Origin of the sequence: Pantoea sp. AS-PWVM4 (genome assembly GCF_000468095.1) — a bacterium.
GTDB classification, from domain to species: Bacteria; Pseudomonadota; Gammaproteobacteria; order Enterobacterales; family Enterobacteriaceae; genus Pantoea; species Pantoea phytobeneficialis.
Genome location: NZ_ASZC01000024.1, coordinates 1 through 56,396 on the forward strand (window position 1 = coordinate 1; position 56,396 = coordinate 56,396).

Below are 56,396 nucleotides of genomic sequence, written 5' to 3' on the forward strand. Positions count from 1 at the left end.
CCAGAGGCTAATCGCGAAGGGCAAAGCCAGCAAGGCTGCGCTTGGAGCGGTGATGCGCAAGCTGGTTCATCAGTGCTTCGGGGTGCTGAAAACGCGGATGAAGTGGGATGAAAATTACGCAGCTACCGCTTGACGTTCAAGACGGTAGCTACTGGCAAAAAAAATCCCACGGCCTGTGAAGGCAGTGGGAAAAAGCAAGCGCACCCGGTTTAAGTACGCTCAAATCTTCAGGTCAGTTACGAATTCAATTGGAACAGTGACATCTTCGACATCTGGGTAAAGACCGTGTAGGAGGCTTGCAACGCCGTCTGCTGCATGGTGTAGCTGGAGATAGCCGAGGTGTAATCCACATCCACCAGGTCACTCATTTGTGACGCCATAATGGTATCGCGGTCATCACCCTGCGCATCCAGCGTGTCCAGCTCAGACATTTTTGAGCCCACCGCAGAACGCACGCTCAGCACGTTGTTCAGTGAGTTGCTCAAACCACGGTTGGTCTTATCCATCGCATCCTGGAACGTTTGTTTTGTGGCATCGTCAGCGTTGTCCTGTGGCACTTTCAACGCGGCAATCGCACTGTCGAGCATATTGAACAGGTTAGTTTCACTGGCGCTACCGTCCGGTTCTGCTTTGGCGTTGCTGGTAATCGACATAAACACCGAAGTACCGGTATCGCCAACCGACATGGTGCGGCTGTCATCCACTTTTTGCGTAATCGGATCGCTGCCGCCGACATAGGTCACGCCAGTGCCATCATCAGTGAATGGCTCGGTATCGGTTTGATAACCGGCGAAAATATAGTTACCGTTACCGTCTTTACTGTTAGCCAGACCCAGCAATTGCGAGCGGATACCTTCCAGTGACGTGGCGATCGAAGCACGGTCATCATCACTCAACGTACCGGTTGAACCCTGAACAATCAGGGTCTGCGCATCCTGAATGCTGCTGGTGACGCTGGAAAGCGTATTTTCTTCCATTGACAGACTCTGGTTGGCAAAGCTACGCGCGGTGGCGTACTGAGCGCTTTTGGCCTGAGTCTGCGACAACACCACAGCGCGCGAAGCCGCAATCGGGTCATCAGAGGGGTTAGTCACGCGGCGACCGCTGGAGAGCTGTTCACCGACTTTGAGCCAGGAAGCTTGCGAATCCGTGATACCGCGCACCTGCTGGTTAAAAATCATATTGGTACTAAGACGCATGGTTTTTTATCCTCTCTGCTTAGCCGAGGCTATCGATCAACGCGTTGAAAATGGTGCTGGCGGTTTGCAGCACCTGCGCGTTAGCCGTGTAATATTGCTGATATTTAGTCAGGTTGGCGTACTCTTCATCGAGGTTGACGCCCGAAATTGACTGCTGACGGTCACTTAACTGACTCACCACACTTTCCTGAGTGGTACTGGTGGTTTCCAGCGTGCTGGTTTTGTTACCCACCGTACTGACGATGCTGGCATACGCCTCGGCCAGGGTGGCGTTACCGTTCACCAGTTTGCTGTCCTGCAAATCCAGCAGTTTTTGCGCATTGGTATTATCGCTGGCACCATCCACCGCACCTGCCGCCGCAATCTGCGACTCATCGGTGATCGCCACTGACATATCACCAATCACGTTCTGCACCGGTTTTACCAGGAAGCTGTCTTTCGCCGCCGGCGTACCACTTACGGTTAACTGAAGACCATCAAAGCTCAGCGTGGTGTTACCATCGGCATCGGTTCCCTGCGTCGCCGTCACGCTAACGTTGTCCGACTGACGAGTCACCGACCAGTTGGTGCCGTCGTAGCTGACGGTGTAGTTTGAGGCTTTCAGCGCGCTGGTGTCGGTCCATTCCGCTGTCAGTGAGGCACTGGAGGTATTCTTGGTATTACTCAGGACTTCCGGGCTGCCGATGTTAAAGAAATCAGTACCCTGATCACCGTTGCTGTCATATCCTTCTTTATGGATGGTATTGAAGCTGGTGGCAAAGGCTGCGGCAAGCTGGCCGAGCTGGTTCTGAGCGGTATCCAGATCCTGGGTACGGAACGCCAGCAGACCACCCAACGAACCGGTTGTCAGGGTTTTCTCAGCAATTTCTACGTTACCCGCCTGCTTATCAACATAACCGACGGTGATACGTGAAGGGTCGCTGCTGGAAGGCATCGCCACCAGCGAAGTGGTTTTGCTGCCATTGACCAGCGTGGTGCTGCCCATTGAAACGATATAGCTGCCATCCTGCTGCGACACCGTGACACCGACGATATCATTCAGGCTGCTCACCAGTTGGTCGCGCTGATCCAGCAGGTCATTCGGCGCAGTGCCATCACCGGTAGTCAGTTTGGCAATCTGGGTGTTGAGGTTGGCAATCTGGCTGGTGTAGGTATTGATCTGGTCAACGCTGGAGGTGATATCGGTGTTGACGCTGGTCTGCATATTGGTCAGATATTGTGCTGTCGTCTGGAACTGGTTGACCAATCCCTGAGCATTACTCAGCATTGACTGACGCGCTGACGGATCGTCGGCGTTACTGACCACGTTTTGTACGTTAGTGAAGAAGTCCTGAATCGACGTTGACAGGCTGGTAGTCGAGGTCGATAACAGATCGTCAATATTTGAGATCTGAGAATATTGGGTATTTTGCGCATTATAGGTCGCACTGGCACTGCGTAACTGCGCAGTGATGAATTCATCATATTCACGCTGCACAGTCGTCACATTCACACCGTTACCGTAATAGCTGCCGCCAGACAGGGTGCTGTTCGCCTGCCCCAGGATCGTCGTCTGGCGTGTATAACCCGCCACGGTATAGTTACTGATGTTGTTACTGGTGGTACTTAATGCGGCCTGTGCGGCGCTCAGCCCGCTCATCGCTGAGTTGATTATACTGGACATCTCGGTTCCTTAATTTCCCGTTCACCGGGCTGGCTGTCATCAGTGCGGTTACCGGGGCGATGAAACGCCCGGGTTGTATGAAGGTTATCGGCGTGCTTAAGTGAAACTTGAGGCAAAAAATCAGAACAAATCGGTCAAATCGTGGCTGTACGCTTTCACAACTTTTTCGCCCATGTTTTTGAATTGTTGGATCATTCCCACCAATTTCTGAGCATATCTCGGGTCAGTCGCATAACCGGCAGCCTGCAACGCTTGTGCCCCCTGCTCCGCCGTCTGCGCGTTGGCGACCGCGGCATAACGTGGGTTGTTTGACAGCAGTTTGACGTAGTCCGTCAGCGCCTCCAGATAGGAGCCGTAAACACGGAAGGTGGCGCGTACTTTTTTCGCTTCGCCGTGTTCATATTCGGTGGTCATGATATCGGTGGTTTCACCTTTCCAGTCACCGCTGGCCTTGATACCGAACACGTTGTAGCTCGGTTTACCGTCACGCGTCAGAATCTGACGCTGCCCCCAGCCGGACTCCAGCGCCGCCTGCGCCAGAATCAGATGGTGTGGAATACCGCTCTCGTCACTCGCCACTTTGGCAGGCTGCGCCAGTTGAGCAATAAAGTCGCTGCTGTCGCCGGATAAACTGCCGGGTGATACCGGCAGTCGCGGCATCGCTTTACGTACCATTTGTTCCAGCTGCATCGGCGCCATGCTGCTGTAAATGAAGCTGTTATCCAGCTTCATCGGTACGGTACCCGCACGCTCATCCGGTTCCTGTGCGGGTTGCATCTGTTTGACGATGGTTTCCGCCAGGCCAAGTCCGCGTTTGCCCATCTCCTGCGCAATCTGCTGGTCGTACATTGAGGTAAAAAGCCGCGTCTGGTCGTTGCTCAACAGGCCATCTTTTGGCAACGCCTCACGCATACTTTTCAGCATCATCTGCACGAACATGCCTTCAACCTGCTTCGCCACCTGTAAGGCTTTACCTTTCGGGTCCTGACTGGCTTCGCGTTTCAGGTCATTGAGCGAGCGGCTGTCATAAGCCGCATTCATCAGCGATTGCGTATCACTCATCAGATAATTTCCAGTTTGGCGCGCAGACAGCCCGCACTCTGCATTGATTGCAGAATTGACATCAGGTCAATCGGTGTTGCACCCAGCGCATTCAGCGCGCGCACCACATTATTGAGGTTAGCGCTGGCGTTGACGTGTTGCAGCGCACCACCACTCTGGCGCATATCGATCTGCGTCTGATTGGTCGTCACGGTTTGACCACCCGCGAACGGCGTATTCGGCTGATTGACGTTCTGCTGCTGATTGACGGTGACCGACAGGTTGCCCTGCGCGACCGCACAGGTACTCAGCGTCACTTCGCGGTTCATTACCACCGAACCGGTACGTGAGTTGATGATCACTTTGGCGTCTTCCAGCGGTACGGAAACATCCAGATTCTGGATATCCGACAGCAGGCGCACCTGCGAACTGTTATTCGGCGACACACGAATTTGCACGGTACGCGCATCCAGCGGCTGGGCATAACCATAGCCACCGCGATTGATGGCATCCGCAATACGCTGCGCCATAGTGAAATCTTCGTTGTTCAGTTGCAGGTTGATGGTGCTCTGGCTACCAAAGTTGCTTTGCAGCTCACGTTCCACCGTGGCCCCACCGGTAATGCGACCACCGTTCAACTGGTTTACCTGGACGCTGCTGCCACCCGCAGCGGCTCCGGCACCACCGACCAGGATGTTACCCTGCGCCAGCGCATAGACCTGGTTATCCACGCCTTTCATCGGCGTCATCAGCAGCGTACCGCCACGCAGGCTTTTGGCGTTACCCAGTGACGACACCACCACATCAATGGTTTGTCCCTGACGCGCAAAAGCCGGCAGTGAGGCGGTGACCATCACCGCCGCCACGTTTTTCAGCTGCATGTTGGTGCCGGTAGGTACGGTGATCCCCAGCTGCGACAGCATGTTGCTGACGGTTTGTGTGGTAAACGGCGTTTGCGTGGTCTGGTCACCGGTGCCGTCCAGCCCCACCACCAGGCCATAACCGATCAACTGGTTGTCGCGCACGCCCTGTACCGTGGTCAGATCGCGGATGCGGTCAGCATGAGCGATAAGGCTGAATCCGAGCAGGAAGCTCAGGCTCAAACGCAGCAGAGTGTTCATTTTCATCGTAACCTCTTACATCGGCGAAACGTTCAGGAAGAAACGCTGGAACCAACCCATCGTCTGCGCCTCATTGATATAACCATTGCCGACATACTCAATACGTGCGTCGGCCACTGCGGTTGACAGCACCGCGTTACTGGCGCTGATGGTGCGGGGGTTAACCACACCGGAGAAACGAATAAATTCGGTTCCTTGATTAATCTCGATCTGTTTTTCACCCACTACGCGCAGGTTGCCGTTGGACAGCACCTGATTCACGGTGACGGTGATAGTGCCGGTAAAGGTATTATTTGCCGTCGCACCGCCTTTGCCGGTGAAGTCGTTTTTGCCTTCGCCATCAAGACCGACCTTCTCCCCACTCGCGCCGACCAGACCATTCAACGCGGTAGGTACGGTAGTCAGCCCAAAACTTCCACTGCCATCACGACTGGCATTGGCAGACGAACTTTTGCTGGCGCTGACGTTTTCCTGCAAGGTAATGGTCAGGGTGTCGCCGATATTGCGTGGTCGACGATCCTCAAACAGCGGCTGATAGCCGTAGTTCAGCGGCGCAACGCCCTGAAAAATGGAACCATTCACCACCGGTGGCGCAGAAGGCGTTGGCTCAGCCGTTGTCGAGCCTTGTACCAGTGGCGTGCGTGGAACCAGCGCACAACCGTTTAATGTCAGTAGTGATAACGCTACTAACCAATGACCAGGCTTGAGAATCACTTGCTTCGCCACGGAGTTCTGACCTTTTTCATGTTCTTAATCAGGCCAGCCAGGCTGGCCCAACGACACCAGATTTATAACTGGGTTAACTTCGCTAACATCTGATCGGACGTGCTGACCGCTTTACTGTTGATCTCATAAGCGCGCTGCGTCTGGATCATGGAAACGAGTTCTTCCGCCACGTTGACGTTCGAGGTTTCCACATAACCCTGATACAACAAACCGGCACCGTTCTGGCCAGGCGTGCTCTGGGTCGCCGCACCCGATGCCTGGGTTTCCTGATAGAGGTTTTCACCCAGGCTATCGAGACCGGCGTCGTTCATAAAAGTACTGAGGGTTAACTGGCCCACCTGGGTCGGGTTGGTCTGGCCCTGCTGCGTCACACTCACGATGCCATCACGCGAAACGGTGATGCTGGTGGCGTTGGCAGGAATGGTGATACCTGGCTGCACGGTATAACCTGAGTTGGTCACCAGCTGACCATTCTGATCCACCTGGAATGAACCATCGCGGGTATAGGCGGACGTGCCATCCGGCATCTGCACTTCAAAGTAACCCTGACCGTTAATCGCCAGGTCTTTTGAGTTACTGGTTTGCGACAGGTTGCCCTGAGTATGCAGACGTTCAGTGGTCACCGGACGCACACCGGTACCAATCTGCATACCAGACGGTAACGTGGTTTGCTCGGATGACTGCGTGCCCGGCTGGCGCACGGTCTGGTACATCAGGTCTTCAAAAACCGCACGCGAACGCTTAAAACCGTTGGTGCTGACGTTCGCCAGGTTGTTGGCGATGACGTCCATATTGGTTTGTTGGGCATCAAGGCCGGTTTTCGCAATCCATAAGGAACGAATCATTGTTTTGTCCTCAGCCTTAGCTGCTCATGTTGAGCAACTGATTGGCTTTTTGTTCGTTTTCATCGACGTTCGAGATCACTTTCATCTGCATCTCAAAACGTCGGGCGTTGGCGATCATATCGACCATGGTTTCTACGGGCTTAACGTTACTGCCCTCCAGCACCCCCGGCGACACCTGCACGTTGGCGTCCTGCGCCAGCGTCGCACCGCGTGTAGCCTGGGTTTGTGCGGTAGGACGGAACATCCCGTCGTCACTGCGTTGCAGTTCCTGGCCGGTCGCCGTGACCAGCTTCAGACGACCAATCTGCACCGTGGCATTGGGCGCATCACCCGGGTTACGAGAGGTGATGGAGCCATCCGTTGCAATAGTCAGTTCAGCGCCTTGCGGCACGGCAATCGGCCCGCCATCGCCCATCACGGGATTGCCCTGGATTGTCAGGATGCCGGTGGAGCTGATTTGAATGTTACCGTTGCGGGTGTAAGCCTCGCTGCCGTCGGCGGTACGCACCGCCAGCCAGCCGTCCTGCCCCACCGCCACGTCGAGTGCGCGGCCAGTGTTGTCCATCGCCCCTGCACTCATATCGGCACCCGGCGTAGAGGCCGTCACCAGGGTACGCGTCGGCAGCGACCAGCCATTGACCGGCACCGCGCGGTACGCTTCCAGCTGAGCACGGAAACCCGGCGTGGAGGCGTTGGCGAGGTTGCTGGCCGTGACGGACTGCTGCTCCAGCGTCTGGCTGGCGGCTCCCATCGCGGTATATATCGCGTGATCCATAATGCAATCCCGTTAGTGAATTAGCGTAAGTTGACCAGGGTGTTGAGGATCTGGTCCTGGGTTTTGATAGTCTGCGCGTTCGCCTGATAGTTGCGCTGCGCGACGATCATGTTGACCAGTTCCTGACTCAAATCCACGTTGGAGGCTTCCAGCGCGCCTGCGGTCAGTGAACCGAAGGTGCCGGTGCCTGCGGTACCGATCGCCGCCTGACCAGAAGAACTGGTGGCGCTCCACACGTTGTCACCTTCAGACTGCAACCCTTCCGGGTTAGAGAAGCTCGCCAGCACGATCTGACCCAACAGCTGCGTTTGCTGGTTGGAGTAGGTACCGGTGATGGTGCCGTCATCGTTGATGGTGTAGGTGGTCAGATCGCCCGGTGCATAGCCATCCTGAGTCGGGTTACCGAAGGTGGTGGTGCCGGTGTTCTGTTGCAGACTGCCCTGCATGCTCAGGGTAATGGACTGACCTGCGGCTGCACCGTTGGTCCCGTCAATACTCAGGGCTACGGTGGTGGCACCGGTCACGCCGCCCACACTGGTCAGGTTACCGCTGCTGTCAAACGTCAGGTCGAAATCACCCGCAGAAGTCCCGGTGGTGGAGTCGATAGCATGGACGGTCCAGGCGTTATCACCGGTTTTGACGTAGTACATGTCGAGGGTGTGATCGTTACCCTGAGAGTCGTACACCGTCATGGTGCTTTTGGCGTTGTAGCTGTCAACGTCCGATGCATCAAAGGTGGTGACCGTCGGGATATCACTGGTGGAGTTAAGGTTCGCCACCTGCGTTGCCGTGGAGGTCGCTTTTGCTGACATCTGGGTGGTCGGAATGCTCAGCGCCACCGGGTTAGCACCGGTCTGAATGGTCGCCGGGGAGCCGCTGGCCGGATAGCCGGTTACGTACAGGCCCTGCGTGTTGACCAGGTTACGGTTTTCGTCCAGCGTGAACTGACCGTTACGCGAGTAGTACACCGCGCCGCTGCTGTCAGTCATACGGAAGAAACCGTTGCCGCTCAGCGCCACGTCCAGACCACGGCTGGTGGTGGTGGTGGTGCCATCGTTAAAGTTCTGGATCACCGCTGCAACTTTAGTCCCCAGACCAACGTCTGAACCGGCGAACAGGTCAGCGAAGGCGATGGTGCTGGATTTAAAACCCGCTGTCGCGGAGTTGGCGATGTTGTTACCAATGACGTCGAGGTTGCTTGAAGCAGCGCCCAGGCCGCTCACCGCTTGGGAAAAAGACATGTTAATTTCTCCGGGTTACAGGTTAATTAGAGAATCTGACGTACTTCATCAAGGGTCGCGGTGCCCATGGTGCCGAGGTCCAGTGTCGAGGTGTCATCCGTTGTACTGACGCCACTGACGTAGGCGTAATTCAACGGCTGAGCCACCAGTTGGGTGCTGCCATTGCTGGCGGCAATCGAAACGGTATATTTGCCATCCGGGGCAGTTGAGCCGTCGGTCAGGGTGCCATCCCACGAGAAGGTATGAACGCCTGACGACAATGCGCCGAGATCAATGGTGCGCACGGTTGCACCGGTTGAATCTTTGATGGTGGCGGTGGTGGCGGTTGACGCGGTGGTCAGCTCCACACCAAATGGCGTGGTGGTGCCACTGCCTACCAGAATCTGGCTGCCATCCACCATCACGCCATGACCAATCAGCGTGGTACTTTGCAGATTCTGGCTGGTGCTGATCTGCCCGGAGATCGAACCCAGCGTGGTATTGAGTTTTTCAATGCCGCTCAGGGTGTTGATCTGTGCCAACTGCGTGGTGAGCTGGCTGTTATCCATCGGGTTAGTCGGATCCTGGTTCTGCAACTGCGTCACCAGCATGGTCAGAAACTGGTTTTGTAAGTCTTCTGCGCTGTTACCGGTGCTGCTACTGCTGGAGGAGCTGAGGACCGTGGGGTCCAGGTTTTCGTTAACGCCTACCGCGATACCCATTGTGTTTCTCCGTTACTGACCCATGGTCAGCGTTTTCATCATCATTGATTTCACGGTGTTCAGGACCTCAACGTTGGCCTGGTAACTGCGTGAGGCCGACATGGTGTTCACCGTCTCTGCCACCACATCCACATTGGGCATCTTGACGTAACCTTTCTGGTCAGCCATCGGATTGCCCGGGTCATACACCAGTTTCGCCGGGGAAGGATCGTCCACCACCCCCGCTACCTTGACGCCACCGGTCGCCATACCCGGCGCGGCATCGGTCTGAAACACGACTTGCTTCGCCACGTAGGGCTGACCATCCGGCCCGGTGACGCTGTCGGCGTTAGCCAGGTTACTGGCGCTGACGTTGAGGCGCTGCGACTGCGCCGTCATAGCCGACCCGGCGATATCAAAGATATTTAGCAATGCCATTGTTATTGCCCCTGCAGAACGCTCATCATGCCTTTGATTTGGCTACTGATAAGGGTGAGATCGGTTTGATATTTCAGGCTGTTGTCGGCGAACTGCGTACGTTCCCGGTCCATATCCACGGTGTTGCCATCCGCGGCAGGCTGATCGGGAATGCGGTACAGCAGATCCATCGACGGCTGAGCGTCGCTCTGCGCTTCAATGTGGCGGGCAGACGTCACTTTGAGCGCCAGACTGCTGCCCTCCGAGCGACCGTTTTCCATCACCTTGCTGAGCTGGCTGGCAAAGTCGATATCCCGAGCCTGGTAACCCGGGGTATCGGCGTTGGCAATGTTGGATGCCAGGATCTCCTGACGCTCCGCTCGCAAGTTAAGGGCTTCTGTACCAAATCGCAGCGCGGCATCGAGTTTGTCGAGCATGCTTCCTCCGCGAATGAGAATTTCGAGCTGACAGCTTAATTGGGGAAAAGCAAGGGCTATCGTCTGAATAGCGCCAAAAACATTGGCTATTTTTGACATTGATTTTTTTGCGCGAGGAGTAGACTCAGTGCCATCTTCAGTCAGGAGGCGTGTTATGCGCAGATTTACAACCTTACTGGCCCCAATTTTGCTGGCCCTGGCGCTGCCCGGTCAGGCGGCCGATCTCCAGGCCCAGCTGACGCAGTACTTTAAAGCGCGCGATCCGCAACACGCGGCAGGGATGAATGTGGTGATTCGTACGCCACAAGCGCAGTGGCCAGACTGCGCTGCGCCACAAATTGTGTTGCCCGGCAACAGTCGCCAGTGGGGCAACATGAGCATCGCCACCAATTGCGGGCAGAATCGCCGTTATTTACAGGTTCAGGTGCAGGTCACCGGTGTTTATCTGGTGGCAAATCATCAGTTAATGCGTGGCAGCAACGTCACGGCCAGCGATTTTCGTTTACAATCCGGGCGGCTGGATACGCTGCCCGCGCGAACCCTGTTCTCCACCGATAACGTGGCCGATGCCATCGCCATGCGCGATATCACCCCCGGGCAGCCGGTAACCGCCACTATGGTGCGTCTGCCCTGGCGGGTAAAAGCAGGACAAAATGTGATTGTGGTGGCCAGCGGTAACGGGTTTGATGCCAGTAGCGAAGGCAAGGCATTAAATAATGCGACCACCGCGCAGATGGTCAGAGTACGGATGGGTAATGGTCAGGTCGTCAGCGGCCGGGTCGGCGAGGATGGGAATATTCTTATATCGCTATAAAGCGCTAAAGAACCCTGTTTTTCTGCCGATAGTGAAAGCAACAAAGAAATTACCCTATGCTGACTCAGTTGGCTTATCCCCAACTGACCTTACAGGAGCAAGACCATGAGCATCGACAGAACCCAGCCTATTCAGCCGCCGAGCACTGTTCAGACCCGTGAAAATACGGACAACGGCAGCAAAGTGCGCCAGAGCAGCACCGCAGCCACGACCAGCACCAGCGAAAGTGGTGCGCAGGTGAAACTGAGCGCTGCCCAGGCGCAGCTGACACAACCCGGCAGCAGCGACATCAATACTGCGCGCGTTGAGCAACTGAAAACCGCCATTCGCAATGGCGAACTGAAAATGGATACCGGCAAGATCGCCGACGCGTTGATTGCTGATACTAAGGCGTATTTAGAGGGTAATTAATCCCGATGAACAATCTGTTGACCACATTAGATAAGATGCAGGAAGTGCTCTCTTCACTCCGCGAAGTGATGAATGAAGAACAGCAGCAACTTGCTTCCGGCCTGATTAACGGCAACCTGTTGCAGCGCATCACCGAAGATAAAAGCGCGCTGCTCTCGACGCTGAATTATCTTGACGAGATGCGCCGGACTACCGAGCAAAGCACCGGTACGCAGGCGCCTTATCGTGGCAACAGCGATATGTCACGCCGCTGGACGTCTATCCAGAAACATACGCGTCAACTGCGTGACGCCAATACGCATAATGGTTTGCTGCTACAGCAGCAGATCCGTTTTACCGATGATGCGTTAGCGGTGTTGAAGCCCCATCAAACGCAGGCATTTTATGGTCCGGACGGATTAGGTAAAGGTCAGTCAACACTGAGCCGCAAAGGGTAACCGTCCGCGTTCCAGATGTAAAAAAACCGCCATCGCTGATAACGAGGCGGTTTTTTTGTGCGTTAAATCGCGCCCGGATTTTTGTAGCGGCGCGATTTATCACGCAAGGTCAAAGCGCTTTTATGCCTGCGTACGGCGGGCAAAATCGCGCGGGCGGAATCCCATCAGACCGAGCACCACAAAATACGCCCCGCCACCGACAGCACACACCGCCGCCAGTCGCAGTAAACGCCACCACATATGTCCCACTTCCCATGACGGCATGACATACAACAGGCCCAGCAGCGCCGCCGCCATCGCCACCACGGCGATCAACAAACGGATCAAAAAGCTAAACCAGCCCGGTTGTGGCTGAAAAATCTGTTGTTTTCGCAGCTGCCAGTAAAGCAGTGCCGCATTGAGGCAGGCCGCCAGACCGATGGACAGCGACAACCCGGCATGCTTCAGTGGCCCGATAAACGCCAGGTTCATCAGCTGCGTCATGATCAGGGTGATAATGGCAATTTTCACCGGCGTTTTGATGTCCTGACGAGAATAGAAACCCGGAGCCAACACTTTCACCACAATTAACCCCATCAGCCCGACCGAGTAGGCAATCAAGGCACGTTGCGTCATCGCCGCATCGAAGGCGGTAAATTTCCCGTACTGGAACAGGGCTACAGTCAGCGGACCGGAAAGAATGCCCAGCGCCACCGCACTCGGCAGTGCCAGCAGGAAACACAGGCGTAACCCCCAGTCCATCAACCGTGAATACTCATCATGGTTATTGCTGGCAAAACTTTTCGCCAGCGAAGGCAGCAGGATAGTCCCCAGCGCCACGCCCAACACGCCAGAAGGAAACTCCATCAGGCGGTCGGCATAGTACATCCATGAGACGGAACCCGAGACGAGGAACGATGCAAAGATGGTGTTGATAATAAGAGAAATCTGGCTGACGGAGACGCCAAGAATCGCCGGCCCCATCTGACGCATCACGCGCCAGACACCCGCATCACGCAGGTTGACACGCGGCAGTACCAGCATGCCAATTTTCTTCAGATGCGGCAGTTGATAGAACAACTGCAACACGCCCCCCACCACCACGGCCCAGGCCAGCGCCATCACTGGCGGATGGAAATGCGGTGCGGCAAACAGCGCAAAACCAATCATGCTGATATTCAACAACGTCGGGGCAAAGGCAGGAACCGAAAATCGATTCCAGGTATTCAGAATGGCCCCAGCCAGCGACGCCATTGAAATCAAAAAGATATACGGAAAAGTCACCCGCAGCAGCGAACTGGTGAGCGCAAACTTATCGGCGGTATCCGCAAAGCCCGGCGCAGTCACCACAATCACCCAGGGCGCGGCAATCATGCCCAACACCGTCACCAGCGCCAGCACCAGAGTTAATAACCCGGAAACATAGGCCACAAATACCCGTGTCGCTTCTTCGCCCTGCTTGCTTTTGTATTCGGCAAGAATCGGCACAAATGCCTGAGAGAAGGCCCCTTCAGCGAAAATGCGTCGCAGCAGGTTAGGCAGTTTAAAGGCGACAAAGAAGGCGTCGGTGGCCATTCCGGCACCAAACACTCGCGCCACGATGGCATCGCGGGCAAAGCCCAGCACGCGGGAAAACAGGGTCATCGAACTGACCGCTGCCAGCGATTTCAACAAATTCATAATTAGCGGCGCATCCTGAAAAGAGTCGGATAAATGAGCAACTTAGCGCGGGCATTCGAAAATGCCCGGCGATAGTCTACTGCCACGGCGGGAAATGACCAGCATTGAGTGTTACAAGGGATTATTCCTGTTCGGCATCACGCCACAGCTTTTCCACCAGACGCTGCGCCGCCAGCGCTTGTTCGCCACTGGTTACAGGCATCGTCTGATTTTGTACGCACTGAATAAAATGGTGAGCGGCCCCGGTAAAACCACGCTGTGTCAGATGACTCTGCCATGCGGGTGGTGCGTCAAGGCGTAACCCTGTCAGGTTTTCCTGTTGCCAGTCACGCATCTCTGCCACCTGAATGTAATCACCCTCGCAAATGGCACTCACCACTTCACGTTGCGTTCCGGCACGACGGTGCATGCTGGTGGTGATTTGCAGCGCACCGGCGGAAAAATGGTGTTCCGCATACAGCATCGCTCCCTGCTCGTTGGTTTCAATATGACCGTGGAGGTGCGAGAGTTTACCACCGGCCAGCCATAACGCGGTGTCAACCACATGCAGATAGTCGTCTAACAACGTAAAACGCAAATCTTGCGGCCCGACACTGTCGGCACGGTGCTTTTCGATACGTAGCGATGCGGCACGCGCCATTTCAGCCTGTAATTGTTGATAACGCGGCGCAAAACGACGGTTGAATGCCACCATCAGTTTGCGTTTGCGTTTCTCCGCCAGCGCCACCAGCGCTTCAGCCTGCTGTAGCGTTTCCGCCAGGGGTTTATCGACGCAGACATCTTTATCTGCCAGCAGCAACGCTTTGACCACCTCGTAATGTGAAGCGGTGCTGCTATGCACAAACACCGCGTCGCTGGCGGCCGCCAGCGCATCGAGCTGACCAAAGCAGGGAATGCGGTAGCTATCGCAAATCGGCTGCGCTTTGGCCTGATTGGGCGAGAACGCACCGGCCAGTTGCCAGCCTTGCGCTTGCGACAACACCGGCAGCCAGGCTTTCTGTGCAATGCCACCTAATCCGACCATCCCAATACGCAATGTCATTTTAATGTTCCTGTTGCAGCAACTGTTCCAGTTGCGCCTGCAACCGGGCTACCGTTTCTTCCAGTTGGGCGACCCGCTCCTCCAGATCTGCATTATCTTCAGCGGTGGTTGTGGCCGGAACATCTACCACCTCACCGCCGAAAAGATGCATATAACGACTTTCACGCTTACCCGGTTCTCGCGCCAGACGCACCACCATAGGGCCATCATCACGGGAAATTAAGCCGTTCAGCGTCTGCTCAACCTCGTTCATATCGCTGAATTCATGCAGGCGACCACTGCGGGTACGCAGCTCGCCGGGTGTCTGCGCACCACGTAAAAACAGCAACGTCAACACCGCCACTTCCGCACTACTCAGTTGCAGATTACCAAACGCGGAGTTGCAAAAACGTTGTTCATATTTACTGACGCGCTGACCAAAGCCGCTGTTAGACGTGACCAGGTGCTTTTTGACCAGTTCATCCAACTGGGATTGCACCTCGCTCTCGCTCAGGTTCATCACCGGTTCACGGTTAGATTTTTGATTGCAGGCGGTGACCACCCCATTGAGCGACAGCGGATATTGATCGGGTGTGGTGACCTGTTTTTCCAGCAGACAACCAATCACACGCAATGCCTGCGCTGATAATGCCATTTTCATCGAATTGTTCCCTTTTCTTATCCGCGGCGGTCCGGGGTCCACTCGCGCCAGGTTAAGGCTGTCAGAACATGATCCTGCCAGCGGCCATCAATTAACAGGTAATCTTTGGCATAACCCTCTTTTTCAAAGCCCAGACGTGCCAGCAGATCGCCGCTGCGCTGATTATGCGGCATGTAGTTCGCCATAATACGGTGCATGTGCTGCTGCCGCTGCATATATCGAATGGCGCTTTGCAGGGCTTCAAACATCAGTCCCTGCCCCTGCCATTTCTCTCCTAATGAATAGCCAAGGTAGCAAGCGTGAAAGGAGCCTCGTAGCACGTTGCTGAAGTTGGCAACGCCGCGCACTTCACGCTCTTCCTGATCCATTAAGACAAAATAAAATGCCGAGCCTTGTTTGTGCATGTCGGCAATCAATCCCAAACGCGCCTGCCAGCCAGACGGATAGCAATGACTTTCATCACGTACCGGTTCCCAGGGCTTGAGAAAAACACGGTTATCCGCGTAGTAATCTGCCAACCGCCAGGCATCACGCTCATGAACTAAACGGACCACCAAACGATCGGTAGTGAGGCGCACGCGCGGCCCAGCAGAACGATAGCCAAACATCTTGACTCCTGAAATCCAAGACTTAAGAAGGAAGTACGCCTTCGGCGTTATATCTCACTATAACCGTCACCCTGCTTGCGGTAAAACCCCGTTTCCCGCCCTTCGCTATTCATCCCAATTCAGGATTAATTTCTTTACCGGCTCGATGAAAAAATATCATCCTGATAATCCTGTTTTTCCTGCCTGCACAGGCGGAAAATAGACCAACTGGTCTCTTTTCTCCTCTCTTCCTTGCTCAGGATTTAGCATGTCTCGGGTTGCGCGGGCACGACGCCTTGGTAAAACATTTTTATTAGTAGATAACATGCTGGTGGTGTTGGGTTTTTTTGTGGTATTTCCTCTCATCTCCATTCACTTTGTCGAACAACTCGGCTGGGCCGCGCTGATGGTCGGGATTGCGCTGGGTCTGCGTCAGTTTGTGCAGCAGGGTTTCGGTATTTTTGGCGGTGCGATTGCTGACCGCTTCGGCGCTCGTCCCCTTATCGTTTCGGGGATGCTGATGCGCGCTGCGGGCTTTGCCTGTATGGCGCTGGCGCACGAACCCTGGGTGCTGTGGCTGGCCTGCCTGTTATCGGGCCTTGGCGGCACGCTGTTCGATCCTCCCCGCAGCGCGATGGTGGTGAAGCTGGTACGCGCCCGCGAACGTGGTCGCTTCTTCTCCCTGTTGATGATGCAGGACAGCGCGGGCGCGGTACTGGGTGCGCTGATCGGCAGTTGGTTACTGGCCTGGGACTTCCGTCTGGTTTGTTGGGTAGGTGCGGCGGTTTTTGTCAGCGCGGCATTATTTAACGCTATTTGGTTGCCCGCCTGGCGTATCTCCACCGAACGTATCGCGATGCGTGAAGGTATGCACCGCGTCTGGCAGGACAAACGTTTTCGCCTGTATGTACTGACGCTGACCGGTTACTACATTCTTGCCGTGCAGGTGATGCTTATGCTACCGGTGATGGTTAACCAGGTTGCGGGGGCACCCGCGGCGGTGAAATGGATGTACGCCATTGAAGCGCTACTTTCGCTGAGCCTGCTCTATCCGTTGGCACGCTGGAGTGAAAAACGCTTCCGGCTGGAGACGCGGCTGATGGCCGGATTATTCCTGATGACCATCAGCCTGTTGCCGGTGGGTCTGACCACGACGCTGCCGTCGCTGTTTTTCCTGATCGCCGTGTTTTATCTCGGCTCGATCATTGCTGAACCGGCGCGAGAGACCCTCAGCGCCTCGCTTGCCAGCCCACGCGCGCGTGGTAGCTATATGGGGTTCAGCCGTCTTGGCCTGGCGATTGGTGGTCTGATTGGTTATTCCGGCGGTGGCTGGATGTTTGATGTCGGGCAGCAACTCTCGCTGCCGGAATTGCCGTGGATGCTGCTCAGCGCGGTGGGCAGCATGACGCTGTTGGCGCTGTGGTGGCAGTTTCAACCGCGCTCGGTGGCCCCGGCGTTGTACAGCAGCTGATTTGCCCGCGCCCATAATCTCTCCCATACTTCCCGCACGTCTGTAAAAAGGGTGACGCCAGTCACCCCCGGGAACCGAGGAGAAACAGGATGAAACTCTACATCTACGATCACTGCCCTTTTTGCGTCAAAGCGCGCATGATTTTTGGCCTGAAAAATCTGCCCATTGAACTGGTCGTGATGCTCAATGACGACGAAAACACCCCCAAAAAGCTCATTGGTCAAAAGATGGCACCCATTCTGCAAAAAGCCGATGGCAGCGCGATGCCGGAGAGTATGGATATTGTCCGTCTGGTGGATAAGCAGGATGGCGAAACCTTGTTAAATGGCAAAATCAATCCCGCCATCACCGACTGGTTGCGCCATGTGAATGGTTACGTGAATAAACTTCTGCTGCCGCGTATTGCTGACGCTGCTTTTGCTGAGTTCGCGACCCCTGAAGCCCGTCATTATTTCCGGGAGAAAAAGCAGGCCAGCATCGGCGATTTTGGCGAGCTGCGCAAACATTCACCCGGATTAATCAAAAACATCAACGATGATTTGCGTCAGCTGGATAAATTGATCGTCAAACCCAATGCGGTAAACGGTGAGCTATCAATAGATGATATCAATTTGTTTCCGTTGTTACGTTCACTGACCCTGGTTGCCGGTATCGAATGGCCAAGCCGGGTAGCGGCTTATCGCGACAATATGGCGAAACAAACCCAGGTGAATTTGCTGTCATCTATTGCTGCCTGACCGTTTTGATGAGGAGCGCCCGCGCGTTTCTCATCGCTCTCCTGGTGACACCCGCCCCTGATTCAGGCAGGCTATGGCACGTTTGCCGTATTGTTCAGGATGAGGAAAGTATGAAGAAGGCATTTCCCGGGCTGATGGCCCTGCTTTTTGCCGTGCTGCTGGCCGGCTGTAACCAATTAACCCAATACACAATCAGCGAGCAGGAAGTTAATCAGGCACTGCAAAAACACAACAACTTCGAGAAGGATGTGGGTGTTTCCGGACTGGTGAATGCGCATATTGTGTTGACTGATTTGAGCAGCCAGATTGGCCGTGAAGAACCCGGTAAGATCACCTTATCCGGTAAAGCTAACATTAATGTCAGCTCCCTGTTTGGCCCACAGCAAGCTGAAATGCAGCTAAAAATGAAAGCACAGCCGGTCTTCAATGCGCAACAGGGGGCAATCTACCTGAAGGATCTGGAGATCGTTGATGCCCAGGTGCAACCGGAAAAAATGGCGTCGATCATGAAAACGCTGACGCCTTATCTCAATGAATCGCTGAAACGTTACTTCGATGAAAAACCCGCGTATGTGTTGAGCGAAGATCGTAGCAAAGGCGAAGCGCTGGCGAAGAAATTCGCCAAAGGCCTGGAAGTGAAACCCGGTCAGTTGGTGATCCCGTTCACTGACTAATTCCCTTGCAATGATACGTAGCGGCGCGATTCTTCGCACTGTACGGGGTAAAACCCGCGCGATAAATCGCGCCGCTACGCAACATGAATAAAATCCCGTGCAAACGGTTGCCCACATCCTTATGATTACTCCCCGGCCTAAACGTGCCTTTCGTTTTCTACCTAGCCGGAGCCTTTTGAATGACAGCCCAACCCCAGCAAATCACGATTCGCCGCCCTGACGACTGGCATATCCATCTGCGCGATGGCGCAATGCTTCAGGCAGTTTTGCCTTACACCAGTGCGGTGAATGGTCGTGCGATTGTCATGCCAAACCTGGTTCCACCGGTCACCAGCGTTGCTGCTGCCATCGCGTATCGCGATCGCATTCTCGCTGCACTGCCAGCAGAGCATAACTTTACGCCGCTGATGACCTGCTACCTCACCGATTCTCTGGATCCCGATGAGATTGAACAAGGCTTTCGTGCCGGGGTGTTTACGGCCGCAAAACTCTATCCGGCCCATGCCACCACTAACTCCAGCCACGGCGTGACCAATATCGCGTCTATCGCTCGCGTGCTGGAACGGATGCAGCAAATCGGCATGCCGATGCTGGTGCACGGTGAAGTAACCGATTCGCACATCGATATTTTTGACCGCGAAGCCCGTTTTATCGAAACCGTGCTGGAGCCGCTGCGTCAGCAATTCCCTGGCCTGAAAGTCGTGATGGAACACATCACTACCAAAGAAGCGGCTGAATATCTTGCTGCCGGTAATGAACTACTGGGCGCGACTATCACTCCCCAGCATCTGATGTTTAACCGTAACCATATGCTGGTTGGCGGTGTGCGTCCCCACCTGTATTGCCTGCCGATCCTGAAGCGTAATATTCATCAGGAGGCACTGCGCAAACTGGTCGCCAGCGGAAACCGTCGTGTGTTCCTCGGCACCGATACTGCGCCGCATTTGCGTCATCTGAAAGAAGCCAGTTGCGGGTGTGCCGGGGTCTTCAACGCGCCGACATCTTTACCGGCCTACGCTACCGTATTTGAAGAACTGGGTGCGTTGCAGCACTTTGAAGCCTTCTGTTCCGAAAACGGGCCAAACTTCTACGGCTTGCCATTGAATGAAGGGACACTGACGCTGGTGCGGGAGCCGTGGACGGTTGAGCAGAGCGTGGCGGTCGCTGACGATACTCTGGTGCCCTTCCTCGCCGGTGAGACACTTAACTGGCGTGTGACTGACTGATATTTTTCGTGCTTGCCTTCGGGATAATTATACTGTACAAATAAACAGTATATTATTTCGGAGGCGTTTATGCGTGTTGAAATTACCGTAGCAAAAACTCAGCCCCTTCCTGCGGGCGCACTGGATGCGTTAAGCGCAGAGCTTACCCGCCGCATCTCCCGTGATTTCCCAGACGATGAACATCATGTCAAAGTTCGCTATGCCAGCGGCAATCAACTGAGCGTTTTTGGTGGTTGCAAAGAAAATCGCGAACGTATCAGCGATATTTTACAGGAAACCTGGGAAAGCGCTGACGACTGGTTTATTACCGATTAACCGCCACTGCGCAGTTTTTGCCGGGTTTCGCCACCCGGCTTTTTTGTTTTATTTCCGCCTCGCCAGACAAAGTCTCTGCATCTAAAATCATCATTACTCCCCACCCATTCTTGCGCACGTCATGCTGACAGGAGACGTTTTACATGACTCACGATAAACCGGAAGAGGCAATGACGTTTGGCGAGCTGCTGGCATTAATCAGCGAACAGCAACGCCGCTTGACCGTGCTGGAAAGTGCCTTCGCCAATCTGACCTTCTGTCTGGACGATCGCGCCAGCCAGTTGCTGGTCCATAATCTGACGCTCGAAGCGCAAAATCAGAACCACGACGAGCAGTTACAGCACCAATTTGCTCGTCTGGCTGAAGAGATTCAAAAATGCGCGGGAACCGTTCAGGGCCAGGAAAAGGGCTAACTTCACAGTTTTCATCGGCTCAAGAGTTTTCCTAAAGCCAGGCGACTTTGCTGCCGATAATCTCTTTAGCGTCGGTAATTTGTTGCGCGGAAAAATACCCACACCGGTAGGTGTATTATTATTTTTAAAAAGACGCATCTCAAAAGCATTTATTTTGTGTTTTTTTTCACCACCACATTTTTTAACTATTGTACCGTTCGTTTCATGTTATAATTATCTCGCTTGTGCAAGAACAGCCGCATTGAACCTCAAGAAGCACTTCGTTTAACGAGTAAAAAGGAGGTTATAATGGACAGAAATAAAGACGTCATCCAGACTCATCCATTAGTGGGATGGGACATTAGCACCGTTGACAGCTATGACGCCATGATGATTCGCCTGCACTCGCTATCATCGCAGGATCAGAAAGAAGAAGAAGCTGATGTTGGCCCTACCTACTGGCTGACCACCGACGTGGCCCGACAGTTTATCTCGATACTTGAAGCTGGCATTGCGAAAATTGAGTCTACCGAGCAATACCTACGCGATAATCAAAAGCATTAATTTCTCCCATCGCGTGTAAGGGGCACCCTCAAGGGTGCCTTTTTCATGTGCGCGCTCTTTTGATATGCTGCTGAAAAAGTTCGCCGTTTTTCAGGAGTAATGTCACATGGTTTATGATCTGATTGTGGTTGGCAGTGGATCAGTAGGTGCAGCCGCCGGGTACTATGCCACTCAGGCGGGTCTCTCGGTATTGATGATTGATAGTGCCCACCCGCCCCATACTCAGGGTACCCATCACGGTGAAACCCGCTTAATCCGCCACGCCTACGGTGAGGGCGAACGCTATGTTCCGTTGGTGTTGCGTGCGCAAACCTTGTGGGATGAACTGGAACAACGCGGTGGTGAACGCATTATGCACCGTAGTGGCATCCTCAACCTCGCCCCTGTCACTTCCACCTTTATTCAAAACGTCATCGACAGCGCGCGCGTCTGGCAACTTGACGTACAGATTTTGCAGGCAGATGAAGTCCGCAAACGCTGGCCACAATTTTCCGTACCCGATGGTTACATTGGGGTGTTCGAACCCAATTCCGGTTTTCTCAAGTGCGAAGAGGCGGTGCGCAGTTGGGTAAAACTGGCGGAACAGGCGGGCTGCGCGCAGCTATTTAACTGCCCGGTGACAGAAATTGGTCGGGATGGTGATCTGCAACAGGTCACCACCAGTGAAGGCATGTTTCGCGCCCGTAAACTGCTGGTCAGTGCCGGAACCTGGGTGAGCCACTTGGTGAACAATTTGCCGGTCGCCCCGGTGCGAAAAGTGTTTGCCTGGCATCAGGCGGATGGGCGCTACAGTGAAAACAACCAATTCCCTGGTTTTACCGTGGAGATGAGCGACGGCAGTCACTTCTATGGCTTCCCGGCAGACAATAATGCGCTCAAAGTAGGCCGACATGATGGTGGTCAGGTTATGCAGACACCTGCGGATCGCAAGCCGTTCGGCAGTGTCGCCGCCGATGGTAGCGAAGCCTTCAGCTTTTTACGCCAGTTTCTGCCTGGCGTGGGGGTTTGTTTACATGGTGAAGCCTGTAGCTATGACAACACGCCTGACGAGGATTTTATCATTGATACGTTACCGGGCGAGCCAAACCGCTTAATTATCACCGGGCTAAGCGGCCATGGCTTTAAATTCGCCAGCGTACTGGGTGAATTGGCCAGTGAGTTTGCTCAGGACAAGCCTTTTTCGTTCGATATTACCCCCTTCTCACTGACGCGTTTTGCCTGACATCTCATGGCCGCTGCACTACGCCAGCGGCCTGCCTGACACTTCCTGACATAAACCCACAAATATTTAATTACTGGATTAAATGACAGCGCAAAAGGTGTAGTAATTAATTTCAACGCTTTATTCCACCGACTTTCCCGCGTAGTTATTCAATATTTCTGAGCGCTTCGGGCAAATATCACCATAAATACCGAAAGGTTATTTCATAGTTTATAGAAAAGTAAGGGTGATTGATTTTGTATTTCAATATATGGATTCTAATTACCAGTTATTTCCGTACGGGATTTACCGATGATGTGGCGCAATTCCCCACAGCAATTTGGTTTGATATCTATCTTATTACACTGGCTAATGGCGCTCGCCATTTATGGCATGTTTGCGCTCGGATTGTGGATGGTCGGGCTGGGTTACTACGACAGCTGGTATCACAGCGCACCAGAAATTCACAAAAGTATTGGCATCCTGTTATTGATGGCCCTGTTGCTACGTCTGCTGTGGCGTTTCCTGTCCCCTCCTCCGGCACCACTGCACAGCTACTCCCCTGTGGTCCGGTTTGCGGCGATTGCCGCTCACTGGCTGCTGTACAGCCTGCTGCTGGCCATTCTGGTCAGTGGCTATTTGATCTCCACCGCTGACGGTAAACCTGTTTCGTTGTTTGGCTGGTTCGATATCCCCGCGTTGGTTGCCGGGGCAGCAGAACAAGCCGATGTGGCTGGCGATATTCATCTCTGGCTCGCCTGGACGGTGGTGGTGCTTTCGGTACTACACGGGCTTGCCGCGCTGAAACACCACTTTATTGACCGTGATATCACGCTGCAAAGGATGCTGGGTTGCCGCATCCCGTTAACCTCTGAAAAGGAAAAGTGACATGCTTAAAAAGACCCTGCTGATGCTTTCAGGTGCTGGTTTACTGGCCGCCAGTCTGACGGCCAATGCCGCAGATTACAAATTTGATAAACAGGGACAACACGCCTTTGTCCAGTTCCGTATTCAGCATCTCGGCTACAGCTGGCTCTACGGTAGTTTTAAGGATTTCGATGGCGGTTTTACCTTTGATGAAGCGAACCCAGGTGCCGACAAAGTCAATGTCACCATCAATACCGGTAGTCTCGATACCAACCATGCCGAACGTGATAAACACCTGCGCAGTGCTGATTTCCTGAATACGGACAAATTCCCGCAGGCGACCTTTGTCTCCACTGCCGTTAAGAAAGAGGGCAAGGAGTATAAAATCACCGGCAATTTGACCCTCAACGGCGTAACCAAACCGATTACGCTGAATGCGCATTTGATTGGCGAAGGTAAAGATCCCTGGGGAGGCTATCGTGCAGGCTTTGAGGCCAGTGGCGATGTGGTGTTGAAAGAGTTCAACATCAACAAAGATCTGGGACCAGCATCGCAAAAAGCGGAATTGATTATTTCAGTCGAAGGGGTTCGACAGTAAAAAAATGAGGCAGCCTGCATCGTGGCAGGCTGCTGGTTACTTACTTCTTCTCTGGCAACGGAATTGCCATCGTCATGTTGAGCAAACCACGCGATTTATTGAAGACTTTGTTGCCATTTTCACGACCAGCGCGACGTGTGCGCTGCTCTTCCGGCGACAGTTTTGACTCTTCCATGCACAGCGGGCTACAGCAATTGTGAAACTTCTCGGCACAGCTTGGGCACTGAATAAACAGCAAATGACAACCGTCATTGACGCAGTTGGTGTGGGTGTCACAAGGTACGCCACACTGATGACAATTCGACAGCACATCATCGGAAATGCGTTCCCCCATACGTTCATCAAAGACAAAGTTTTTGCCTTTAAAACGTACCGGTAACCCCTGCTCACGCGCCCGGCGGGTGTATTCAATGATGCCGCCTTCGATGTGATAAACATCATCAAAACCGTTATGTTTCATCCAGGCACTGGCTTTCTCGCAACGAATGCCGCCGGTGCAATACATAACAATCTTTTTATCTTTCTGGTCTTTCAGCATGTCGACCGCCATCGGCAGCTGATCGCGGAAAGTATCCGCAGGGACTTCCAGCGCATTATCAAAATGCCCCACTTCGAATTCGTAGTGGTTACGCATATCGACAAACACCGCATTGGGATCATCCAGCATCGCATTGACATCGGCGGCTTTCAGATAGTTACCGACATCGCTGGCATCAAAGCTGTTGTCTTCAATACCGTCTGCGACGATGCGATCGCGTACTTTCAGGCGCAAAACCCAGAATGATTTCCCATCATCATCCAGCGCGATATTCATACGCAGATTATTCAGTGCCGGATCGAAGCCGTAGAGAAAAGCTTTCATGCTTTCATACTGGCTGGCGGGCACACTGATTTGCGCGTTGATGCCTTCATGGGCGACATACACGCGGCCAAATACCTTGAGCTTGGTTAACCCAATGTACAACGCATCGCGGAATGCTTTGGGATCGGCAATCTGGAAATATTTATAAAAAGAGACTGTGGTACGCGGCTCGGTTTCAGCCAGCATGCGTGCCTTCAGCTCTTTATTGGAAACAAGGTTGTGTAACACTGGCATGGTGTTCGTTCCTGTTAGCAATAGGAAAAAATGAGCGCGCACATGATACCTGAAATCACCACAATGCATAGCCTTTGCCGCGAATATCGGCGAGGGTGAGCTGTGCCGCATTTTTGTCCGGTAATTATATTTTAATGCGATAAGGTGAATTCAGACATTAGCAGTGCAGCTATGCTTGATTTCAGTCAGAGAGAAAAAATGGCACAATAGACACAAATAACAGGAACCGGTACCTCTGGTACAAGACGCAGGATACTGACATTTCAATGACTCAACTTCCACAATTTTCCCGTGAACTCCTTCATCCACGCTACTGGTTTACCTGGTTGGGTATTGGGACTCTCTATTTACTGGTGCTATTGCCTTACCCGGTTTTATCCGTCATCGGCTGTGGTCTGGGCCGTATTGCCATGCGTTTTCTGAAGCGTCGCGTCAAAATTGCCCAACGTAATCTGGAGTTATGTTTTCCTGATATGCCAATCAGCGAACGCAATGCGATGGTAAAACACAATTTTGAATCGGTCGGCATGGGGTTGATTGAAACCGGTATGGCCTGGTTCTGGCCGGACTGGCGTATCCGCAAATGGGTAGCCTGTACCGGTCTGGAGCATATTGACTCTTCACTGGCTGCCGGACGCGGTATTTTACTTATCGGGATGCATTTTCTTACCCTGGAGTTGGGCGCCCGTGTTTTTGGCATGAACAATCCCGGCATCGGTGTTTATCGGCCAAACGACAACAAACTGATCGACTGGCTGCAAACCTGGGGACGTATGCGTTCCAATAAAAGCATGCTCGATCGTAAAGACCTTAAGGGCATGATCCGCGCAATGAAAAACAACGACATTATCTGGTATGCACCTGACCATGATTATGGCCCGCGTAGCAGTGTGTTCGCGCCGTTTTTTGCCGTTGAAGATGCCGCTACCACGACCGGGACGCATATGCTGATCCGTCTGGCAAATCCCAGTGTTGTCCCCTTTCTGGCCCGCCGCCTGCCACATGGCCGTGGCTACGAACTAAAAATCATGCCGGATATCCGTGACAAATTTTCACTTGAAAGCGAACTCGACACCGCCATTTGCATGAATAAAGTGGTTGAGGAGAGCGTATTGCTGGCCCCGGAGCAATACATGTGGCTGCATCGTCGTTTCAAAACCCAGCCAGAAGGTCAGCCCTCGCGTTATTAATGTGATGTGGGACACAGGGTGTGTCCCTCTGCATCAAAACTGAAATTTGCCTTAATTCATGACATTATCCGTCAGTTTTTAGTTAAAACTGTACCAGACTTAATTGAAGCTGGCGTATTTTCTCAGACCATATATTTATAGAGCTTTCTCAGAATAAAATCAGACAATGGTGATCATTACTTAAGCCAGTGCTGGTTACGATGCAACATCTTTTTCGCATGTCGTTGATTTACGCCTGAAAGATTAAATAAAATTTATTGATCACAACATGGTTGTATGGACCTGTTTTTTTCCAATTCCAGGCATATTCCTATTTAATATTACTAAATTCTTTGAAATCGCTAATCAATGCAGGAAAATTAACTTAATTTACAAGGAATTATCCTGGTAGCCGCAACGCTTATTCCGTTTCTAAAAAAGATACACCCTCTTTATACCTTTCTGGAATTTGTTAGTGAATTCGATTCCAGTTAGTTTCGTTAATGACAGTTAGTTCAATAACTGTTCAAAAAAATAATAAAGATTACACACAGCAAATATACAGCAGGAACTCATAATATGAATAAAGGCATCTATTATTATGTGACGGTCAGTACCGATCAGGACAATTACCATTTACTGCATCGGAAAGAGTGTAAGCGTCTGCCCGAAAAGGAGGATATGGTCTTTATTGGTACGCTCTATAATTTAAATCAGGCCTTATCGATTGCGCGCATTAATTTTAAAAAGGTGAAACCCTGTATTAAATGTTGCATTCGTTATTCTGCGCCAGTTATCCGCGAATCTGTGCGGCCTGTACTGCATTTTCCACAAAAAATGCACTGACACATTCGGGCGGATGTGGCTCCTCATCCGCCTGAATGTTATTCCCTCCTGCGCCTGGTGATTTTTCGTCTATTCTTCTCTGGAAGCCCTATTCAACAGGCAAGGAGATTGCGATGAGCATGTATAGCACCTTAGTCGAAGCCATCGAGGCGGCGCGTGAAGAGTTTCTCGCTAGTCAACCTGAGTTGGATGAGGACGATGCCGTCGTCAACCAATTCGCCCTGCAAAAATATGTCATGCAGGATGGCGACATCATGTGGCAGGCCGAGTTTTTTGCTGATGAGGATGGACAAGGTGAATGTCTGCCTATTCGCAGCGGCGAAGCAGCTCAGGCCATTTTTGATGATGACTATGACGAAATTGAGCTTCGTCAGGAGTGGCAATCTGAAAATACGCTACATGAATGGGATGAGGGAGAGTTTCAGCTCGAACCGCCGATGGATACTGAAGAAGGTGAAGCCGCAGCAGCCGAATGGGACGACGATAACAGTGATTCTGACCGCTGGGCGTAAAGCTTATTCGTAAGGTCCGTGATGGGCATCCACCGGTAATAGCAGCGTGTCCATCACCAATGACAACGGTAAATCGAGGATGGTAAGCATCCGCCATGCGCCGTCACGCACATCCCACTGCACTCCTGGGTAATATTGATTACCGTGCCCCTGCCCCGGCACGGTACGACTGATAATGCTGCCACATCCGCTCAGTAACAGAATGGCTGCACTTACAACGATGAATTTCATGAAACGATTCACAACAAATTCTCACAATGGCCTGGCGCTATTTTAGCCGTCAGTGTGGGTGAATAACCACACCCGACAGCGTAAAGATTGCGTTAGTCGGAACAGTCTTGCTGTCGTCGCGCCGCGACGTAACAGATAAAAAAAGCCGCTATCGTGTTGCGATAGCGGCTTTTTAACTGGGTCACTGACCCGATATCATGACTGCTGAGGCAGTGCCTGCGGGTTTAGCTTCAGCTTTTGATAGCTCTCAACCCACTCATGATATTTCTCTCCATTCTCCCACAGGCGCGTATGCACGCGCGCCAGCACCACCGGATCGCTAATCAGCTGTAAACGCTGCTCGCGGTTCAGTTTTTCCGGCGAATCGCTCAATGCCTGATCCACACGCCGATCGCGCGAATGATCCAGTATCTTGCTGTGCAGGTGACGTGAAGTCGCCATTGCCGTCGCCAGAGCGTTAAATGCCGGGTTGAACAGCGCATGCATAAAGCCATTCTTCAGCGCACGTTCGCGGTTCAGTTGCAGATAGTTGTCCGTGTCGACCAACTCTTGCGGCGGATCGTACTCTTCCGGGATCAGGAACAGCTTCGCGCGCTTACTCTTCAGACCAATGGTGGCACGGCTCGACATGACAGAGACGAACGGTGACAGAATCAGTGAGAAGACAATCGGCGACAGCCACCACAGGAAGTTCAGATCCAGCACGCCCATGCCGACAGCCCAGACAATCCCGAGCAGCATCTGCGAACCGTGGCGGCGGAAGGCTTCACTCCAGGGCGTCGCATCATCGTCACGCTGCGGTGAATTCCACACCACTTCCCAGCCGAGGAATGCGCTGACCACAAACACGGTATGGAACAGCATACGCACCGGTGCCAGCAGGACCGAAAACAGCATTTCCAGCAGCAACGAGAAGAACAAGCGCACTGCCCCACCGTAAGGTTTTGCGCCTTTGAACCAAATCAGCACCACGCTGAGCAGTTTCGGCAGGAACAGTAACACCAGGGTGGTTGAGAATAGCGCAATCGCCAGGTCGGGACGCCACTGCGGCCACACCGGGAACAACTGACGTGGTTGCAGGAAGTAGGTGGGTTCCATCAGCGTATGAACCACCTGTAGGGCGGTGGAGAGCGCGAGGAACATAAACCACAACGGCGCTGACAGGTATGACATCACGCCCGTCAGGAACACCGCACGGTGTACCGGGTGCATCCCTTTTACCAGGAACAGGCGGAAGTTCATCAGGTTACCGTGACACCAGCGACGGTCACGCTTCAGCTCATCCAGCAGGTTAGGCGGCAACTCCTCGTAGGAACCCGGCAGGTCGTATGCAATCCACACGCCCCATCCGGCACGACGCATCAATGCAGCTTCGACAAAGTCATGCGACAGAATCGAACCGGCAAAGGAGCCTTCGCCCGGCAGCGGTGCCAGCGCACAGTGCTCGATAAACGGCTTCACACGAATGATGGCGTTATGACCCCAATAGTGGGATTCGCCCAACTGCCAGAAGTGCAACCCGGCAGTAAACAGTGGACCGTATACGCGGGTAGCAAATTGCTGACAACGTGCGTACAGCGTATCCATGCCTGACGCTTTCGGTGACGACTGGATAATACCGGCATTCGGGTTGGCTTCCATCATGCGTACCAGACCGGTGAGACACTCACCGCTCATCACGCTGTCGGCGTCCAGTACCACCATGTAGCTGTAGTTGCTACCCCAGCGACGGCAGAAGTCATCAATGTTGCCACTTTTACGTTTCACACGACGACGACGGCGACGATAGAAAATCTTGCCCGCACCACCGACATCGCGCACCAGCTCCATCCAGGCTTTCTGCTCGGCAATCGCGATATCCGCATCGTAGCTGTCACTCAGAATGTAGACGTCAAAGTGTTCTGCGTTCCCGGTGCGTTTGACCGATTCCCAGGTCGCACGTAAGCCCGCGAATACACGTTCCACATCTTCGTTACAAATCGGCATGATCAGTGCAGTACGATGCTCCGGGTTGAGGGCTTCATCCCCCACCGTGGAGTACGAGATGCTGTACTTATCACGACCAATCAGCAGTTGCAGGAAGCCCATCAGCGCGGTCCAGAAACCGGCAGACACCCAACAGAACAGAATGGCGAACAGGAACAGAATGCCGGTTTGCAGAATATACGGCAGGATCAACTCCACCGACTGCAACCAGTTCTGGTTAAACAGTTCCATCGGATCGAGCAGCGTCCAGCCCTGATACGGCAGAATGGTTTTCATGTACCAGGTAGCAACCACGGTCTGAAACAGCGTCAGAATCAGCAGAACATAGCGGCGCATCGAACCAACGTGACGCCACTTATCTTCCGCTTTTTGTTCTTCCGCCGTTTTGTAACGTGGCGTCGATTTATGCCCGCGTAACGAATCCCAGGCACGAGCCAACGGGTTGGTACGCCAGGCTTCCGGGAACATCAGCGAACGCGTAACCTTTGGCATCGCCTTCAGGATAGTACGGCCGAGATAATCTTTACCCAGTTGCTGGCCCTCAGCCAGTGAATCTGGCCAGGCCAACTGCACACGGGACGACACCGATTTTAGCGGCGCATCATCCGGGCGCTCGCTGGCGGCATCATCGTGTCCTAGCGACGCATGAATAGCGTGGAACGCCTGCGCATTCTGTAACGAAACGCTCAGACGCGCGCGACCTGCCGCATCGATCGGCAGGGCTTCCACGTAAGATTGAGGTGTAAAAGTCGAGTTATTCATTGGCAGGTAGCTGATAGCTCCAGGTTTCCGTCAATGTCTTGTCGCCACTAACCAGCGCCGCACGCATCTCGGTCGGCTGCTTGTTATCTTTCACGCGCAAACGCAGCACCAGGCGCCAGCCTTTAGTGACCGGGTTGTAGCGTACGCTCTGCTCCACCACTTCAGCGTTATTACCCACACTGACCTGCGGTGCAACCTGCGTATTTTCCGGCAGTTTGCTCATCGCTCTGCCAACAAAATCGACGGTGAAGGCGATGCTGCCATCCGGCTGACGTACGAGGTTTGATTGCTTCACATCTCCGGCGGAACGCAGGGTATCTTTCACCCAGGCAACGTCATCGGAGTGCAGCAGGTTTTCGTCACGGGTAAAGTGCAGACGATACTGGAAACTCATCTCTTTGCCCGGCTCAGCCAATTTTTCCGGCGTCCAGAACGCCACAATGTTGTCGTTGGTTTCATCAGCCGTCGGGATTTCCACCAGCTCAACCCGGCCTTTGCCCCAATCGCCTAACGGTTCAACCCAGCCACTCGGGCGCAGATCATAACGATCGTCGAGATCCTGATAATGGCTGAAATCACGCCCACGTTGCAGCAAGCCAAAGCCTTTCGGGCTTTCGATGGTAAAGGTGCTGACCGCCAGATGTTTCGGGTTATTCAGCGGACGCCAAATCCACTCCCCGTTACCGGCATGGATAGACAGACCGTTGGAGTCGTGCAGCTCCTGACGGAAGTTGCTGACCGGCGACGGCTGGTTAGCCCCGAACAGGAACATACTGGTTAACGGCGCGACACCCAGTTTACCAACGTTGTCACGCAGATAGACTTTCGCCTGCACATCGACAGTAGATTCTTTACCCGGACGTACGATAAAGCGATAGGCACCCGTGGCACGCGGTGAATCCAGCAACGCATAGATCACCAGTTGCTTGTCCTGCGGTTTTGGCCGCTCGATCCAGAACTCTTTAAAGCGTGGGAACTCTTCGCCTGAAGGTAACGCCGTATCGATGGCCAGACCGCGCGCTGACAGACCATAAACCTGGCCTGCACCAATAACGCGGAAGTAGCTGGCTCCGAGGAAGCTGGTGATTTCGTCGTCTTTACCCTTTTCATTAAGCGGATAAAGTACTTTGAATCCGGCAAAACCCAGGTTTTTCACCGAGTCTGCGTCATGCTTGACGTTGCCGAAGTTGAAATAGTCCGGATTGTACTTGATTTCACGCACCGTACTGGCGGTGACTTCGTTAATTTTCACCGGCGTATCGAAGTACATACCCTGGTGATAGAACTCAAGTCTAAATGGCGTGCGCAGTTTGCCCCAGTAGGCTTTATCGTGGTTAAACTGGATCTGCTGGTAGTCAGCAAATTTCATTTCACGAAACTGAGAGGGTAAATTGCTCTTCGGCGCTTCGAAGCTTTTGCCCGCCATCGCCTGAGCCTGTTTTGCTACATCATCGAGGTTGAACGCCCAGCTATTATTTGCGTACAACGCCAGCAGAACTGCCGCGCCTAACCAGCGCATCTTCTTCAGTCCGGCCATATTTTTTTCTAAAGTCAGCACATCCCCCCCTTTCGCGTGTGCTTAGATCAAACCCGCATATCTTAAAGGATTATTCTTTTTTCCGACAGCGTATGTAACCGATTGTTCCCCTTATTTGTAAGTGGAAAATGCGCTTTTAGGATAATTAGACGATACAGAATCAGCCTATAGTATACCTCGTTTACAGCCGGTAGAATTTTCGTCCGGCATAATCCGGTTTCAGGGCGAAACCGGCCAGGACACAAAACTATTGGATGCTTATGACTGCAGCAAAATCCGAACGCGAATATTTTCTCGATTCGATTCGAGCTTATTTAATGCTATTGGGCGTACCCTTTCACGTCTCCCTGATTTACTCGACACAAAAATGGGCAGTAAATAGCCAGGATGCCTCGATGTGGCTGACGGTGTTTAATGACTTCATTCACGCTTTTCGCATGCAGGTGTTTTTCGTCATTTCCGGCTATTTTTCCTACATGCTATATCTGCGCTATAAGCCACAACGTTGGTTGAAGGTGCGTCTGGAGCGCGTGGGTATCCCGCTGCTAACCGCCGTGCCGCTGATCACCCTGCCGCAGTTTTTTCTGCTAAAAAATCTGACAGACAAAGTCGGAGATTGGGACAGTTTCTCCCTGTATCAAAAGTACAATGCGGTGGTGTGGGATCTGATTTCTCACCTGTGGTTTTTGGTGGTGCTGGTCATTCTCACCAGCCTCGGCATGATCACCTTCCGCTGGCTGCGCTCCCAGCATCGACAGATTGATTACACCCGTGTGGGCTGGGGCAAACTGACGCTGGCATTACTGGCGTGGTCGCTGGCGTGGTGCGTCTTCCGCCGCGCAATCTTTTATTTCCAGCCCGCATGGTTAATGGATGGCCTGTTCAGCACCGCCGTGATGCAAAGCCTGTTCTTCCTGCCCTTCTTTATGTTGGGAGCATTGAGCTGGAAACATCCGCCACTGAAGGCGTTGTTTGTGCGTTTTAATCCGGTGATGTGTTTTGGTGCCATTGCGGTGTTTGTCGCCTACAGCCTCAATCAACGCTTCAGCAGCGGCGATGGCTGGCTGTATGAAATCGACAACGTGATTTCAACCCTGATGGGCTTGTGCATGCTGAACGTCTGTTTCTGCTTCGGACATAAACTGCTGAACAGCCATTCGCCCCGCATCATGTATCTGGTGAATGCCTCGCTGTTTATTTATCTGGTGCACCATCCGCTCACCCTGCTGTACGGCATTTTTATCACCCCGCTGATCAGCAATAACACGCTGGGCTTTTTCCTCGGTCTGCTGATGGTGTTTGGCGTGTCATTTACCCTGTATGAAATCCATCTGCGTATTCCACTGCTGCGCTTTCTGTTCTCCGGCAAACCACAGCGTGCATAACCCACGGGCCAGCTAAGCTGGCCCGCTGCTTTCACAACAACCATTCAATCGGCAAATGCCACACCAGGCGCACCATCAGCCGCTGAAACCAGGTACATTGCGGCTCGTGAATATGCACCACCTCACCGGCCTCACCCGGATATTCCACCCAATTCACCCGGCCCCATCCATCAAGCCGTAACATCCAGGCACGGTCCCGCATCCCCTGAATAAAGCGTTGATGGGTACGCTGCGCCAGGGTGTCGCTCTCAATCACCAGTCCCATTTCGGTGTTAAGCACCGCTGAACGAGGATCGAAATTAAACGATCCAATAAACACTTTACGATTATCCACGGTAAAGGTTTTGGCATGCAGGCTGGAACCGGAGTTCCCGGTTAGCCCGCGATCGTGGGGCGCGTCGCTGGCATTGGCCTGTGGTTTCAGTTCGTATAACGCGATGCCGTGACGGAGCAACTTTTTGCGCCATCGCGCATAACCCGCGTGCACCACGCTGACGTCATTAGCGGCCAGTGAATTAGTCAGAACCGCGATTTTGACCCCACGCCGTTTCAACGCCAGCAGCTGTGCCACACCAGCCCGCGTCGGGACAAAGTAGGCCGAGATAATGTCGAACTGCTGCTGTGGCGTACCAATCACCTCCAGCATTCGCTGTGGCAGCAAAGAGGAACGCTTCGCTTTGCCCAGCCCTTTGCGCGGGTCATCGCTTAACAAGCGCGTCGCAGCCCAGGTCATACTCAGCGTCCCCTCTGCCATCTGACCAACAAATGGGGAGTGATCCAGCCGCGCCAGATAACGCTGTACCGCCTCACTATCTTGCCAGGCTTCCGGCAGTCGCACGGCCTGGTGTTCGCCGCGCACCTCCACCACGCTGCGTAATGGCAACACGGCTTTGCTGCGCCAGTAGCGCTCAAAATCCTGCGCCACTTCCGGTACCACCGGGCCGATGACCATCACGTCGAGATCGGTGAACAACGGCTCATCACCGGTGCCAAAATATTCATCGCCAATATTTCGTCCCCCCACCAGGGTGACGGCACCGTCCACCGTCAGGCTTTTATTATGCATACGGCGATTGAGGCGGGCGAAATCGGTCAGATAGCCCAGCATACGCAAGGTGCGAAACGAGAAAGGATTAAACAATCGCACCGCGATATTGGGATGGCGATCCAGTTCGGCGAGGGTTTCATCGAGGCCGGGCGTGTTGTTGTCATCCAACAGCAGCCGCACCTTAACGCCGCGCTCCGCTGCATCGAGCAGCGCGCTGAACAGCAGGCGGCCTGACATGTCGTTTTGCCAGATATAGTACTGCACATCGATGGTGTTTCGGGCCATGCCCATCAACAGATAACGAGCAGCAAACGCATCCAGCCCATCATTGAGAGGATGGACGCCACTCATCCCCGGATGGCGCGCGCAGCGTGCATCCACAATTTCGTTAAGCCAGTTTCGCTGATGTTCCTCAGAATGGCGTGGTACGGCTTCGCTCATACAGGTTCCCTGCAACACATAATCTTCTTATTGTTGGTGGCAGCGCAGCGCATCGCAATCAGAGGCTTCCGGTTGCAGCGGCTGGCCTGCGCTTAATTTAGTCTAGACTTAGCGGGACGATCTGCATTCGGCGTTCCCCGTGAGGAGAGGAAAAATGGCGCAACACCCCCTTGATCCCCCATCCCCGCGCTATCAGCCCCGGCTGTTTCGCAGTTTTTTTCAGGGTAGTTTTCCCTGTTCGACTTCCCGTCGTGCCGGAGGCCGGCGACTGGATATGGTGATCAGTAGCGGTCATGACATGCTGCTGGAGAAGGATTATGCCGCGCTGGCGCAGGAAGGGTTGCGCACCGCGCGCGATGGCGCACGCTGGTATCTGATTGAGTCCACGCCCGGCGAATATGACTGGCACTCTTTTCTGCCAATGGTGCACGCGGCGGCGCGCCATGATCTGCAAATCATCTGGGAACTGGCGCATTTTGGTTATCCCGACCATCTCGACATCTGGAGTGCCGCCTTTGTCCAGCATTTTGAACGCTTCGCCCGCGCGATGGCGCAGTTGATGCGTGATGAAGGGGTACAGCAACCGTTTTTTACGCCGATCAATCAAATCTCCTTCTGGTCGTGGGCTGGCGCCGATGTCGCCTGGCTCGATCCCTATTCCAGTCAGCGCGGCAAAGAGCTGAAGCGTCAGCTGGTACGCGCATCGCTGGCAGCGATGCATGCCATTCGCGAGATCTATCCGCAGGCGCGTTTTGTGCTGACCGATCCACTGGTACAGGTTGCCACCGACCCCGCGAATCCCGACAGCAAACCCTATGCAGACGCGCAACATCAGGCGCAATTTGAAGCCTGGGATTGGCTGGCCGGACGCGACGCCCCGGAACTGGGCGGCAGCGAAGATTTCCTCGATATCCTTGGACTGAATTACTACCCGGATAATCACTGGTTTTTCCCCGGTGAACCGTTACCGGTAGATCACCCTGCACGATTGCCCTTACATCGTCTGCTGTGGCAATGCTGGCAGCGTTATCAGCGCCCGATGCTGCTGGCCGAGACCGGTGCCGAAGGCGATGCCCGTGCGTCCTGGTTCCATCAGGTGAGTGAAGAGGCAATGTTGGCGCTGGATGAAGGGGTGGCGCTGGAAGGGATTTCGCTTTATCCGGTAGTGGAGTATCCGGCGTGGGCCGATGACCGGCGTTCGCCCGGTGCGTTATTTGGTTTGGGTGATCCCAACGGCAATCGCACGTTGCATGAGGGTTTAGCGCTGGAGTTGCGCAGTCAGCAAATTAAGTGGCAAAAACGTCAGCAAAGTTAAGATTGTTGCGAGTTGGGATGTTTAGGACCGCAGGTTTGTACATCAAGGGATTGATCGGCAGGATGGCGCACATCGGTGAGCCAGGTCATGGTAAACAGGAACACCACACCAATCAGACAGGCAGAAAGCAGGCCTATTATGGCGATCAGTTTGTCATCTCGGGATTCCATCGACATCTCCTTACAGGCTTCCGATACCCGTTGCAGCAAGCCTTAGCTCATCCATAACGTCATCATCAGGACAAAGATTATAAGGGTAACCGAGGTCACTGCAAGTACCACAATGGCAAACTGCGCATCGTCCAGCGGCTGCCGCAGGGGTTCGTCATGATCGTCAGGTGGCGCAGGTGAACTCATGTTAACTCAGCAAAAAATAAAGGGATCGACCGACTGGATTACCGTTCCGAGTGTAATAGAAAGCCAGCAAAATGAAAACGGGGCGCAATCGCGCCCCGCTGATGGGATTAGAAATCGTAGGTGAGTGAGACTTTGACGGTACGTGGCTCCCCTTGCGTCAGGTAAGTGCCACTGTCATCGACGTTCGCCCAATATTTCTCGTTGGTGACATTATCCACTCCAACACGCCATACCATGTCGTTTTGGTTGACCTTCATCCGGTAGCGCAGCCCCAGATCCAACGTGGTGTAATCGTCCATTTTCATGGTATTGGCGAGGTCAGCATACTGTGAACCGGTATAGTTCAGCAGAGCGGTTGCCGTCAGGCCATCAACTGGTTTGATATCATATTCAGCGCCCAGTGCCGCAGTGAAACGGGGTACGCCAATCGCGTTTTTACCATTTTCGTTGCTGTCACCGGTTTTGGTCATATCCGGATCGATCCAGGTTGCACTGCCGTTCAGACGCAGCCCCAGGAGCGGTTCACCAAATACGTTCAGTTCCACACCACGGTTGCGCTGTTCGCCATTCAGTTTGTAGACGCCGTCGTTCAGCACACCGACCGGTTGCTTGATTTCGAACAGCGCCAGCGTGCCACCAATACGCCCGTAGTCAGCTTTCACTCCAACTTCGTTCTGTTTGGCATGCACGATACCCGTCACGCTGCCGTAGTTAGAGGCAGTGAACGGCGCAGCCGTACCCGGCGTGAGTGATTCAGTATGGTTGGCATACAGCGAGATATTGCTGGTCGCTTTGTACAGTAAGCCATATGCCGGTAACCAGCGGCTGCTGTCAAAGCGTGTTCCGGTATCTTCCACACCATCATAACCGTAGTTACGCACCACCACTTTCTGATGGCGTGCCCCTAAAGTCAGCAACAGCGAATCATCAAAGAAGCCCAGCGTATCACTCAGCAGATACCCCTGCGAACGTGAACGATAGGTTGTCAGCGGATCGCTGAATTTAGCGCCCCCCGTAAAGACAGCATCCGGTTCTGCCACATCGTGCGGATTATAGATGTTGATATCCGCATCGTTACCCGAAGACATGCGATAGGTATTTTTCGCATTCGAGGTCATTGCCGAGTAACCGAAGTTCACTTTATGCGTCACAAAACCGGTGGTGAAATCACCGCGGATACCCACGCTGCCGCTCATGGTGTCCTGAATACGGTTAGTATCGAAACGACCGATAGTGGCGTTGCCAGCGGTATCCAACACTTTCGGCGTGCCGTAGTTACCAATTTCGTGCGTATGCTGCGCACCCAGCGCACTATAGACAGTCCATTGATCATTGAGATCGTATTCAGCTTTTGCCAGGCCGAATTCAGATTCGATATCACTGAATATCCAGTTCTGGCTGTAGTTGGTGCTATTAGAAGGTACGTCTGGAATAAAGTCGATACCGCCAATATTGATACCGTTGCGGGCATCATGGAAGGTTTTCTTCTGATAGCCCACATCCAGCGAGGTACGCAGACGATCGCCACGGTAATCAAGACCCAATGAAGCAGCGGTGGTGCGTTTCTTTTCACCGTCAACACCGGTTTCACCTTCACGGTGAACAGCATTCAGGCGCACGCCGAACTGGTTATTATCACCAAAACGACGGCCAATATCTGCGGTAGTGCCTAATTGCGAATCTGAGGTGTAATCCACACCCACGCGCGTCAGTGGTGTGTCTTCAGCATGTTTTGGTTCCAGGTTGATCATGCCACCGACACCCGTCTCGGCAGATCCGTTCAGCAGCGCGTTAGCCCCTTTGAAAATTTCCACCCGGTCAATCAGTGAGGCATCCATCACCTGACGCGGCACGATGCCTGCCAGACCACCGTAAGTCATGGCATCACCATCCAGGCGAAAACCACGAATACGATAGCTTTCAGCAAAGTTGCCGTAGCCCTTCACGTTCTGCACGGTGGCATCGTTACGAATCACATCGGCAATGGTTTTTGCCTGCTGATCCTGAATCGCTTTGGAAGTAAAACCGATCACGTTGAACGGCACATCCATGGCATTTTGTTCGCCCAGCATGCCGAGACGGCCACCGTGCGCCACCTGACCATCCAGGTAAGCGGGAACCAGATCGTTACCGCCAGGTTTGAAATCAGTCTGCGGTGTCGCTGTCACCGTCAGTGTCTGCTGTTCTTTTTTTGCCGCATCTGCGGTGGTGTTGGTGGTAGCAGCCATCACTGGCAAACAACCGGCACTGACCATTACAGCCAGCAGTGTCGGTTTCAGTCCGGGATTGAAAGGCGTAGTGCGCATGGATATCCCCTGATACAAACTTAATTGATAATCATTTTTATTGCGGTTTGCGATTATGCTGAGGACTGCGCCGAATGCAAGAAAAATCCAGGCATTTTCTTAACGAATTCCTGACGGGGCATGACAGAAAATTGATGTTGAGACGTAGCGGCGCGATTTATCGCGCGCCTTTGACTTTAATGCTACAGACAAATAACGCGCGATAAATCGCACCGCTACGGGAATGGTGGCGTTACATCCCTTGCCAACGGCGGAACACCAGGGACGTATTAATGCCGCCAAAAGCAAAGTTATTTGACTGGATATAATCCGTTTCGAGCTGACGTACTTCGCCCATGATGTAATCCAGCTTTCCGCATTCCGCGGCGGGCTGTGTCAGGTTCAGCGTCGGCACAAACCAGCCTTCACGCATCATCTCAATACTCATCCAGGCTTCCAGTGCCCCACATGCCCCCAGCGTATGGCCGAAGTAGCTTTTCAGGGAGGAGATCGGCGTATTTTCGCCAAACACCGCAGCGGTGGCCTGACTTTCGGCAATATCACCACGATCGGTAGCGGTGCCGTGGGCATTAATGTAGCCAATTTGCTCCGGGGTCACTCCCGCCATTTGCAAGGCACGCTCGATGCAAATTTGCATGGTTTCCCGCTGCGGCTGTGTGATATGCGCCGCATCGCAGTTGGTATAAAACCCGACCAGTTCGGCATAGATCGTCGCCCCACGCGCCTGCGCATGCTCCAGCGACTCAAGAATCAGGGTGCCGGCCCCTTCACCAATCACCAGCCCATCGCGCTGCTGATCGAACGGGGCTGGCGTCAGTCCAGGCGCCGCGTTTTGCTGGCTGGTGGCAAATAAGGTGTCAAACACCGCCGCTTCCGAAGGGCAGAGTTCTTCGGCTCCCCCGGCGACCATCACCGTCTGATAGCCGTGACGAATCGCTTCCCAGGCATAGCCGATGGCCTGGCTGCCCGAGGTACAGGCGCTGGATGTCGGGATGACACGACCACGCAAGCCAAAAAATAACCCGGCGTTCACCGCCGTGGTGTGCGGCATCATCTGCACGTAAGTGGTACCGGTGATATTGTTGGTGTGTTTTTCGGTCAGCATGGTGGCGAACTCACTCACCGGCCCGGTGCTGCCGGTCGAGGAGCCGTAGGCGATACCGGTTTCCCCGCTGGTCAGTACCGGATGATCAATCAACCCCGCCTGCTCCAGCGCCAGTTCCGTGGCGCGGGTCGCCAGCAGCGACACCCGCCCCATGGCACGAATGCGTTTGCGGGTATAGTGATCCGGGAGCGTAAAATCGTCCACCGGCGCGCCCAGTTGCGTATGCAGACCATCGTAGATCTGCCATTCCGGCATGTTACGCACCGCGTTTTTACCCTGTTTCAGACGTTCAGCCACCGCAGACCAACTTTCACCAAACGCCGTGACACCGCCCATTCCGGTGACTACCACACGTTGCATCACAGCATACCCCCATTGATTGAAATCACCTGACGCGTAACATAACCCGCGATATCCGACATCAGATAGCTGGCCAGGCCTGCCACCTCCTCGGCTCCCCCCATACGTTTCATCGGGATCAGCTTCAGTGCTTCGTCGATGACCTGCGGTTCCAAATCGGTCATACCGGTATCAATCAATCCCGGCGCGATACAGTTGACGGTAATTTTACGTTTAGCCAGTTCAATGGCCAGCGCCTTGCTGGCACCGATAATGCCAGCTTTGGCAGCGCTGTAGTTCACCTGCCCGCGATTGCCCATGATGCCCGAGACTGACGATAAGGTGACAATCCGCCCCCCCTGGCGCAGGCCGATCATCGGCATCACACAAGGCTGAATCACGTTATAAAAACTATCGAGATTGGTGTGGATCACGCTGTCCCATTCTTCATCGCTCAATGCCGGGAAAGCCGCATCACGGGTAATACCGGCATTGCTCACCACGCCATACCAGGCACCAAAGCGGGCGATATCCTGCTCCAGCGCTGCGCGCGTTGCCTCCCGCTGCCCGACATCAAATTGTATGGTGCGACCGCTACCGCCCGCCGCGATAATCTGCTCCAGCGTTTGCGTTGCGCCAGCGGCGTCACGGTGATAATGCACCGTCACATGGAAACCATCCTGCGCCAGCCGCAGGGCAATGGCACGCCCGATTCCTTTACTTGCGCCGGTTACTAAAACGCTACGTGTCATGGCTGATGTCCTTGTAATAATCGTTGTAATTCATCGTCATCGGGTTGATAAGTGTTAAGGCGGCCAGTCGCCAGACACTCAGACTGATGACTAATTTTTCCTTCAAAACTGCCAAGCCGGTCATCACGCATCAGCAAATGCATCTCCACCTGCAAATGCGCTCCGGCTGGAAAAGTAGCTGCTATCGGGCGATACCCCCGCCCGCCGAGCAGCATGCCGGGGCGGATCTGAGTTTCCCCCTGCTGCCGGGCATGAAAACCCGACCAGACGCCCACGGTCTGCGCCATGATCTCCACACCGAACCAGGCGGGCAGCTCCCCTTGCGGCGTCAGAAACGGTGCCAGTACGCCCTGCCCGTCAATGGTCACTGCACAGATGACATGGTCAGCACTGACTGCGATAACACGATCCAGCAGCAACATCGGCGCACGGTGCGGTAAATATTCACTTACCGGCAGAAAATCAACCATCGACGCGTCCTGTAATCAGGCAGGTATTGTTCCCGCCAAAAGCAAATGAATTAGACGCGATAACCGGACGCCCCAGCGGCACTGGTGCGGTAATCAGGCCACAATCCGCTAAAGTGGTGTCGCGTTCCGCGCGAGAAAAATCCTGTGGAGGCAGCGGTAAATGTTGATCCAGCAGCAGCAACGACAACGCGGCTTCGGTGGCACCTGCTGCGCCTAACGTATGTCCCGTGAGGTGTTTGGTGGAGCTACAGGGTACGCGATCACCAAACAGCCGCTGCACCACGGCGGCTTCCACCTGATCGTTCAACGGCGTCGCGGTGCCGTGCAAATTGATATAACCAACCTGCTCTGGTGCTAAACCTGCCTGCTGCAACGCCATCGTCATTGCCCGTTCTGCTCCCACACCTTCCGGGTGCGGTGCCGACATATGCCAGGCATCCGACGACTCGCCAACGCCCAGCAGCGCCAGGGGCTGAGGCTCGCGCGTTAATAACAACAACGCCGCCGCTTCACCAATCGAGATCCCGTCACGATCGCGGCTGAAAGGCGCACAATGGTGCTCCGAAAGTGATTCCAGACTGGCAAAGCCGTTGATCGGCATCCGGCTGAGCGAATCCGCCCCGCCCACCAACGCCACATCCGCCAGGCCTGCCGCAATCAGGCGCTCGCCGCTAATGATGGCGCGCGCGCTGGAAGAACAGGCCGTGGAGAGGGTATAAGCCGGGCCATCCAGTTGCAGATAATGCGCCAGGAAGCGTGACGGATCGCCCAACTCCTGCATCCGGTAGTCATAGCCGCTTAAGCCGGCACTAACCTGACGATCCCCCTCATCAACCCCCGAGGTGCTGGTGCCAAGGATCACCGCCACACGATCGCGACCGTACTGCGCTACCGCCGCCTCCACCGCCGGGCGAATCTGCGCCAGCGCAGCCAGCAGCAGTTGGTTGTTACGGGTGTTATGCGCGGCCAGTTCGGTGGGGATGGTAGGAAGCTCGCCCAGAACTTCGCCCACCCAACAGCGTTTCCCCGCCAGCAACCAGCTCTCGCGCGGCTGCATCCCCGGAGCTTCGCCCTGTTGCAATTGGGCAGCGATCTGCTCGAGGCTGTTGCCAAGTGCATTAACCATGCCGTAAGCCGAGATGTAAATCATGATGCGTCCAGGTGTTGAATCTGAATTTGATAACCAAAAGCGCGCTGATCAATGCTGATCGGCTCACGTTGCGTGCCATGTTGCATATAACGGATCAACGTCACCACCGTACCGGATGGGTCACGCAGCTCGCGACGATCGCCAATATCCTGCAACTGCCAGCCTTGAGGTAATTGTGGCTGCCAGGCGCTGATCGGCCAGTGGCTCAGCATAATATCTGCCAACACCTGGCTGGCGGGCGGCATCTCCGGCAGCGCCATCATCTGTTGGGTATGAATGCCGGTCGCATCATACGTGACGCGGAACAGACGAATGCCGAGCGACGATAACCCGGCAAGGCTGATATGTTGCTCATCCGCCGCCAACAGCACCAGCAACGATTGCGTTTTCCCTTTAACGTGACCGGTTAACAGCTGCTGCTGTTCGAAAGCCGGTGTAATCCCCGGAGCCGGTAGCGTGACGCGAACCCCCGGTTTGAGCCACGCCGTTGGCCGATGAGTGGGCTCTGTCTGACGGGCACAGCCACCCAGCAGCAGTGCGATCAGCAGAAAAATCAGGCCCTTGTTCATGATTGCTTCCTTTTCCGGGGGGCCAGCGCCAGTGGCGCCAGTAAGAATGCGCAGAAGATGCCACTGCACAGCACCACGCCAAAGCTACTGATGGCGCTGGTACTGCTGAACACCAACATGCCCAGCGTCAGCAACGTCGTCATCATTGCCAGCGTCACTGCCAGCATTGAAGTCAGCGGTGTGCCGCGCGGGTTACTGAAGAACAGCGTGTAATTGATGCCGATACCCAGCACCAGAATCAGAGCCAGCAAGGCAAAAAGATTGAGACTGGCCCCAATCCAGCCAAGCGTCGCCAGTGCCGCCGCCAGCGAAAGCCAGGAGGGCAACGCGCTACGCAAGCCAGCTTTCAACCCCAGCCGTATCACATAACTCAGGGTGATCAATAGCAACGCTAATGCCAACAGCCCGCTCAATAATGTGCGCCAGAAACCAAACAGCTGGTCATAGCTGGCTTTGCGATCAACCCAGCTGACACCAGGTTGTTGCGCCGCCAGTTGTGCCAGTGCCGCACTGTCACGCACACCATTCACCGGCACCAGCACGCTGCTGCGTCCATCCGGCAGCGACAGCCACAATAAACGCCAGCCTTCACTCAACGGACTTGCCAGCCAGTTTTCCGGCGTCACCGGCATGGCGTGCAGATCGGCTTCTGCCAGCGTCACGCCCGCTTGCTTCAGCCGTGCCGTAATGGTGGGGGCTGCTTGTGCCAGCAAGGTCAAATCCTGCTGCTGTCGTGCCAGCGAGTTAAGTGGCAGGATACGATACCCTTCCAGCCATCGGTGCTGCCGGGCCTGCTGTAACGCTGGAGCCAGCTCGCTCACCCGTTGCAGCGTTTGCTGCTGGTTATCCCCCCATACCACAAACCAGGTTTGATCGGCCTGCTGCCCGGTAAGCTGCGCCAGTTGCCGGTCCTGGGCCAGTAGCTGCTGCGGTGCACTTTGCAGATGGGCAATATCATCATCCACCCGCAGTTGCAGGATACCGAGCAGTGCGTAAATGGCGACCAGTGCCGGTAATCCCCACATCAGCACCCGCTGGCGTCGCCAGGCAGCGAGCCAGCGGGCCAGCCACACCATGCCGGGGATCGGGCGCACCGGCAGCCCCCGCACCAGCCAGGGGTAGAAGCAGATCACCGTCAGGCAGGAAGCACTCAGGCCACTGGCGGCGAATACCGCCAACTGGCGCAGACCGGGAAAGGGAGCCAGCAGCATCAGCAGCCAGGCGATGGCGGTGGTGGCCAGCGCCAGCAGCAGGGTGGCACGCACCTTCTGCAAACTTTGCCAGGGCGATGCCTCGTTGCCGTGCACCATGCGCTCGGTCAGGTAGTACAGGGTGTAATCCGCTGAAATGCCAACAATACTCAGGCTCATCACCAGCGTGGTGAGATGCAACTCGCCAAAACAGAGCAAGGTCGCTACCGTCCCCGCCATCGCGCCAATCGCCACCGACAGCGCGCACAACGCGAGCGGTCGCAGCGATCGGAACACCAGCCAGATCAGCAGCAACAATCCCGCCAGCGTCGCACTCCCCAACGTCTCGACATCATGCTGCGCGCGCTGGCTGGCATCATCGCTAAATAACACCGTGCCCCGCGTCAACAGCCGGGCATCCGGCCAGCGCGTTTTCAGTTGCTGCTCCAGTTGGTTGAGCGCCGTCACCAGTTGATGACTTTGCCGGATACTGAAGGCATTGCTGTCCAGCTCGCCGTGCAAAAAATACCAGCGTCGCTGCTGTGGGTCATTCACCGTCAACCAGCCATTGTGCAGCACCATTTTGCTGGCATTTTGCTGTAAGGCCAGCTGCGCCCCACGCACCAGCAGCAGCGGATCGTGCTGTAACTCCTGGCTGCTCACGCCGGCGAAAGCGGAAAACAGTTGCGCCAGAATCCAGTCTGCCTGGTCTGCCCCGCCGCTTTGCAGCCGCGCACGCGTGGCGTCGTCAATCAGACCATTGCGATTCTGCCAGGCGAAGGCACCCCAGCGCTGCATTTGCTGATCGTCCATTGCGCCACTGACTTGCTTCAGTTCCGGTAAAGCCTTGAGCTGCGCCTGCCACCAGGCCGCCACGGCATCACCGTCATCGGCGTTACTGCTCACCAGCCAGACCAGCTGACGATCCAGACGTTGCATAAAAGCCTGCTGAATCTCGGCAGGAGCCTGGCCGAGATTCTGCTGCGGCAACAGCGCCAGCACGCTGCTGTTTAGCTGGCTACGCGGTAACAGGCAGGCCAATGCGATAGCCAGCGCCAGGCAGACCGTCAACCACACCAGCGCCAGATTTTTTTCACGGTGTCGGAGCAAAACGCGCGCGCTCCTCATCGGTCAGATGGCCGGGTTCGGTCCGGGTATCGCTCAGGGTGATATCGGTTTTATCTCCCTGCTTATCGTCCAGTTGGATGCGGTTAAGATACGCGCCCCCCTGCAACTCGATACGGTTGAAAATTTTATTCAGTGGTGCCGCTTTCGGCGTCAGTCCCAGTTGCCAGTTTTCATTGCCCTTATCCTGAAAATCGAGGGTGAAATTCTCTTTCAACACTTTTTCATCAGCCTGGAACAGGGCGCGTAGCAGATGATTAAACTGGAACATTTGTGGGTTGCTTTCAGCCGTGATCACCTGCGGTGGTTGACCGCTCATGCTTTGCACCATGCGTTTATCATCCAGAATCAGCGTCATCGGGAAAGGCGTATTCTGTTGCCACCACAGCCCTTGCTGTTGGGCAATCAGCAACTGACCGCGTGAAACCAACGGCTGCGCCATTCCGGCGATGGTGCGTACCTGCACGAAGTTGGCACGAATAACCGGCTGACTGGCAAAACGTTGTTGCAGTTGATCAAGGGTCACCGCATGCGCGGCGACGTTCCACAACAACAGCAACGTCAGCAAAAATCGTTTCACGGTTGTACCCCCAGACGTTCAAACAATATGGCGGGCGAGACAAAACACATTTCCTGCGTGGCCTGATCCACCGCCACCTGAATGGTGTGGGCTTTGGTGGTCAGTTGTCCGGCGGCATTGTGGATGTGGTAATCAATCCGCAAACGGTTTTCATATTCCACGATGGTCGCGCTGACCCAAATGCGCTCTTCGCAACGCAGTGGCTGACGGTATTTCACCCGCGTATCTACCACCGGCCAGACGTAGCCACTGGCGGCCATCTCGTGGTAGCTGTAATTCACGCTGCGCAACAACGCCTCGCGTGCCGCTTCAAAAAAGCGGAAATAATGGCCGTGCCATACCACTCCCATTGGGTCGCAGTCGTTAAACGAAACCACAATTTCCACCTCGGCACGGTGGTTCGGCTCACTCATCGCGACTCTCCTCTCCCGGTAAGCTCCAGAAATCATAAAAATTGAACCAGTCCAGCGGAGCCAGAAAGGCGTGATGCTCCAGACGTTGCGCATAGCGATCCACCGCCTGCTGCAATGCCTGCTGACGAGTGGCACGGGGCAGCGATAAAGGGGAGGCAAAGTTTTCGCAATACACCCGTAATTTACCGTGCTGCTGCAAGGCAAACATCAGCAAAACCGGACAACGTAGCGCGGCTGCCAGTAAAAACGGTCCCTGTGGGAACGGTGCTGGCTGGCCGAGAAATTCACTCCAGATCACGCGTCGCTCACCGCCTCGCTGGCGATTGACCGCTGTGCGATCGCCAACAATCGCCACCCACTCCCCGGCGTCCAGTTTTTGTTGCAGCAGGATCGCTGTATCCGGCCCCATATCGGTGACCGGCATCAGATTAACCCCTGCCTGCGGCGCGATACTTTCCAGCACTTCGCGAAAGCGTTGCGCGTTATCGGTAAACACCAATGCGTTGATCACCAGGCCGCTGACCTGCTTCGCCATGGCGCGGCACGCTTCGATATCGCCCAGATGTGAAGCCAGGATCAGATGCCCTTTGCCATCGGCGGCACGAATGACCGCTTCCGCCCCTGGTGCGAAATCAATATCACGTCCCCACTGCACATCACCGCGCCAGCTCGCCACCTTATCCAGCATGCTGTAACCGAAGCGCAGAAAATGGCGGTAGCTATTGAGGGGTGCGGGCAACCTGAGATGTTGTTGTTGCGCACAGCGCTGAATCTTTGCCAGCCACTGCTGTGACGCCGCGCGCGCATGACGTCCGCTGAGCCAGTACACCGCAACCACCGGCCACAGCAGCAGTACAAAAGGTCCCCGCCCGGCATGTTGATACAACCACAACATAAACCGCAGACCCCATTGACCCCGACGTTCCGGGGTTGCCGACCAATGGCGGTTACTGCCCCGCTGGCGGAGCAACTGTGGGATGCGCGGCAGCATGCCGAAGAATAAACGGGTGTGCATCCACGAGATGCGCAGATTGTCGTGCAACGCATCAAAATGCGACACACCGGTTACCGGATAGGTCACGCGCGTGGACAGAAAGCGGCTCGGCGTACCCTGCCAGTAAAGGCGCACCATGATTTCGGTATCAAAATCCATCCGCTGCCCAATCGGCTGGCGATCGCATAACGCCAGCGATGGCACCAGCGGATAGACGCGGAAGCCACACATGCTGTCTTTTAACGAAAACGAGAGCGTCTCGATCCAGACCCAAAAATGGGTGATGTAGCGGCCATATAAACGTGACTTAGGAATCGAGGCGTCATACAGCGGCTGACCGGAAATCAGGCTGTGCGGATAGCGCCGTGCCTCCTCCAGCATACGGGGCGTGTCTTCCACCTGATGTTGACCGTCTGCATCCAGCTGTAATGCATGGCTGTATCCTCTGGCTGCGGCAACGCGCATTCCGGCGATCACTGCGGCACCCTTACCTTGATTGGCTGACAACCGATGGACATGCAGATCGGGCGCGATGAGGTCATCAATCAGCTGGCGGGTTTGAGCATTGCTGCCATCATCCACGATGATAATTGGCAAATTAAACGGTGCCAGGCGTTGCAACACCGACGCCAGCATCGCGCCGTGGTTATAGCAGGGGATCAGCACACAGGGAGAAAAGGGTTCACTCAGCACAGGCGAATCTTCCCACTGCTGGCGATCGGTTGGGCGCGGTCAGACAGTAACCGATATTGAAAACTGAGCAGGGATTTCTCTGCCTGCCAGTTGAGCTGGAGTTCCAGTTCAGCGTCCGGTGGCACCGGCTGCTGAAACTTGATGTTCTCAATCGACGAGAAGGCTTTGCCTGGCACCAGACGCGTCAGCCCGTAATAGAGCACCCAATCGAGTTGCGCCACACCAGGTAAAATAGGGAGCGTCGGAAAATGGCCCTGAAACCATAGCAGGTCGCCAGGTACACGCAATCGCAGCGTCAGCGCCGTCTCCTGTTGCTGCACATCAAGTTCAATCGGCAACATGAAAAAGCTCCTCAATTTGCGGCCAGGCGCGCTTACTTTGCGCGGTAACCGGGATGGTCGTCACCACACGCCAGTAGCGAGGCATCGCCACCGGCTCCAGCCAGGGTTGCAGCGCCTGTCTCCAACGCTGTTTGCAGTGTGACAGCGCAGCGGGTTCAGGAAGCTGTGCGATTGCCAGCACCACGCCAATCGCCTGGCGACCATGACGCTGGATCGCCAGCGCTGCCGCATCGTTCACACCCGGCAAATCCAACAGACGTCGTTCGATTTCGCTCAGTGAGACGCGCTTATCTTCGATTTTTACCACCCGATCCTGGCGGCCAGCCAGTTGAAATCGCCCCTCCGACTGCGGCAGGATACGGTCGTCCAGCGCACAACCTGCGGGTGTTTCCAGCAACGGGGAGAAAACACGCCAGTGCGCATTTTCCTGACGACAAAGTTCTACCGCCGGGAAACATTGCCACGGCGTCTGCCCGGCACTGAGATAACGCCAGGCAATCACGCCGGTTTCAGTGCTGCCATAAATTTCATCGACGCTACAACCCAGCCATTGTTGCGTGCGCTGTGCATCGGGCCAGGGTAACGCCCCGCCGGCGGAAACGATTAACGCACAGCGCGGCAGATGCAGTGACGCGTCCAGTCGACGTAAAAATGCCGGGCTGCTGATAAACGCATAACGGCGTGTAGGGGTCTGATCAGCGAGCTGTTCACTGTAAAACAACTGCTGCGCGGCAAAGGGTAAACCCAATGCCATTGGCAACACGATGCGGAAACTCAGGCCATAGAGATGCTGATGGCTGACGGAGGCAATGACATGGCTGTGTTGCAGGCGCTCTCCCCACAACGTGGCCAGCCATTGCGCTTCAAGGTCCAGCGCGCGAACGGATTTCACCACCGGACGTGGCGTTCCTGTTGAGCCAGAAGTAAACAACACCAGGGTTGCGTCAGCGGCAATCGCAGTCAGCTCCCCTTCCGCCTGCGCGCCATCCCAAAGCAGATGCGGCAACGAAATGGTCAGCGGCATATCGCTGATCACCCCATCAATATTGGCCGCCATCTCTTCCAGTTGTGCTGCCCGGCAATGACCCGGGATCACCGGGGTTTTCCCCAGATGCCATAACGCCAGCAGGGCGACGGTGAAGTGATAACTGTTGTCGAAGCACAACGCCCAATGTTGTCCCGGCTGCGTCTTGATACGTGCAGATAACGCAATCACCTGTTGGCGCAGCGTGGATAAACGATATTCCTGCTGACCCTGCCAGGCCACCAGGCGATCCTCTGCGTTGAGCCAGTTGGCGATGGGCTGTACGTTCATGCCTGTTTCCTCATCCGCTGACGCAGCAGCCATTCGCCGCCCATCAGCATTCCCATCAGCAGATAACTGATGCATCCATTCCAGAGTGTCCATAGCGCGAGATCCGCCCGCAGGCAGGTCATTAACGCCACGCTGCCGTTAAAAACAAAAAACAGGCACCACACCTGAGTCACACGTCGGGTGTAGCGCACAGCACGAGGCGGTAGCTGTGGTTCACGCAACCGGGCGATGCGTTCCACCAGCGGCATGCCTCGCCATAATGACGTGCCAAACAGCAGCAACATCAGGGCATTGACCACCACCGGATACCACAGCAACAGATGTTGCTGACGCAGCACCAGGCTGGCAAGACACAGCAGGCTTCCCACCAGCGCCAGCAGCAACCCACCTCGCGCCAGGGCACCGTGAGAGTTACGTAAGCTCCAGCCGCGCAGCACAAACAGCACAGCAAGCACCAACAACAAGGCGCGCCAGTGCGGATACGTCAGCGCCAGCCAGACCAGCAACGGCCATGCGAGCAGGGCGATGCCATTCAGCAGACGCAGTGCCGCACGCATTTTGTTCTCAGGCTTCACGCATCAATTGGTCAACGGCATCCACCACATCCTGCACAGTACGCACCGAGCGGAAAATTTCCGGTTTGATCTTACGGCCAGTACGTTTTTGCAGGTGCACCACCATATCGACGGCATCAATGCTGTCGAGTTCGAGGTCCTCATACAGACGCGCATCCGGACGAATGTCGTCAGCATCAATTTCAAACAATGAGGTCAGCAGCGCCGCAACTTCCTGGTAAATCTCGTCTTTATTCATCATATTTACCGCTCTCAGGCTTGCTGTTGTTCAATAAACGCAGCCAGCGTGGCCACGGAAAAAAAGTGCGCGCGCAACGTTTCACTTTCAGCGGAGAGCTGAACGCTAAAACGATTCTTTACCGCCAGTCCCAGCTCCAGCGCATCGATGGAGTCCAGCCCCAATCCCTCGCCGAACAGGGGAGCATCGGTGTCAATATCATCAACGCTGATATCTTCCAGATTCAGCGTGTCGATAATCATTTGTTTTATTTCGTTGTTCAGTGATTGCATAACTTACTTTATCTCGTCAGGGACCAGTGCCTGTTGCAGGTGACGCGTCAGGCGACGCGCTGCCAGCGGCTGCGCATCTTCATTGGCTTCGCTAAAGCTCTGGCTATCAATACGCGATTGTACGCGTACAGTAAAAAGGGGTTTAACCGGCGGAATCTGATACCAGCGACTTTGTTTATCCAGCATACGCTGGGTGCAGCTGATATGAACCACGCGCAGATCGCATCCGGCGCGGACCGCTATATTCGCCGCGCCGCGTTGCAGTTTCAGAGGTTCGCCATAACGGGTGCGGGTACCTTCAGGAAAAATCAGAATGGTATCGCCGCGCGCCAGGCGTTGCTGACTATCCGGCAACAGCGTTTCTGCTTCGCTGTTGATCAGGTAATCGGCAGCACGAATAACGCCGCGTAAAAAGAAGCTGTGCTGCAACTCGGCTTTGACCAGGCAATCCATCTCCGGTAACACCGAGGCAATCATCACGTAGTCGATGAGTGAGGGGTGATTAGCCACAATCAGGCAGCCGCGATCCTGTTGCAGTAACTCCGCCCCTTCAATGCGGTAGTCATATACCCCAACCCATCGGCAGAAGCGTAAAAAACAGCGGAAACTGCACGCGATGCTGCGACGGGCAAGCTGCCGGCGTCGCGTCGCGTCGCGCTGCACCAGCAGTAGCACATTGAACCAGATCAGGGACAGCAGTAAGCCTCCCACACTGAACAAGGTAAAACTTACGGCGGTCATCACCAGCCGCCAGTAATAATTGAAGCCTGAACGTTGCAGTGACAATGTGTTATCAGCCATGTTCACGCTCCCACTGCCAGCGATGGCGTTCACCCTGAATACTAAACGCTACCTGCTGGCTTAACAGACCATGCAGGCACAGCAGGCTCTGTGGCAGAGTATCGGCCTGGTCAGTGTGCCCGGGTTGGGCCTGACAGCGCCACATGGTGCCCGTCCCCAGCAACAACGCGACCGCATAAGGTGCATTGAATGGCATCTGCGCCAGCCAGGGACGATAGTAGTCCGGGACCTGCCCGTCAAAATCCACCAGCAAAACCTGCTGATAACCCGCCTGATGTAAGGCGGCCACTTCAATCAGCCCTTGCTGGAAACTGTCCATGCCTGCCGCAACGGACGTCGCAACCAATGGCTGACGCGCGGCAATGGTCAAACTGCCAACCGCCGAGTTGTGAACCGACATGGCGAAATCGGTAGGCGATAGCGCTTGCTGATGTGCCAGCGCCGTGAGGATGCGCAGATTACGCTCCAGCTCTCCATGACGGCTGGTAAAGACCACCGCATCGACCTGCTGACGGGACAACAACGCCAATCCACACTCCACCGCCGCACGGCTGCCATTGCTCAGGCGACGGGCAGTCATCATCGGCAGAAATTGTGATTTTGCGAGAGGTTGCGTGGCATCAATCAATGGGGGCTGTTGCGCCCACTGGTGCCAGTCGCTGACCAGGTCAAGCCCGGGCGCCATAGCGTGCCAGTCAATAAGCGTGTAAGCGAGTTTCATACCTGCATTCTTTCATGAGCTATAGGGACGGTGAAATTGTCACTGTGTGGCATCCCTTCCTTGCCTGACTCCCGTCATCCGGCAAATCTCTGCCAACATCAGTTGGGCCAACGGCCCAGCTGATCATATGTCGGCAGTATACTGATTAACTTTATCTACGTATGGTCGAGGCGACTATTTTGCAGCCTGTGCCGCAAGGCGCAGTTGGATATCCTGGTCAAGGTTGTGAACCCAGCGGTTGTAATTACGGTGAATCTGACCACCACTGGCCAACAGGTTCTGGCTGCCTACATATTGAATGCTGTAGCTCTGAGGGGTGTAAGTCACGCGAATGTCAGCTGAGTGACCGCGCTGTGCCAGGCGGCCATTGATCACGCCAGGTCCGGCAGGTGTCATTACCCACTGGCGGCTGATGCCCGCCTCAATAATGGCGCTTTTCATTTGGCTGTCGCTGTAATGCTGGCTCAGCGACTGGTTGATATTATCGATTGGCTGGGTGCGTGATACGCATCCGGTTAACAGCACTGCCGCAATAACCAAAGCGCTACCCAATGTTTTCTTCATCATTTCCTTTTTTCCCTTGTCATGGCAACCCACTAAAGCGGCCGCGCGTGTAAAAAAACCTACACTCTTCCGTAAAGACAGCGTGAAATGGCGCGGATAATACCATTTATTGTAAAGACAAGTAAAAAAAAGCATGAATGACTCAAAGACCTGAAGCAAGCCTTTAAAAGTCAGATAAATCGCTGATAGTGCAGACATACCTGCCAGAAAATGCAGTTATCGGGCAATGATTAACCTTTCCATCCTCCTCCCAATGCCCGATAGAGTTCGATTTGCGCCAATAAGAGGGTGTTTTTCACACTGACGACGCTGAGTTGGGTGTTGAACAGGGTACGCTGGGCGTCCAGTTCATCAAGGTAGGAGGCGTAACCATTTTGATAGCGGTTACGGGCGATGCGCAGCGCTTCGCTGACGTAGTTTTGCTGTTTCTCCAGTTCCGTCAACTGTTCCTGATTGCGACGAATCGCATCCAGTGCGGTATCCACTTCGGCAAAGGCATTTCTCACCACTTTTTCATAGCCATACAGCGCCTGATTGCGTGTCGCCATCGCCACATCAACTTGTGCCGTCAGGGCTTCGCGGTTGAGAATCGGTGCCAGCACGCTGCCGCCAATGCTCCACAGACGGAATGGATTCGCCAGCAATTCATGCAGATGATAACTTTCCAGGCCACCGCTGGCCGTGAGATTGAGGGTGGGCAGCAATTGCGCTTGCGCCGAAGCGAGCGAGGCATCGGAAGCCAATAACTGACGCTGCGCCTGAACGATATCCGGACGACGCTTGAGCAGTTGCGACGGTAACAGGTTCGGCAGCGTCTGCGGCATCACCTGGTTGAAATGATCGGCGCGGGCAATCTCTCGCGGGTTCATCCCTACCAGCACGCTGAGGGCATTTTCCTGCTGGGTAATTTGGTGCTGCAACTGCGGCACCTGCGCTTTGGCCGTTTGATACTCTGACGACGCCTGCATCCACTCCAGCCGTGACGAGTAGCCGGTTTCAAACTGACGCTGCGCCAGCCTGAGTGAATTGGCGCGTGAGGTCAGCGTATCCTCGGTGACGCGCAACTGTTCATCCAGGGCACACAGGCTGAGATAACCCGATGCCACCGAACTGGCAACGGTTAATTCCGCCGCTGACGCCGCCGCGCGTTGGGCTTCCAGTGAAGCCTCAGCCGCGCTGATGCTATTGCTGCGGCTGCCCCACAAATCCACCTCGTAATTGGCCTGTAATGATGCCTGAAACACAGCATTCTCATAAGGCAAACCGGTAGCCGCAGAGATGGCGCGCTGATGCGTGGCGCCTGCCCCTGCCGTCAGACTCGGGTAGTCATCGCCCTGTGCGGCGCGCAGTTGCGCACGATATTGATCGACACGGGCTCGGGCGGTGAGAATATCGCTGTTGTGCTGCAACGCCTGACTGACCAGGCGGTTGAGGTTTTCATCACCAAAGGCACGCCACCACTGCGCTTCCGGCGCAGCGCCCGGCCCCACCTGCTGACGCCAGCTTTCCGGAATCGGCAAGGAGGTCGGCGCTTTATCCACTTCGGTGGCACAACCGCTCAGCCATAAGGCGGCGAGCGTTGTCAGCAGCAACCGACTCATAGTTTGTCCTCGCGCGGCTCTGCCGCCGTGTCGATATCCACCTCAACCGACATCCCGGGACGCAGTTGCTGTAAATCACCATGTACCTTGATTCGCACCGGAATGCGCTGCGCAATTTTGACGAAATTGCCGGTGGCGTTATCCGGCGAAATCGCGCTGAACTCGGAGCCTGCCGCAGGAGAGATGAACTCCACCGTGCCGTCGTAACGCTTGCCATCCAGCGCATCCACACGAATGGTCACCGGCAACCCTGGCCGGATACGTGCCAGCTGCGTCTCTTTCAGGTTGGCGATCACCCATTTATTGTCCGGCACCACTGACGTCAGGCGCGTGCCTGCCGTGACATAGGTGCCTTTGCGCACCGACAACTGGCCGAGTTGGCCGTTATCCGGGGCAATGATGCGGGTATTGGCGAGATCGATCTCCGCCAGCTCCAGCGCCGCCTGCGCATTGGCGACATCCCCCTCGAGCGAAGCGCGATTCACAATCACCGTTTGCAGATTCTGCTGCGCAACCGCCAATTGCGCCTCGGCCTGACGCACCTGGGCCTGCGCCTGGGCATCCGCTGCGCGTGCCGCATCGCGCTCCCGCACCGATAAGGAGCCGTCGGCGGTAAGATTTTCCACACGTTTCAGGTCAAAACCACTTTTCAACGCCTGCGCTTTGGCATTGTCCAGTGACGCCTGGTTACTGACGATGGTGGCTTGCGCGCTTTTTCGCTGCTGCTGATTGTTATTCAGTGCCGCTTGTTTCATCGCCAGTTGCGCCTGTGCCTGATGCACCCGCTGGCGATAGATACGATCATCAATGGTCATCAGCAACTGCCCTTTTTCCACCGGCTGCAAATCCACCACGTTGACTGACGTCAGATAACCGCTGACTTGCGGGCTGATAAACGTCACCTGCCCCCGGACGTAGGCGTTCTCCGTTGACTGGATGGTGCTGGTGAATGGCCACAACTGCCAGGCATACAGGATCACCAACACCCCGACCAGCACGATGCCGCTGCCTGCGGCAATTGAGAGGATACGTCGACGGTTGATGCGCTCACGCTCTGCGGCCTGAAGATCGTCCTGTTGACTCATGATGTCTCCGTTCGGTTAGCTGGCCTGTTGGCGCTGTTCCGCCAGATTGCGTCGTGCCTGACGCCAGTTGAGATAACGCAGGCGCGTCAGACGCCATAACACCCACATCAGGGTCATCAGCGCCAGGCCCGCTGTCAGGTAATAGGTATCGTTGTAAGCCAGGATATTGGCCTGCAAAGTAGAAACGGTTTGCAGCTGACTGCCGCTTTGCGCACTGAGTAGCGAGCCATCCGGGAGCTGACTGCTGAATAGCGCGCTGTACTGGCTTAAACGCTCAGTCACGTTGGGATTGAGCTGCGACAGTTGATCACCGAGCAGGCTGGAGTGATATTTTTCGCGCCACGTCTGGAAAGTGCCGAGGATCGCCGCACCAATCAGCCCCCCCAGGTTCTGGCTCATACCGAACAACACCACAAAGCTCACCAGGTTTTTCGGCTGCGTCACCACGCTGCCGATGCCAAACAGCATGGCAGGCGTCATAAAGAAAACGCTGCTGAAGCCCAATAAAAATTGGCTGAAATACATGTTATCGCCGCGCGTCAGCGGGCTGGATTGCGCGTCCATCAGTGAAGCGATGATCATCACCACCAGCGAGAAGACAATTGGCCAGCTGAGATGGCTGGGCCGGATAGTCAGCGCACTCAGCGCCATGCCAGCCATCACGCCACAGATAATTGCCAGTGCCATGCCGCGCATCTGGTCATTAAGCAAACCCAGTTGCTGCAAGAAACCC

Annotated in this window: 61 protein-coding genes and 1 pseudogene (1 of these 62 running past the window's edge); 19 read left to right on the forward strand and 43 right to left on the reverse strand. The window is 54.8% G+C overall.

The window, feature by feature from the left end; translation table 11 throughout:
• A pseudogene (locus L579_RS24225) lies at positions 1-133 on the forward strand (IS110 family transposase); the annotation flags it as partial.
• 103 nt (positions 134-236) lie between these two features.
• On the opposite strand, the gene flgL reads toward L579_RS24225, so the two are convergent.
• From flgL to flgB, 11 genes are all read right to left on the reverse strand, one after another.
• Positions 237-1,199: a flagellar hook-associated protein FlgL gene (gene flgL / locus L579_RS20185; protein ID WP_021186014.1), complete on the reverse strand. Its 963-nt coding sequence runs from the start codon at positions 1,197-1,199 to the stop codon at positions 237-239.
• A 19-nt stretch (positions 1,200-1,218) separates the two neighbouring features.
• Positions 1,219-2,862, reverse strand: coding sequence for a flagellar hook-associated protein FlgK (gene flgK / locus L579_RS20190; protein ID WP_021186015.1), 1,644 nt, complete (start codon positions 2,860-2,862; stop codon positions 1,219-1,221).
• A 120-nt stretch (positions 2,863-2,982) separates the two neighbouring features.
• Entirely contained in the window at positions 2,983-3,924 is a 942-nt protein-coding gene (flgJ, locus tag L579_RS20195) for a flagellar assembly peptidoglycan hydrolase FlgJ (RefSeq protein ID WP_021186016.1), read from the reverse strand.
• A complete protein-coding gene (locus L579_RS20200; protein WP_021186017.1) occupies positions 3,924-5,030 on the reverse strand; it encodes a flagellar basal body P-ring protein FlgI in 1,107 nt (368 codons plus the stop codon). Before L579_RS20200 ends, flgJ begins: the two co-directional genes overlap by 1 nt.
• Before the next feature lie 9 nt (positions 5,031-5,039).
• The gene (locus L579_RS20205; protein ID WP_021186018.1) at positions 5,040-5,750 is read right to left on the reverse strand and encodes a flagellar basal body L-ring protein FlgH; all 711 of its coding nucleotides are present in this window, start codon (positions 5,748-5,750) and stop codon (positions 5,040-5,042) included.
• A gap of 62 nt (positions 5,751-5,812) precedes the next feature.
• The gene (gene flgG, locus L579_RS20210) at positions 5,813-6,595 is read right to left on the reverse strand and encodes a flagellar basal-body rod protein FlgG (RefSeq protein ID WP_013508646.1); all 783 of its coding nucleotides are present in this window, start codon (positions 6,593-6,595) and stop codon (positions 5,813-5,815) included.
• A 16-nt stretch (positions 6,596-6,611) separates the two neighbouring features.
• Complete coding sequence (locus tag L579_RS20215) at positions 6,612-7,370, reverse strand: flagellar basal body rod protein FlgF (RefSeq protein WP_021186019.1); 759 nt, start codon at positions 7,368-7,370, stop codon at positions 6,612-6,614.
• Between the two features lie 20 nt (positions 7,371-7,390).
• Entirely contained in the window at positions 7,391-8,611 is a 1,221-nt protein-coding gene (gene flgE / locus L579_RS20220; RefSeq protein WP_021186020.1) for a flagellar hook protein FlgE, read from the reverse strand.
• A gap of 26 nt (positions 8,612-8,637) precedes the next feature.
• A complete protein-coding gene (gene flgD, locus L579_RS20225) occupies positions 8,638-9,312 on the reverse strand; it encodes a flagellar hook assembly protein FlgD (protein ID WP_021186021.1) in 675 nt (224 codons plus the stop codon).
• 12 nt (positions 9,313-9,324) lie between these two features.
• The gene (gene flgC, locus L579_RS20230) at positions 9,325-9,729 is read right to left on the reverse strand and encodes a flagellar basal body rod protein FlgC (RefSeq protein ID WP_013508642.1); all 405 of its coding nucleotides are present in this window, start codon (positions 9,727-9,729) and stop codon (positions 9,325-9,327) included.
• A 2-nt stretch (positions 9,730-9,731) separates the two neighbouring features.
• Positions 9,732-10,145, reverse strand: coding sequence for a flagellar basal body rod protein FlgB (gene flgB, locus L579_RS20235; protein ID WP_021186022.1), 414 nt, complete (start codon positions 10,143-10,145; stop codon positions 9,732-9,734).
• A 154-nt stretch (positions 10,146-10,299) separates the two neighbouring features.
• Between flgB and flgA the strand changes: the two genes are divergently transcribed.
• The 3 genes from flgA to flgN all read left to right on the forward strand — a co-directional run bounded on the left by flgA (position 10,300) and on the right by flgN (position 11,807).
• On the forward strand, positions 10,300-10,959 hold the full coding sequence (gene flgA / locus L579_RS20240) for a flagellar basal body P-ring formation chaperone FlgA (protein ID WP_021186023.1): 660 nt from the start codon (positions 10,300-10,302) through the stop codon (positions 10,957-10,959).
• 105 nt (positions 10,960-11,064) lie between these two features.
• Positions 11,065-11,370 carry a flagellar biosynthesis anti-sigma factor FlgM gene (gene flgM / locus L579_RS20245; protein WP_021186024.1) on the forward strand — a complete coding sequence of 102 codons (306 nt, stop codon included), beginning with the start codon at positions 11,065-11,067 and terminating at the stop codon, positions 11,368-11,370.
• Between the two features lie 5 nt (positions 11,371-11,375).
• Complete coding sequence (gene flgN, locus L579_RS20250) at positions 11,376-11,807, forward strand: flagellar export chaperone FlgN (protein WP_021186025.1); 432 nt, start codon at positions 11,376-11,378, stop codon at positions 11,805-11,807.
• A gap of 120 nt (positions 11,808-11,927) precedes the next feature.
• On the opposite strand, the gene murJ is transcribed toward flgN, so the two are convergent.
• The 4 genes from murJ to rimJ form a co-directional block, all read right to left on the reverse strand.
• Positions 11,928-13,466: a murein biosynthesis integral membrane protein MurJ gene (gene murJ / locus L579_RS20255; RefSeq protein WP_021186026.1), complete on the reverse strand. Its 1,539-nt coding sequence runs from the start codon at positions 13,464-13,466 to the stop codon at positions 11,928-11,930.
• A 121-nt stretch (positions 13,467-13,587) separates the two neighbouring features.
• Positions 13,588-14,508 carry a Gfo/Idh/MocA family protein gene (locus tag L579_RS20260; protein WP_021186027.1) on the reverse strand — a complete coding sequence of 307 codons (921 nt, stop codon included), beginning with the start codon at positions 14,506-14,508 and terminating at the stop codon, positions 13,588-13,590.
• 1 nt (position 14,509) lies between these two features.
• Positions 14,510-15,148, reverse strand: coding sequence for a DUF480 domain-containing protein (locus tag L579_RS20265; protein ID WP_021186028.1), 639 nt, complete (start codon positions 15,146-15,148; stop codon positions 14,510-14,512).
• Positions 15,149-15,165: 17 nt separating this feature from the next.
• Positions 15,166-15,756 carry a ribosomal protein S5-alanine N-acetyltransferase gene (rimJ, locus tag L579_RS20270; RefSeq protein ID WP_021186029.1) on the reverse strand — a complete coding sequence of 197 codons (591 nt, stop codon included), beginning with the start codon at positions 15,754-15,756 and terminating at the stop codon, positions 15,166-15,168.
• Between the two features lie 247 nt (positions 15,757-16,003).
• On the opposite strand from rimJ, the gene mdtH reads away from it, so the two are divergent.
• From mdtH to L579_RS20320, 10 genes are all read left to right on the forward strand, one after another.
• Entirely contained in the window at positions 16,004-17,206 is a 1,203-nt protein-coding gene (gene mdtH, locus L579_RS20275; protein ID WP_021186030.1) for a multidrug efflux MFS transporter MdtH, read from the forward strand.
• A gap of 89 nt (positions 17,207-17,295) precedes the next feature.
• A complete protein-coding gene (gene grxB / locus L579_RS20280; RefSeq protein WP_021186031.1) occupies positions 17,296-17,943 on the forward strand; it encodes a glutaredoxin 2 in 648 nt (215 codons plus the stop codon).
• 110 nt (positions 17,944-18,053) lie between these two features.
• Positions 18,054-18,617 (forward strand): lipoprotein, encoded by a 564-nt coding sequence (locus tag L579_RS20285; protein WP_036627684.1) that lies wholly within the window; start codon positions 18,054-18,056, stop codon positions 18,615-18,617.
• 179 nt (positions 18,618-18,796) lie between these two features.
• Positions 18,797-19,843 carry a dihydroorotase gene (gene pyrC / locus L579_RS20290; RefSeq protein ID WP_021186033.1) on the forward strand — a complete coding sequence of 349 codons (1,047 nt, stop codon included), beginning with the start codon at positions 18,797-18,799 and terminating at the stop codon, positions 19,841-19,843.
• Between the two features lie 69 nt (positions 19,844-19,912).
• On the forward strand, positions 19,913-20,158 hold the full coding sequence (gene dinI, locus L579_RS20295; protein WP_013508629.1) for a DNA damage-inducible protein I: 246 nt from the start codon (positions 19,913-19,915) through the stop codon (positions 20,156-20,158).
• A gap of 143 nt (positions 20,159-20,301) precedes the next feature.
• Positions 20,302-20,571: a hypothetical protein gene (locus L579_RS20300; protein WP_021186034.1), complete on the forward strand. Its 270-nt coding sequence runs from the start codon at positions 20,302-20,304 to the stop codon at positions 20,569-20,571.
• A gap of 288 nt (positions 20,572-20,859) precedes the next feature.
• Positions 20,860-21,114, forward strand: coding sequence for a biofilm formation regulator BssS (gene bssS / locus L579_RS20305; RefSeq protein WP_013508627.1), 255 nt, complete (start codon positions 20,860-20,862; stop codon positions 21,112-21,114).
• A gap of 106 nt (positions 21,115-21,220) precedes the next feature.
• Positions 21,221-22,336, forward strand: coding sequence for an N-methyl-L-tryptophan oxidase (solA, locus tag L579_RS20310; RefSeq protein ID WP_021186035.1), 1,116 nt, complete (start codon positions 21,221-21,223; stop codon positions 22,334-22,336).
• Positions 22,337-22,627: 291 nt separating this feature from the next.
• Positions 22,628-23,203 (forward strand): cytochrome b, encoded by a 576-nt coding sequence (locus tag L579_RS20315; protein WP_021186036.1) that lies wholly within the window; start codon positions 22,628-22,630, stop codon positions 23,201-23,203.
• 1 nt (position 23,204) lies between these two features.
• A complete protein-coding gene (locus L579_RS20320; protein WP_021186037.1) occupies positions 23,205-23,780 on the forward strand; it encodes a YceI family protein in 576 nt (191 codons plus the stop codon).
• Between the two features lie 40 nt (positions 23,781-23,820).
• On the opposite strand, the gene L579_RS20325 is transcribed toward L579_RS20320, so the two are convergent.
• Positions 23,821-24,876, reverse strand: a complete 1,056-nt coding sequence (locus L579_RS20325; protein WP_021186038.1) for an oxygen-dependent tRNA uridine(34) hydroxylase TrhO — start codon at positions 24,874-24,876, stop codon at positions 23,821-23,823.
• Between the two features lie 266 nt (positions 24,877-25,142).
• Between L579_RS20325 and L579_RS20330 the strand changes: the two genes are divergently transcribed.
• From L579_RS20330 to L579_RS20340, 3 genes are all read left to right on the forward strand, one after another.
• Complete coding sequence (locus L579_RS20330) at positions 25,143-26,066, forward strand: Kdo(2)-lipid IV(A) acyltransferase (protein ID WP_021186039.1); 924 nt, start codon at positions 25,143-25,145, stop codon at positions 26,064-26,066.
• 558 nt (positions 26,067-26,624) lie between these two features.
• Positions 26,625-26,891, forward strand: coding sequence for a hypothetical protein (locus L579_RS20335; protein ID WP_021186040.1), 267 nt, complete (start codon positions 26,625-26,627; stop codon positions 26,889-26,891).
• Between the two features lie 113 nt (positions 26,892-27,004).
• Positions 27,005-27,403, forward strand: coding sequence for a MysB family protein (locus tag L579_RS20340; protein WP_021186041.1), 399 nt, complete (start codon positions 27,005-27,007; stop codon positions 27,401-27,403).
• Positions 27,404-27,406: 3 nt separating this feature from the next.
• Here the strand turns inward: L579_RS20340 and L579_RS20345 are convergent, their stop codons facing one another.
• From L579_RS20345 to L579_RS20355, 3 genes are all read right to left on the reverse strand, one after another.
• A complete protein-coding gene (locus tag L579_RS20345; protein ID WP_021186042.1) occupies positions 27,407-27,634 on the reverse strand; it encodes a YceK/YidQ family lipoprotein in 228 nt (75 codons plus the stop codon).
• Between the two features lie 195 nt (positions 27,635-27,829).
• Positions 27,830-30,382, reverse strand: coding sequence for a glucans biosynthesis glucosyltransferase MdoH (gene mdoH, locus L579_RS20350; protein WP_036627692.1), 2,553 nt, complete (start codon positions 30,380-30,382; stop codon positions 27,830-27,832).
• Entirely contained in the window at positions 30,375-31,910 is a 1,536-nt protein-coding gene (locus L579_RS20355; RefSeq protein ID WP_200864688.1) for a glucan biosynthesis protein G, read from the reverse strand. The genes mdoH and L579_RS20355 overlap by 8 nt, the downstream gene beginning before the upstream one ends.
• Before the next feature lie 269 nt (positions 31,911-32,179).
• On the opposite strand from L579_RS20355, the gene mdoC reads away from it, so the two are divergent.
• Positions 32,180-33,304 carry a glucans biosynthesis protein MdoC gene (mdoC, locus tag L579_RS20360; RefSeq protein WP_036627695.1) on the forward strand — a complete coding sequence of 375 codons (1,125 nt, stop codon included), beginning with the start codon at positions 32,180-32,182 and terminating at the stop codon, positions 33,302-33,304.
• Positions 33,305-33,335: 31 nt separating this feature from the next.
• Here the strand turns inward: mdoC and L579_RS20365 are convergent, their stop codons facing one another.
• Entirely contained in the window at positions 33,336-34,793 is a 1,458-nt protein-coding gene (locus L579_RS20365) for a phospholipase D family protein (protein WP_021186044.1), read from the reverse strand.
• 154 nt (positions 34,794-34,947) lie between these two features.
• Between L579_RS20365 and L579_RS20370 the strand changes: the two genes are divergently transcribed.
• Positions 34,948-36,108, forward strand: coding sequence for a hypothetical protein (locus tag L579_RS20370; protein ID WP_036627705.1), 1,161 nt, complete (start codon positions 34,948-34,950; stop codon positions 36,106-36,108).
• On the opposite strand, the gene L579_RS24080 is transcribed toward L579_RS20370, so the two are convergent.
• The 23 genes from L579_RS24080 to L579_RS20475 all read right to left on the reverse strand — a co-directional run.
• Entirely contained in the window at positions 36,105-36,278 is a 174-nt protein-coding gene (locus L579_RS24080) for a hypothetical protein (RefSeq protein ID WP_013508613.1), read from the reverse strand. The genes L579_RS20370 and L579_RS24080 overlap by 4 nt on opposite strands.
• 42 nt (positions 36,279-36,320) lie before the next feature.
• On the reverse strand, positions 36,321-36,464 hold the full coding sequence (locus tag L579_RS24085) for a hypothetical protein (RefSeq protein WP_013508612.1): 144 nt from the start codon (positions 36,462-36,464) through the stop codon (positions 36,321-36,323).
• A 107-nt stretch (positions 36,465-36,571) separates the two neighbouring features.
• On the reverse strand, positions 36,572-38,770 hold the full coding sequence (locus L579_RS20375; protein ID WP_021186047.1) for a TonB-dependent receptor: 2,199 nt from the start codon (positions 38,768-38,770) through the stop codon (positions 36,572-36,574).
• Between the two features lie 232 nt (positions 38,771-39,002).
• On the reverse strand, positions 39,003-40,235 hold the full coding sequence (locus L579_RS20380; protein ID WP_021186048.1) for a beta-ketoacyl-ACP synthase: 1,233 nt from the start codon (positions 40,233-40,235) through the stop codon (positions 39,003-39,005).
• On the reverse strand, positions 40,235-40,966 hold the full coding sequence (locus L579_RS20385; RefSeq protein ID WP_021186049.1) for a 3-ketoacyl-ACP reductase FabG2: 732 nt from the start codon (positions 40,964-40,966) through the stop codon (positions 40,235-40,237). The genes L579_RS20380 and L579_RS20385 overlap by 1 nt, the downstream gene beginning before the upstream one ends.
• Positions 40,963-41,436, reverse strand: coding sequence for an ApeP family dehydratase (locus L579_RS20390; protein WP_021186050.1), 474 nt, complete (start codon positions 41,434-41,436; stop codon positions 40,963-40,965). Before L579_RS20390 ends, L579_RS20385 begins: the two co-directional genes overlap by 4 nt.
• Positions 41,429-42,586, reverse strand: coding sequence for a beta-ketoacyl-[acyl-carrier-protein] synthase family protein (locus tag L579_RS20395; protein WP_021186051.1), 1,158 nt, complete (start codon positions 42,584-42,586; stop codon positions 41,429-41,431). The genes L579_RS20390 and L579_RS20395 overlap by 8 nt, the downstream gene beginning before the upstream one ends.
• Positions 42,583-43,155, reverse strand: coding sequence for a DUF3261 domain-containing protein (locus tag L579_RS20400; protein WP_021186052.1), 573 nt, complete (start codon positions 43,153-43,155; stop codon positions 42,583-42,585). Before L579_RS20400 ends, L579_RS20395 begins: the two co-directional genes overlap by 4 nt.
• Positions 43,152-45,473: an MMPL family transporter gene (locus tag L579_RS20405; RefSeq protein ID WP_036627708.1), complete on the reverse strand. Its 2,322-nt coding sequence runs from the start codon at positions 45,471-45,473 to the stop codon at positions 43,152-43,154. The genes L579_RS20400 and L579_RS20405 overlap by 4 nt, the downstream gene beginning before the upstream one ends.
• Positions 45,439-46,050, reverse strand: coding sequence for an outer membrane lipoprotein carrier protein LolA (locus L579_RS20410; protein WP_021186054.1), 612 nt, complete (start codon positions 46,048-46,050; stop codon positions 45,439-45,441). Before L579_RS20410 ends, L579_RS20405 begins: the two co-directional genes overlap by 35 nt.
• A complete protein-coding gene (locus L579_RS20415; protein WP_021186055.1) occupies positions 46,047-46,463 on the reverse strand; it encodes an acyl-CoA thioesterase in 417 nt (138 codons plus the stop codon). The genes L579_RS20410 and L579_RS20415 overlap by 4 nt, the downstream gene beginning before the upstream one ends.
• On the reverse strand, positions 46,456-48,150 hold the full coding sequence (locus L579_RS20420; protein WP_021186056.1) for a glycosyltransferase family 2 protein: 1,695 nt from the start codon (positions 48,148-48,150) through the stop codon (positions 46,456-46,458). The genes L579_RS20415 and L579_RS20420 overlap by 8 nt, the downstream gene beginning before the upstream one ends.
• The gene (locus L579_RS20425; RefSeq protein WP_021186057.1) at positions 48,144-48,491 is read right to left on the reverse strand and encodes an ApeI family dehydratase; all 348 of its coding nucleotides are present in this window, start codon (positions 48,489-48,491) and stop codon (positions 48,144-48,146) included. The genes L579_RS20420 and L579_RS20425 overlap by 7 nt, the downstream gene beginning before the upstream one ends.
• On the reverse strand, positions 48,478-49,806 hold the full coding sequence (locus L579_RS20430) for an AMP-binding protein (protein WP_021186058.1): 1,329 nt from the start codon (positions 49,804-49,806) through the stop codon (positions 48,478-48,480). Before L579_RS20430 ends, L579_RS20425 begins: the two co-directional genes overlap by 14 nt.
• Positions 49,803-50,363, reverse strand: coding sequence for a hypothetical protein (locus L579_RS20435; RefSeq protein ID WP_021186059.1), 561 nt, complete (start codon positions 50,361-50,363; stop codon positions 49,803-49,805). Before L579_RS20435 ends, L579_RS20430 begins: the two co-directional genes overlap by 4 nt.
• Before the next feature lie 7 nt (positions 50,364-50,370).
• Positions 50,371-50,622: an acyl carrier protein gene (locus L579_RS20440; RefSeq protein WP_021186060.1), complete on the reverse strand. Its 252-nt coding sequence runs from the start codon at positions 50,620-50,622 to the stop codon at positions 50,371-50,373.
• A gap of 11 nt (positions 50,623-50,633) precedes the next feature.
• The gene (locus tag L579_RS20445) at positions 50,634-50,891 is read right to left on the reverse strand and encodes a phosphopantetheine-binding protein (protein WP_021186061.1); all 258 of its coding nucleotides are present in this window, start codon (positions 50,889-50,891) and stop codon (positions 50,634-50,636) included.
• A 3-nt stretch (positions 50,892-50,894) separates the two neighbouring features.
• Positions 50,895-51,692 carry a lysophospholipid acyltransferase family protein gene (locus L579_RS20450; protein ID WP_021186062.1) on the reverse strand — a complete coding sequence of 266 codons (798 nt, stop codon included), beginning with the start codon at positions 51,690-51,692 and terminating at the stop codon, positions 50,895-50,897.
• Complete coding sequence (locus L579_RS20455) at positions 51,685-52,413, reverse strand: beta-ketoacyl synthase chain length factor (RefSeq protein WP_036627713.1); 729 nt, start codon at positions 52,411-52,413, stop codon at positions 51,685-51,687. The genes L579_RS20450 and L579_RS20455 overlap by 8 nt, the downstream gene beginning before the upstream one ends.
• 174 nt (positions 52,414-52,587) lie before the next feature.
• Positions 52,588-52,980: a hypothetical protein gene (locus L579_RS20460; protein WP_152521917.1), complete on the reverse strand. Its 393-nt coding sequence runs from the start codon at positions 52,978-52,980 to the stop codon at positions 52,588-52,590.
• A gap of 227 nt (positions 52,981-53,207) precedes the next feature.
• The gene (locus tag L579_RS20465) at positions 53,208-54,578 is read right to left on the reverse strand and encodes an efflux transporter outer membrane subunit (protein WP_021186065.1); all 1,371 of its coding nucleotides are present in this window, start codon (positions 54,576-54,578) and stop codon (positions 53,208-53,210) included.
• Positions 54,575-55,663 carry an HlyD family secretion protein gene (locus L579_RS20470; RefSeq protein WP_021186066.1) on the reverse strand — a complete coding sequence of 363 codons (1,089 nt, stop codon included), beginning with the start codon at positions 55,661-55,663 and terminating at the stop codon, positions 54,575-54,577. Before L579_RS20470 ends, L579_RS20465 begins: the two co-directional genes overlap by 4 nt.
• 15 nt (positions 55,664-55,678) lie before the next feature.
• Positions 55,679-56,396, reverse strand: partial view of an MFS transporter gene (locus tag L579_RS20475; RefSeq protein WP_021186067.1) — the final stretch only. It continues 944 nt past the right edge of the window; only the last 718 of its 1,662 coding nucleotides appear in the window; the start codon falls outside the window, past its right edge; the stop codon is at positions 55,679-55,681.

Bases quoted from the DNA above. Each gene is read 5' to 3' on its own strand.
- flgL (WP_021186014.1), bottom strand. From the start codon at position 1,199: ATGCGTCTTAGTACCAATATGATTTTTAACCAGCAGGTGCGCGGTATC.
- flgK (WP_021186015.1), bottom strand. From the start codon at position 2,862: ATGTCCAGTATAATCAACTCAGCGATGAGCGGGCTGAGCGCCGCACAG.
- flgJ (WP_021186016.1), bottom strand. From the start codon at position 3,924: ATGAGTGATACGCAATCGCTGATGAATGCGGCTTATGACAGCCGCTCG.
- L579_RS20200 (WP_021186017.1), bottom strand. From the start codon at position 5,030: ATGAAAATGAACACTCTGCTGCGTTTGAGCCTGAGCTTCCTGCTCGGA.
- flgG (WP_013508646.1), bottom strand. From the start codon at position 6,595: ATGATTCGTTCCTTATGGATTGCGAAAACCGGCCTTGATGCCCAACAA.
- L579_RS20215 (WP_021186019.1), bottom strand. From the start codon at position 7,370: ATGGATCACGCGATATATACCGCGATGGGAGCCGCCAGCCAGACGCTG.
- flgE (WP_021186020.1), bottom strand. From the start codon at position 8,611: ATGTCTTTTTCCCAAGCGGTGAGCGGCCTGGGCGCTGCTTCAAGCAAC.
- flgD (WP_021186021.1), bottom strand. From the start codon at position 9,312: ATGGGTATCGCGGTAGGCGTTAACGAAAACCTGGACCCCACGGTCCTC.
- flgC (WP_013508642.1), bottom strand. From the start codon at position 9,729: ATGGCATTGCTAAATATCTTTGATATCGCCGGGTCGGCTATGACGGCG.
- flgB (WP_021186022.1), bottom strand. From the start codon at position 10,145: ATGCTCGACAAACTCGATGCCGCGCTGCGATTTGGTACAGAAGCCCTT.
- flgA (WP_021186023.1), top strand. From the start codon at position 10,300: ATGCGCAGATTTACAACCTTACTGGCCCCAATTTTGCTGGCCCTGGCG.
- flgM (WP_021186024.1), top strand. From the start codon at position 11,065: ATGAGCATCGACAGAACCCAGCCTATTCAGCCGCCGAGCACTGTTCAG.
- flgN (WP_021186025.1), top strand. From the start codon at position 11,376: ATGAACAATCTGTTGACCACATTAGATAAGATGCAGGAAGTGCTCTCT.
- murJ (WP_021186026.1), bottom strand. From the start codon at position 13,466: ATGAATTTGTTGAAATCGCTGGCAGCGGTCAGTTCGATGACCCTGTTT.
- L579_RS20260 (WP_021186027.1), bottom strand. From the start codon at position 14,508: ATGACATTGCGTATTGGGATGGTCGGATTAGGTGGCATTGCACAGAAA.
- L579_RS20265 (WP_021186028.1), bottom strand. From the start codon at position 15,148: ATGAAAATGGCATTATCAGCGCAGGCATTGCGTGTGATTGGTTGTCTG.
- rimJ (WP_021186029.1), bottom strand. From the start codon at position 15,756: ATGTTTGGCTATCGTTCTGCTGGGCCGCGCGTGCGCCTCACTACCGAT.
- mdtH (WP_021186030.1), top strand. From the start codon at position 16,004: ATGTCTCGGGTTGCGCGGGCACGACGCCTTGGTAAAACATTTTTATTA.
- grxB (WP_021186031.1), top strand. From the start codon at position 17,296: ATGAAACTCTACATCTACGATCACTGCCCTTTTTGCGTCAAAGCGCGC.
- L579_RS20285 (WP_036627684.1), top strand. From the start codon at position 18,054: ATGAAGAAGGCATTTCCCGGGCTGATGGCCCTGCTTTTTGCCGTGCTG.
- pyrC (WP_021186033.1), top strand. From the start codon at position 18,797: ATGACAGCCCAACCCCAGCAAATCACGATTCGCCGCCCTGACGACTGG.
- dinI (WP_013508629.1), top strand. From the start codon at position 19,913: ATGCGTGTTGAAATTACCGTAGCAAAAACTCAGCCCCTTCCTGCGGGC.
- L579_RS20300 (WP_021186034.1), top strand. From the start codon at position 20,302: ATGACTCACGATAAACCGGAAGAGGCAATGACGTTTGGCGAGCTGCTG.
- bssS (WP_013508627.1), top strand. From the start codon at position 20,860: ATGGACAGAAATAAAGACGTCATCCAGACTCATCCATTAGTGGGATGG.
- solA (WP_021186035.1), top strand. From the start codon at position 21,221: ATGGTTTATGATCTGATTGTGGTTGGCAGTGGATCAGTAGGTGCAGCC.
- L579_RS20315 (WP_021186036.1), top strand. From the start codon at position 22,628: ATGATGTGGCGCAATTCCCCACAGCAATTTGGTTTGATATCTATCTTA.
- L579_RS20320 (WP_021186037.1), top strand. From the start codon at position 23,205: ATGCTTAAAAAGACCCTGCTGATGCTTTCAGGTGCTGGTTTACTGGCC.
- L579_RS20325 (WP_021186038.1), bottom strand. From the start codon at position 24,876: ATGCCAGTGTTACACAACCTTGTTTCCAATAAAGAGCTGAAGGCACGC.
- L579_RS20330 (WP_021186039.1), top strand. From the start codon at position 25,143: ATGACTCAACTTCCACAATTTTCCCGTGAACTCCTTCATCCACGCTAC.
- L579_RS20335 (WP_021186040.1), top strand. From the start codon at position 26,625: ATGAATAAAGGCATCTATTATTATGTGACGGTCAGTACCGATCAGGAC.
- L579_RS20340 (WP_021186041.1), top strand. From the start codon at position 27,005: ATGAGCATGTATAGCACCTTAGTCGAAGCCATCGAGGCGGCGCGTGAA.
- L579_RS20345 (WP_021186042.1), bottom strand. From the start codon at position 27,634: ATGAAATTCATCGTTGTAAGTGCAGCCATTCTGTTACTGAGCGGATGT.
- mdoH (WP_036627692.1), bottom strand. From the start codon at position 30,382: ATGAATAACTCGACTTTTACACCTCAATCTTACGTGGAAGCCCTGCCG.
- mdoC (WP_036627695.1), top strand. From the start codon at position 32,180: ATGACTGCAGCAAAATCCGAACGCGAATATTTTCTCGATTCGATTCGA.
- L579_RS20365 (WP_021186044.1), bottom strand. From the start codon at position 34,793: ATGAGCGAAGCCGTACCACGCCATTCTGAGGAACATCAGCGAAACTGG.
- L579_RS20370 (WP_036627705.1), top strand. From the start codon at position 34,948: ATGGCGCAACACCCCCTTGATCCCCCATCCCCGCGCTATCAGCCCCGG.
- L579_RS24080 (WP_013508613.1), bottom strand. From the start codon at position 36,278: ATGGAATCCCGAGATGACAAACTGATCGCCATAATAGGCCTGCTTTCT.
- L579_RS24085 (WP_013508612.1), bottom strand. From the start codon at position 36,464: ATGAGTTCACCTGCGCCACCTGACGATCATGACGAACCCCTGCGGCAG.
- L579_RS20375 (WP_021186047.1), bottom strand. From the start codon at position 38,770: ATGCGCACTACGCCTTTCAATCCCGGACTGAAACCGACACTGCTGGCT.
- L579_RS20380 (WP_021186048.1), bottom strand. From the start codon at position 40,235: ATGCAACGTGTGGTAGTCACCGGAATGGGCGGTGTCACGGCGTTTGGT.
- L579_RS20385 (WP_021186049.1), bottom strand. From the start codon at position 40,966: ATGACACGTAGCGTTTTAGTAACCGGCGCAAGTAAAGGAATCGGGCGT.
- L579_RS20390 (WP_021186050.1), bottom strand. From the start codon at position 41,436: ATGGTTGATTTTCTGCCGGTAAGTGAATATTTACCGCACCGTGCGCCG.
- L579_RS20395 (WP_021186051.1), bottom strand. From the start codon at position 42,586: ATGATTTACATCTCGGCTTACGGCATGGTTAATGCACTTGGCAACAGC.
- L579_RS20400 (WP_021186052.1), bottom strand. From the start codon at position 43,155: ATGAACAAGGGCCTGATTTTTCTGCTGATCGCACTGCTGCTGGGTGGC.
- L579_RS20405 (WP_036627708.1), bottom strand. From the start codon at position 45,473: ATGAGGAGCGCGCGCGTTTTGCTCCGACACCGTGAAAAAAATCTGGCG.
- L579_RS20415 (WP_021186055.1), bottom strand. From the start codon at position 46,463: ATGAGTGAGCCGAACCACCGTGCCGAGGTGGAAATTGTGGTTTCGTTT.
- L579_RS20425 (WP_021186057.1), bottom strand. From the start codon at position 48,491: ATGTTGCCGATTGAACTTGATGTGCAGCAACAGGAGACGGCGCTGACG.
- L579_RS20430 (WP_021186058.1), bottom strand. From the start codon at position 49,806: ATGAACGTACAGCCCATCGCCAACTGGCTCAACGCAGAGGATCGCCTG.
- L579_RS20435 (WP_021186059.1), bottom strand. From the start codon at position 50,363: ATGCGTGCGGCACTGCGTCTGCTGAATGGCATCGCCCTGCTCGCATGG.
- L579_RS20440 (WP_021186060.1), bottom strand. From the start codon at position 50,622: ATGATGAATAAAGACGAGATTTACCAGGAAGTTGCGGCGCTGCTGACC.
- L579_RS20445 (WP_021186061.1), bottom strand. From the start codon at position 50,891: ATGCAATCACTGAACAACGAAATAAAACAAATGATTATCGACACGCTG.
- L579_RS20450 (WP_021186062.1), bottom strand. From the start codon at position 51,692: ATGGCTGATAACACATTGTCACTGCAACGTTCAGGCTTCAATTATTAC.
- L579_RS20455 (WP_036627713.1), bottom strand. From the start codon at position 52,413: ATGAAACTCGCTTACACGCTTATTGACTGGCACGCTATGGCGCCCGGG.
- L579_RS20460 (WP_152521917.1), bottom strand. From the start codon at position 52,980: ATGATGAAGAAAACATTGGGTAGCGCTTTGGTTATTGCGGCAGTGCTG.
- L579_RS20465 (WP_021186065.1), bottom strand. From the start codon at position 54,578: ATGAGTCGGTTGCTGCTGACAACGCTCGCCGCCTTATGGCTGAGCGGT.
- L579_RS20470 (WP_021186066.1), bottom strand. From the start codon at position 55,663: ATGAGTCAACAGGACGATCTTCAGGCCGCAGAGCGTGAGCGCATCAAC.